This is a genomic window from Streptomyces sp. NPDC048671, assembly GCF_055587045.1.
Genome location: NZ_JBVJHB010000009.1, coordinates 282337 through 336595, shown reverse-complemented (window position 1 = coordinate 336595; position 54259 = coordinate 282337). Strand labels below are relative to the sequence as shown.

Here is a 54259-nt window from a genome sequence, read left to right as displayed (position 1 = left end):
AGACGAGGTGGACGAGGCCCGGGTGCTTCTCGACCGCGCAGAGTTCGGGAACGCCGACCGATCCGGTGGCGCAGACCCGTCCGAGGTCGTTGCGGACCAGGTCGACGATCATCACGTTCTCGGCGTGGTCCTTCTCCAGCAGATCGTCCTCGGTACGGCCGGTGCCCTTGATCGGCCCGGACTCGACCGCGCGGCCGTCCCTGTGGAGGAACAGCTCGGGGGACGCGGTCGCGATCTCCACGCCGTGCGCGGGCAGCCGAATCGTTCCTGCGTACGGAGCGGGGTTGCCGCGCGCCAGCAGCGAGGTGAGGGCGTCCACGTCCGCCGCTGCCGGGTCGGGCAGCCGGGCCGTCATCACCCGGCAGAGGTTGGCCTGGTAGACCTCGCCCGCCGCGATGTACTCACGGATGCGGCGGACACCGGCGGTGTACGCGGCGCGGTCCAGGGACGAATTCCAGTCACCGGCGGCGGGCCCGCGCCAGGCACCCCGCACCGGGGCGGGCACGGCGGCGGTGCGTACGGTGGCGAAGCGGGCACAGACGAGCCGGCCCTCGAAATCGGCGGACACGGCCCAGAAGCCGGACGAGTCGAGGGCCGCGGGATCGCTGGTCACATCCTGCAGATCGGAGGCGACGAGGCCGCCGAAGCGGGCCATTGGGGCAAGGTCGTGCACGTCGGTGAGTCTAGGGCCTGTATTGGGTTGTCCCGCGGCGTCACGGGGCTGGGCACGCACACTCGCAGCGTTGCCGAAACGCCCTGGTAGCTCCGCTACAAGGACGCTCCGGCGCCTCGCGATCGCACGCACCCAGCCCCGCTCCTTCCTCCACGTGACAACCCAATACAGGCCCTAGGACGGCCCGCGGTGACCTGCCCCGGGGCGGGTGCACCTGCGCACGCTGCACAAACGCGTTTTTGTACTGGCCCCGGAATCCGCTAGAGTTCATCACGTCGCCGGGACGCGCAAGTGAACCGGAACCGACATGCGGACGTAGCTCAGTTGGTAGAGCGCAACCTTGCCAAGGTTGAGGTCGCCAGTTCGAACCTGGTCGTCCGCTCGCAGAAGGTGGGGGATCCTTCCCGAACCCCCATCCCTGGTGGAGTGGCCGAGAGGCGAGGCAACGGCCTGCAAAGCCGTCTACACGGGTTCAAATCCCGTCTCCACCTCCAAGGACGATTAGCTCAGCGGGAGAGCACTTCCCTGACACGGAAGGGGTCACTGGTTCAATCCCAGTATCGTCCACCGGTCCGCAAGGACCCCCGCGCGATTAGCTCAGCGGGAGAGCGCTTCCCTGACACGGAAGAGGTCACTGGTTCAATCCCAGTATCGCGCACGCAGTACACGCAGGGTCACCCTGCGCGATTAGCTCAGCGGGAGAGCGCTTCCCTGACACGGAAGAGGTCACTGGTTCAATCCCAGTATCGCGCACAGCCCGAAGCCCCGGTCGTCTCGACGACCGGGGCTTCGTCGTTGCCGCGCGCGGCCGTGCCGCGGTCCGGACGGCACCCGTCCGGACCGCGGCGCGGGGCGAACCGGCTCAGGACGAGAAGAGCATCCGGCCGAAGCTCTTCTGCCGGTAGTGGCCGTGGTGACCGCCGTAATGCTGCTGCTGCGGGGCACCCCAGGCGGGCGCGGGGGCGGCCGGGTAGGCCTGCGGAGCAGGCGGCGGGGGCGGGGCCTGCTGCGTCCACTGCGCTTCCATGCGGGTCAGGGACTCCAGCTCGCCGTAGTCCAGGAATATCCCCCGGCAGCCGCTGCACTGCTCGATCTGAATGCCGTTGCGGTTGTACGTGTGCATCGGTGCGTGGCACTTGGGACACTGCATGTTCGGGCTCACTCCTCGCCGTCGGTTAGCCGTCGCCGGAACGCGTGCCCGCCGACGGTCGGTTCACCCTACGACGCGTGCTCGGCGGCCAACTCGGGTGGGAGAGCGGCAATTCGGGCACAGGCCTCGATCATCATCTGTTCCGCCTCATCCGGATCCCTCGCCTCCGCCGCGGACTTGGCGAGGGCCAGTGCCGCGGTCTGTACGGTCAGGGCGCGGGCGGCGACGTCCAACTCGGGCCAGGGGTCGCCCTCGGCGGACAGCGCGGGGCCGCCGGCGGCCCGGTAGGCGTCCAGGAAACGGAACCACACGTCGGGCGGCAGCAGTCCGGCCGCGTACCAGGCCGCGGGCCGGGCCAGGTCCCAGGTGGCGTCGCCGATGCCCGCGTCGTCCACATCTATCAGCAGCCAGTGGCCGCGCGGGGCGGGGTACCGGACGAGCTGGCCCAGGTGGAGATCGCCGTGGCACAGGAAGCGCGAGCGGTGCGCGGGGGCGGGTGCCTCGTCGCGGGCCCAGGCGGGCAGCCGCCGCCAGGCCGCGAGCACGGGCGCGACGGACGGATGCCCCGGACTCGCCCCGCGCATCCGGTCCACGGCCAGAGCCGCCTTCGCCGGCCCCCGCATCACGGGGAGCCCGCGCGACCACCCGGCCGCAGGGCCGGGAGGCCGCTCACGCACGGGCGCGGAAGCCGGGAGCTCGGTGCTGTGGAGGCGCGCCAGGAGCACGGCGGCCTCCTCCCACGGTGCCGCGTCCGGGTCGGCCGGGTCCACGGGCTCCCCGTGGGGCCACAGGGTGACCGGGCGGCCGTGGAGCTCGGTGAGGTACGGCGACGGGGCGGCGGAGGGCGTGGCGGCCCTCACCGGGGCCGTCGGGGGCGCTGGGTCGTGCCCGCGAAGCCCCGTCGTACGCGCGGAGGGCGTGGGGACTTCGCGGACACGGCCTACGGGCAGGGGTGCGAGCAGGATGTCCGCCAGGCCGGGGCGGGCCGCCAGCCGCAGGCGTACGGCCAGGGCGGCGGTGTCCGTGCCGGGAGCGTGGGCCTTGGCGACGACCGGGCCGCTGCGGACCACGGTGCCGTCCGGCCGGTCCGCGAGCACAACCGGCGGCGGGCAGTCGCAGTCTGCCGGGGCATGGGCATGGGCATGGGCGGCTCCGTGGGCGAGGGCGCCCAGCGCACGTATGACTGCGGTCGTCACGGTCTCCCCCGGTGGCGCGGGATCTGCGGGCCTGGCCGACGCCGGGTCCGCCGAGGAGCGTACGCAGGGCGGCCGCAGCCGGTGACCCCGCGGTCGCCGTAAGGACCCCGGACAGCGCGATGTCCGGTCAGCTCCCCAGCTGACCGGACAAACGCTGCCGTCCGCCGCACCCCCGTCCCCACGGGGTTGTTGGCCGGATGTCCCGGTCCGAACCGCTCTTCCGGACCCGGGGCGCCGCTCAGCGCCCCAGCATCACGCCCACGGACGACGCCTGTGTGACCACCGCTTCCCAGCCGCCGAAGACGACTGCGAGCAGGGCCGCCAGAGGAAGAACCATGGCTGTCGCCACCAGCGGGTGGCGCTTGCCGGACGACGGACGGCTGCCGAACGCGGCGTAAGCCCTGCGTCCCCGCGTGCGGCCGATGGTCCGCGCTGCCGTGTCCGCCATGGTTCCTCTCCTGACCTGATGTGGAGCGGCGGGCGTTTGGCCTCGGGGGACGAGTGCGACGCCCGCCGCATGACTTCAACATTAGGGATTCGGCGGACGGGCGGCGTCATGCCCGCGTACCGAATGCCGGGCCTCCCGGAGGATGAGCCGTGGGTAGTCGGCGTACTCCCCTGGGTGGAGACGGGCCTAACGGACCCTGGGGTCATCCCCGAGGGGACGCTCGGAGGCGTCCTCCCTGGGTACTGGCTGTTCGACCAGGGCGAGCACCCTGGTCGCCATGAAGCGGGCGGTGCGCACCACTGATCCGCTCCTGGTGACTTCACTCACTTCGACCACCCCTCGGCGGACCGCTGTCTCCACCCTGCGGCCTGCTCTGGAGGCCACCACTTCGTAGGTACGGGTCGTGTCCCCGGCGTCCACGACTATCTCGACTCGATCGCCCTTCACTGATCCAATCCCCCTTCTGCGACGGACCTTTGAGATCTCGCACGGGCCCGGGAGCCTGGATCCGCGGCTCCCTGACCACTCCTCAAGTTTCCCACCCGGCACTGACAATCGATTCGCCGGCGAGGGCGCGGCCTCTGAGCACCCCGGGCGGCGGGTACGTAAGCTGTGCCTCGTCAGGCGGACCAGGCAGCGGGGATGGGCAGACATGGCGATGATGCGGCTCCGGCGCGAGGACCCGCGTGTCGTCGGTTCGTTCAGGCTGCACCGGCGGCTCGGGGCGGGCGGCATGGGCGTCGTCTACCTCGGTTCGGACCGGCGCGGCCAGCGGGTGGCGCTCAAGGTGATCCGCCCGGATCTGGCGGAGGACCAGGAGTTCCGTTCGCGGTTCGCCCGCGAGGTGTCCGCCGCCCGGCGGATCCGCGGCGGCTGCACGGCCCGGCTGGTCGCCGCCGATCTGGAGGCGGAGCGCCCGTGGTTCGCCACGCAGTACGTCCCGGGGCCCTCGCTGCACGACAAGGTGGCCGAGGAGGGTCCGCTGTCGGCCGCCGAGGTGGCCTCGATCGGGGCGGCGCTCTCCGAGGGCCTGGTGGCGGTGCACGAGGCGGGTGTCGTCCACCGTGACCTGAAGCCGTCGAACATCCTCCTCTCCCCCAAGGGCCCGCGCATCATCGACTTCGGGATCGCCTGGGCGACCGGGGCGTCCACCCTCACGCACGTCGGTACGGCGGTGGGTTCGCCGGGGTTCCTCGCGCCCGAGCAGGTGCGGGGCGCGGCGGTGACGCCCGCGACGGACGTCTTCTCGCTCGGCGCCACGCTGGCGTACGCGGCGATGGCCGATTCGCCTTTCGGGCACGGCAGTTCCGAGGTGATGCTCTACCGCGTGGTGCACGAGGAACCGCAGTTGTACGACGTGCACGACGCGCTCGCACCGCTGGTGAGCGCCTGTCTGGCGAAGGACCCGGAGGAGCGGCCGAGCACGCTCCAACTCTCCATGCGGCTCAAGGAGATCGCGGCGCGGGAGGCACAGGGGCTGCACGAGAGCCGGCCGCCGGCGCAGCGCTCCGCGCACGAGGCGGACCGGCCGACGGGCCGTCTCGACGGCCCGTACACCGAGCAGCAGACCCGCCGTGCGGTCGGACCCGCCCCGGTGTCGCGCCCGCAGAACCGGCAGACCGCTCCGCCGCGTCCCGCCGCGCCCCGCACCGGGGGATCACGGCGGGACCGGCAGCCGCGCGGTACGACGGGTTCCGGCAAGCGGCCGCAGGGTGCGAAGGGGACGAACGGCAGGCCGGGCACTCGGCCCGGAACCCGTACCACCTCGACCGGACGGCGTCCCGCCAACCCCCGGCTGCTGCGGCAGCGGCTCGTCGTCTTCGTCGTGGTGACGCTGCTGGTGGCGCTGGGCATCGCGGCGGCCCAGGGCTGCCAGGGGCCGGCACGCGGCCTGGGCGCGAGCCACGGCCAGAACCCGGGTCAGGGCCAGTCCCAGGGCCAGGACGGGCAGTAGCCCCCGCCGGGGCCTCTAGAACACGGGGCTCAGCTCTCCGGGCGGCCGGTGGCGACCGCGTAGAAGGCGACCGCGGCCGCCGCGCCCACGTTCAGCGAGTCGACGCCGTGGGCCATCGGGATGCGCACCCATTCGTCGGCGGCGACGAGGGCCTGGGTGGACAGTCCGTCGCCCTCGGCCCCGAGCATCAGGGCCACCTGGTCCATCCGGTGCGGCGCCGCCTCCTCGATGCTGCTGGCCTTCTCGTCGGGCGTCAGGGCCAGCAGCTTGAAGCCCGCCTCCCGTACGGTCTCCAGAGCCTTGGGCCAGGTGTCGAGCCTGGCGTACGGGACGGCGAAGACCGCGCCCATCGAGACCTTGACGGAGCGCCGGTACAGCGGGTCGGCGCAGTCCGGGGAGAGCAGGACGGCGTCCATGCCGAGGGCGGCGGCGCTGCGGAAGATCGCACCGATGTTCGTGTGGTCGTTGACGGCCTCCATGACGACCACGCGGCGGGTGGTGCGCAGCAGCTCGTCGGCGGCCGGCAGGGGTTTGCGCTGCATCGAGGCGAGGGCGCCGCGGTGCACGTGGTAGCCGGTGACACGCTCGGCGAGCTCCGGGCTGACCGCGTACACGGGGGCCGGGACCTCGTCGATGACGTCGCGCATCAGGTCGACCCACTTCGCCGACAGCAGCATGGACCGCATCTCGTACCCGGCCTGCCTGGCGCGTCTGATCACCTTCTCGCCCTCGGCGATGAAGAGGCCCTCGGCGGGCTCTCGCCTGCGCCGCAGCTCGACGTCGGTCAGGCCGGTGTAGTCGCGCAGTCGGGGGTCGTCGGGGTCATCGACGGTGATGAGATCAGCCACAGGTTGATACTGCCTTGTCCGGTGTGTGGTGCCAACGGTCTGGAGGAAGATCCGCTACCGATGGTCACTCGGCGGTGGGTGCCGCGGCGGTGGGGCCGACCGCGACGACGTCGCCGATGACGATGACGGCCGGCGGGCGCACTTCCTCCGCCGCGGCCCGCTCGGCGACGGTCGCGAGCGTCGCGTCGACGCGGCGCTGAGCGGCCGTGGTCCCTTCCTGGACCAGTGCGACCGGGGTTTCGGGGGACTTGCCGTGGGCGATGAGCGCACGGGCGATGGCGCCGATCTTGTCGACGGCCATCAGGAGGACCAGGGTGCCGCGAAGCTGGGCGACGGCCGCCCAGTCGACCAGCGAACGCTCGTCGTCGGGGGCGACATGGCCGCTGACCACGGTGAACTCGTGGGCGACCCCGCGGTGGGTCACCGGGATACCGGCCGCGCCCGGCACCGAGATCGAGCTGGAGATGCCGGGGACGACGGTGCACGCGATGCCCTCGGCGGCGAGCGCCTGGGCCTCCTCCATGCCGCGCCCGAAGACGAACGGGTCGCCGCCCTTGAGCCGGACGACGGCCTTGCCCGCCTTGGCGTGCTCGATCAGCGCGTTGTTGATCGCCTCCTGCGCCATGAAGCGGCCGTACGGGATCTTGGCGGCGTCGATCACCTCGACGTGCGGGGGGAGTTCGTCCAGCAGGTCGCGCGGGCCGAGCCGGTCGGCGATGACGACGTCGGCCTCGGCGAGGAGGCGGCGGCCGCGGACGGTGATCAGGTCGGGGTCGCCGGGGCCGCCGCCGACCAGGGCGACGCCGGGGGTCCGGGTGCGGTGGTGGGGTGCGGCGAGGGTGCCGTCGCGCAGGCCCTCGACGATGGCGTCGCGGACGGCGGCGGAGTGGCGCGGGTCGCGGCCCTGCCCGTCCGTGGTGAGCACGGCGACGGTGATGCCCTCGCTGCGGCCGGTGGCGGGGGTCCAGGCGGTGGCGGCGTCCGCGTCGTCGCTGCGGACGCACCAGGTGCGGGTGCGCTCGGCCTCGGCGGAGGCGGCGTCGTTGGCAGCGGTGTCGTCGGACGCGATGAGCGCGTACCAGGTGTCCGTCAGGTCCCCGTCGGCGTACGTCCGGCGCTCCCAGCGGATCTCGCCCGCATCCGCCATCGCCTCGACGGAGGGGGTGGCGGACGGTGACACGAGGACGATGTCGGCCCCGGCGGCGATGAGGGCGGGGAGGCGGCGCTGCGCGACCTGGCCGCCACCGACGACGACTACGCGGCGTCCGCTCAGGCGCAGTCCGACGGGGTACGCGGGGTGAACGGCGTGCTCGGCCATGGCTGTGCGGGCTCCTCGTGCGGTGCGGTGTGCGGGCCGCTTCGGCGATGGAGCGGCTGTGACGTGCGGGGTTGTGGGGCGGGATTCACGATACGGGGTGGGCGGGCTCCGGCGGGGCCGGCCTTGAGCCCCTCCGGCGATTGAGGAGCGGGGGTCCGGGGGCGGCGCCCCCGAAACCCCCGCGGCCGCGCCGCTACTTCTCCGTGACGCCCGCCGAGTCGAACGTCGCCACCTCGTGCATCGCGCGGGCCGCGCTCTGCACGATCGGCAGCGCCAGCAGTGCGCCGGTCCCCTCGCCCAGACGGAGGTCCAGGTCGACCAGCGGCCGCAGGCCCAGCTTGTTGAGCGCGGCGACGTGGCCGGGCTCGGCACTGCGGTGGCCGGCGATGCAGGCCGCCAGGGCTTCCGGTGCGATGGCGCGTGCCACCAGGGCCGCGGCGCCCGCGCTGACGCCGTCGAGGATGACCGGCGTACGGAGCGAGGCCCCGCCGAGGAGGAACCCCGCCATCGCGGCGTGCTCCAGGCCGCCGACGGCCGCGAGTACGCCGATCGGATCGGCCGGGTCCGGCTGGTGCAGGTCGAGCGCGCGGCGCACCACATCGACCTTGCGGGCGTGCATCTCGTCGTTGATGCCGGTACCGCGACCGGTCACCTCTGCCGCGTCCATCCCGGTGTACACACAGATCAGGGCGGCCGACGCCGTGGTGTTGGCGATGCCCATCTCGCCGGTGAGCAGGCCCTTGTTGCCCGCCGCGACCAGATCGCGGGCGGTCTCGATACCGACCTCGATCGCCGCGAGGACCTCCTCGCGGGTGAGTGCGGGGCCGGTCGTGAAGTCGGCCGTCCCGGCGCGCACCTTGCGGGGCAGCAGGCCGGGCGTCGCGGGCAGCTCCGAGGCCACCCCGACGTCGACCACGCACACCTCGGCGCCGACCTGGGCCGCGAAGGCGTTGCAGACCGCGCCGCCGCCGAGGAAGTTGGCGACCATCTGGGCGGTCACCTCCTGGGGCCAGGCTGTGACGCCCTGGGCGTGCACCCCGTGGTCGCCCGCGAAGATCGCGACGGCCGCGGGCTCCGGGATCGGCGGCGGGCAGATCCGGGAGAGCCCGGACAGCTGCGCCGAGATGATCTCCAGCATGCCGAGCGCACCGGCCGGCTTGGTCATCCGCTTCTGGCGCTCCCAGGCCTCACCGAGTGCCTTGGCGTCCAGGGGCCGGATGTTGGAGATGGTCTCCTGCAACAGGTCGTGCGGCTCCTCGCCGGGCAGGGCGCGGCGGCCGTACGTCTCCTCGTGGACGACCCACGACAGCGGGCGGCGCTTGGACCAGCCCGCCTGCATCAGCTCGGGCTCCTCCGGGAACTCGTCCACGTAACCGACACACAGGTACGCGACGACTTCGAGGTGCTCGGGCAGGCCGAGGGAACGGACCATCTCGCGCTCGTCGAAGAAGCTGACCCAGCCGACACCGAGCCCCTCGGCGCGGGCGGCGAGCCACAGGTTCTCGACGGCGAGCGCCGAGGAGTACGGGGCCATCTGCGGCTGGGTGTGCCGGCCGAGGGTGTGACGGCCGCCGCGGGTGGGGTCGGCGGTGACGACGATGTTGACCGGGGTGTCGAGGATCGCCTCGATCTTCAGTTCCTTGAACTGCTTCGCCCGTGCCTTGGGGAGCGACTTGGCATACGCGTCACGCTGGCGCTGCGCCAGTTCGTGCATGGAACGGCGGGTCTCCGCGGAACGGATGACGACGAAGTCCCAGGGCTGCGAGTGCCCGACGCTGGGCGCGGTGTGCGCGGCTTCCAGGACGCGCAGCAGGACCTCGTGCGGGATCGGGTCGCTGCGGAAACCGTTGCGGATGTCGCGGCGTTCCCGCATGACGCGCAGTACGGCCTCGCGCTCGGCGTCGTCGTAGCCGGGGGCGGGCGGCGAGGTGACGAGCACCTCTTCGGCCTCCGCCGCCGCGGCCTCCGGAACGTCGGCCGCTTCGGGCGCTTCGGCCGTTTCGGATGCTTCGGGTGCTTCGGGTGCTTCGGGTGCGTCCGCAGCCTGCGTGCCGTTCACGGCTTCCGGCTGTACGGGCTCCGGCTGTACGGCCTCTGCCTGTACGGGCTCCGGGGCGTTCTGCGGTACGACCGGTTCAGCCGGTTCGGCGGCCTGCTCGGCCTCCGGCATCTGTGCCGGAGCGGTGTCGGTGCCGCCCGTCAGGTCCGGGGTCTCGATGACCTCGGGGCCGGTTTCGGGCTCCGGCTCCGGCGCTGTCTCCAGTTCGGCCGCGGGCTCCGCAACGGCCGTCTCGGCGATCTCCGGCGCCTCGACCGCCACGGGCTCCATGGCGATCGCCTGCGCCTCGGGCGCGGCCTCCACGACCGCGACGGGCTCCACCGGCTGCTCGACGACGGGCGCCGGGGCCAGGTGCGGGGCGGCCGGCTCGACCGGTGCCACGTCCGCCGGAGCCACGTCGGCCGGAGCCTCATCGACGGGTGCCGCCTCGGCCGGCGCCGCTTCAGCGGGCGCCGCGTCGACGACAGCCTCAACCGGTGCCGGTGCCGTCTCCATCGGGGCCTCGGCCGGAAGCTCCGCCAGGATCTCGGCCGGCACCGGTACGGGGGCGGGCTCCTCGGCCAGGACCGGCGCGGGCTCGACGGGCTGTGCGGCCGCGGCGGGCTCCGAAGGCTGCGCCGCCGGCACGGGCTCGGCAGCAGCCGGCTCCGGGACGACCGTTTCTGCTGGCTGCGCCTGCGCAGTCGCCGCTTCCGCAGTCACCGGTTCCACAGTCGCCGCTTCCGCTTCCGCCGCGACCGGTGCGGCGGCCTGCTGCGGTGCCTGGGCCGCCCACTCGTTACCGCCCTGCGGCGGAATCTCGCCGAGCTGCGGGCCCGGCAGGGCGGCCGACTCCTCGGCCGTCATCTCGAAGTACTCGGGCTCGGCGGTGGCCGGTCCCGCGTGCCGTGCGGGCGCGGGCGCCGGAGCGGGCGCCGGGGCCTGCCGCACGCCCGCCGGGCCCCGGTCGGCCAGCGAACGGACCACGCCGCCGCCCGACGTTCCGCCGTAGGCCGGTCCCGACTCGGGCGAGGCCGGGCCGCGGTGCAGCGGCCGGCGCACGGGCGCCTGGGTCTGGGCCACCGGCACCTGGGCCTGCGCCGGTGCGGGGACGGGCGAGGGGATGCGTACGCCGCTGAGGTCGACGGCGCCCGAGTCGCGGCCGCCGGACTCGTGGGTTCCCCGGCCGGTCTGCGGCAGCGGCTCGGCGGGAGCCTGCATGGCGTACGCCGGAACCTGGACCGGGGCCTGGGCCTGGGCCTGCTGCTCCTGGAGCTGCACCGGGCCCTGGGTCTGAGCCGGGCCCTGGTTCTGTGCCGGGTTGTCGCCCGGCAGCCGGGACTCGTGCTGCGCGGCGGGCCGGGGCTGGTAGCCGCCCTGCTCGGGTACGGGGGCCTGCGTGGCCGTGCCGTCCGGGAACTGGCCGGACACCGGGACGGCCTGCGGCTCGCTCCAGGCACCCTGGGGGCTCGGCATCAGCAGAAGGTCATCGTCCTCGGACGTGTGCTCGGAGGGATCGAGGAAGGTGTAGGCGTCCGGGGCGGGGACGCCCGGCTGCTCCACCATGCCTGCGTTCTCCGGCAGTCCCTCGCCCGGGATCTGGCCGGTGTCACTCATGCGTACCCCTCGCCCATCGTCAGTGCTCCTTCGGCCCTTCGCCCGGGACGCCCGAACACGGCACACAGGCGCTCGTCCAGTGGAACGAGCGGGCGCGCCGCGCGGCACGAAACGGTCGCGGACATACTGCATTCTCGCGGTCGTTCGCCGCCGCGGCAGCTCATTTCGCCACGGCTCGCTGTGGACTGCGCCACGTTGCGCGTCCCCCGGTACTGCCGTACCACAACGAGGGCCAAAACGGTCCCCTTTTCCGGACATTGACGAACGAAGCGACGATGATCCGGGCGCGGTGCAACGATCGGCCAGCCTACCTCCCGCCGTGTGCCGGCAGGGTCAGGGGGCGAGGTCCGACCGTAGTGCGGACAGCAGAAAGACGACCGAGCGTTCGCGCTCCGACCATGCGGACGTGTCGAGTTCGACGGACTGCAGGAGCGAGCAGGCGACCGTGTATCCGTTCTCGGCGAGGGCGGCGCCCAGGGCCTCGGCCTCGTCCCGGGTGGAGGCATGGGTCACGATCCGCTCCGGCCTGCGGTCGGCCACGGCGGTGACGACGGGGACACCGCCGCCCCCGATCCGTACGACATCGGGCTCGGGCAGCCGTTCCAGCACGTGCGGGGCGCGCCCCTCGACCACCTGGAGCTGGACCCCGAAGGCCCGTGCCGCCGCTGCGGTACGGGCGCAGGCGTCCGGGTCGCCGTCCACGGCCAGGACCGCAGCGCCGAACCGGGCCGCCTCCACGGCCAGGGCCCCGCTGCCGGAGCCGATGTCCCAGACCAGGTCGCCGGTCCGGGGCCCGAGGTGGGCGAGTTGTGCGGCGCGCAGCCCCGGGGACTCGCCCTCGCCGCTCTCCCCCGCCGGGTCCGGGCCGTCGCCCCGGTAGGCGCCGGCGGGCAGCGCCCAGCCCCGTACGCCCTGGGGGTAGGCGGGGTGGCGGCCCGCGATCCACGCTCCGTCGGCCCGTCGTTCGGGGCCGCCGCCGATGACGATGACGACGTTGGGGTCGCGCCAGACGTGGTCGGCGGCCTTCTCGGAGGTGACGACGGTGACCTGTTCGCGGGCGGTGCCGAGTTCCTCGCAGATGACGAACGTGCGGTGGACGCCTTCGAGCAGCAGAGCGAGTTCGGCCGGTCCGGCGCCGGGCGAGGTGAGGACGGCGACCTTGTGGTGGGCGCGGCAGACGTTCACCGCGCGGCGCAGGGTGCGGGGGTGGGCGACGACGGTCTGGGCGTCCTCCCACGGCATACCGGCGCGGGCGAAGGCGGTGGCGACGGAGGAGACCGCGGGCACCACTTCGACTTCGAGGCCGTGTTCGGGGGCGCGCAGGCTGCGTACGGCTCCGAAGAATCCCGGGTCGCCGTCGGCGAGGACCACGGCGCTGCCGCGGTGGCCGGCGATCCGCCGGGCGGCCAGGTCGATCGAGCCGAGCCGGATCCGTTCCGCGGTGTGCGGCACCTCGGGCAGTGCGAGATGGTGGGCTGCTCCGGCGACGAGCGTGGCGGCCGAGAGCGCGGCGGTGGCCGCTCTGGTCAGTGGTGAGCCGTCCCAGCCGATCACTGTGACCCGGTCGGCCATCTGTTGTCAGTCTCCTGGAGTTGGTGCAGGCGGGGCTGGTCGCCCCGAGGCGGTCACGGCGGGATCACCTGGTGCGTGCCGGTGCGGCGCCGGGCCGGGAAGGGTCAGTTCCAGTCGTTGTACGTACCGTATCCACCGGCGTCGGCGAGCTGCTCGGCGACTCCCTCCAGGTCCTCGGGAAGCAGGCCCCAGACGATCAGATCGGTTCTGATGTCGGCCCATCCTCCGTCCTCGGTCTGTGAGCGGGCTATGCGGGCGTTGCGCAGGATTCCCTCACTGATGCAGCCGAGCTTCTGCGCGACCTGCTGGGAGGCGGTGTTGTCGGCGGCGGTGCGCAGCTCTATCCGCTCGAAGCCCTGGTCGCGGAAGAGCCACTGGGCGAGCGCCAGCACGGACTCGGTGGCGTATCCCTCGCCGCGCGCCCAGGGGGCGGTGATGTAGGCGACCTCGGTGGCCAGGGTCCGCCAGTCGGTGTTGTGCAGCCGGACCGAGCCGACGAGGCGCTGGGTGAGGAACTCGGTGACGGCGAAGACGATGCCGTCGCCCTTGGTGCGCTGCGCGGGGGCGATCCTGCGGACCCAGCGTTCGGCGTCGACCTGGGTGTAGGGGTGGGGCGCCTCGGTCCAGGCGGTGACGAGTTCGTCGTTCATCATCTCGATGTACGCGGGGACGTCCGCCATGTCGAAGGGGCGCAGCACCAACCGATCCGTGCTGATGGAGATGTCCGGAAAGGTGGAAGTCATGCGCAGCTCCATGCCGAAGACCGTGTAAAGGCACAGCATGCAGCATCGGGCGGGCCCTGTGCATGGGCGGGTCCGCACGACGGAGCCCCGCGCACCCGGGCCGGGTGTGCGGGGCTCGTCGGGCAAGTGCCGTGCCGGGGTCAGGACTTGGCTGCGGAACCGAAGGCCGGGATGACCGAGCCCTGGTAGCTGTCCTCGATGAACTTCTTGACCTCGTCGGAGTGGAGGAGCTTCACGAGCTTCTGGACGCGGGCGTCCTTCTCGTTGCCCTTCTTCACGGCGACGATGTTGGCGTACGGGTTGCCGTCGGCCTTTTCGAGCGCCAGGGAGTCCTTGGCGGGCTTGAGCTTGGCCTCGATGGCGTAGTTGCCGTTGATGACGGCGGCGTCGACGTCGTTCAGGGCGCGGGGGACGGTCGCGGCCTCCAGCTCCTTGAACTTGAGGCCCTTCTTGTCGGTGATGTCGCTCAGCTTGGCGCTGGTGCCGACGCCGTCCTTGAGGGTGATCAGGCCGTTGCCCGCGAGCAGCTGGAGCGCCCGGCCCTCGTTGGTGGTGTCGTTCGGTACGGCGATGGTCTGGCCCGGCTTGATGTCGGCCAGGTCCTTGACCTTCTTGGAGTAGAGGCCGAGGGGCTCCAGGTGCACGGTGGCGACGGAGACCAGGTGGGTGTTGTTCTTCTCGTTGAAGTCGTCGAGGTAGGGCTGGTGCTGGAAGAAGTTGGCGTCGACCTGGCCGGTCTCGGTGGCGGTGTTCGGCAGGACGTAGTCCGTGAACTCCTTGACCTCCAGCTTGAGGCCGGCCTTGTCCGCCAGGTTCTTGCTGACGAAGTTCAGGATGTCGGCGTGCGGCGTCGGTGACGCGGCGACGACGAGAGCCTTGGAGGTGTCGGCCTTGGCGCCGGTGTCGCTCTTGGGCGCCGGGTCGGAGTCCGTGCCGCAGGCGGTGAGGCCGAAGGCGAGGGCGGCGGTGGCGGCGGCAGCTGCGGTGATCTTGATGTTCTTGCGCACGAAGAGTGCCTCTTTCGGATGGTGATGGTGGTACGCCCGGACAAGGAGTGCGGGCTGTGGGGAGGGAAAGTCTCAGGAGGTGGTGCGGCCCCGGCGGGCCAGCAGGCGTACGGCTCCGTCGCCGATCAGCTGGATCACGGTCACGATGACGATCAGCAGCGCGACGGTGATGAGCATGAACCGGTTGTCGAAGCGCTGGAATCCGTAGGTGACGGCCTTGGAGCCGAGTCCTTCGCCGCCGACCGCGCCGGCCATCGCGGAGTAGCCGATGAGCACGATGACGGTGGTGGTGACACCGGAGACGAGGGACGGCAGCGCCTGCGGCAGCAGGACCTTGCGGACGATCGTCGGGATGGATCCGCCCATGGACTGGACGGCCTCGACGAGCCCGTGGTCGACCTCGCGGACCGCCGTCTCGACGAGCCGGGCGAAGAACGGGATGGCGCCGACGGCGAGCGGCACGATCATCGCGGTCGGGCCGATGAAGGTGCCGACGACCCAGGTGGTGAAGGGGATCAGGGCGATCAGCAGGATGATGAACGGCAGCGAGCGGCCGATGTTCACGATCACGCCGATGATCTTGTTCACCGGGGTGTTCCGCAGCAGTCCGCCCTTGTCGGTGAGGACGAGCAGGACGCCGAGCGGCAGTCCGACCAGGACGGTGACGGCCGCCGACCACAGCACCATGTAGAGGGTGTCGACGGTGCCCTGCGTCAGCAGCGGCTGCATTTCGGACCAGGTCACTTCGCCACCTCCTTGGTGAGCGGTGCGGGAATCAGGGCGGGGGCAGGAGCGGCGTCGGCATCGTCCGCGTCTTCGACGAGCTCGGCCTGCAGTCCCTGCTCGCGCAGGAAGCCGATGGGCACGACGTTCTCCTCGAACCGGCCGGGCAGCTCGATGCGCATCCGGCCGATCTGCTTGCCGCCGACGGTGTCCATCGCCGCACCCAGGATCGAGATGTCGATGTTGTACGTGCGGGAGAGCTGCGAGATCACCGGCCGGGCGGCGGCCTCGCCGTGGAAGGTGACGTCGACGACCGTGCGGTCGGGGCCGGAGGCGCTGCCGCCGACCGGGAACAGTTCGTGGGCGAGTTCGGAGCCGGGGGTGGCGAGCAGTTCGCCCACGGTGCCGGACTCGACGACGCGGCCCCCGCGCATCAGCGCGGCGGAATCGCAGACCGTCTTGACGACGTCCATCTCGTGCGTGATGAGCAGGACGGTGAGGCCGAGCTGCTGGTTGAGGTCGCGCAGCAACTGGAGGATGGAGCGGGTGGTCTCGGGGTCCAGCGCCGAGGTCGCCTCGTCGGAGAGCAGCACCTTGGGGTCACCGGCGAGCGCGCGGGCGATGCCGACGCGCTGCTTCTGGCCGCCGGAGAGCTGGCCGGGGTACGCCCTGGCCTTGTCGGAGAGGCCGACCAGGTCGAGGAGTTCGAGGGCCTTGCGGGACCGTTCGCGGCCGGCGACGCCGAGGATCTCCAGCGGGAGTTCGACGTTGTCCTGCACGGTGCGGGAGGCCAGCAGGTTGAAGTGCTGGAAGACCATGCCGATGCGGCTGCGCGCCTCGCGCAGTTCCCTTCCGGCCCGGCGGCCCCGGCCCGCGAGGGCCGTGAGGTCCTGGCCGGCCACGGTCACGGTGCCCGAGGTGGGGCGCTCCAGCAGGTTGACGCAGCGGATCAGGGATGATTTTCCGGCGCCGCTCTGTCCGATGACGCCGTACACCTCGCCCTCGCGGACATGCAGGTCGACGCCGTCCAGAGCGGTGACCTCACGGTCGCGCGACTGGTAGACCTTCGTGAGGCCCGTAGTGGTGATCACAGGGGTTTCCGTCACTGTCGAGTGCGCGGCGCGGTGTCCGCCGGGCACGGGGCATTCGTCCGGTGAGACTGTTCGGACGTTCGATCGGACGTTTCGAGCGGGGTCCCGGCATGGCCCGGCGCGGTGGTCACCGCGGGGCAGCGTGCTCGGACAGACTCGTCCTCGCTTTGGGGCGCGAGGCTCGGGCGGGGGCCCTCAGAAGGCGCGCATTCGACACATACAACGAGCACCGGGCGTCGTGATCGCCTCGGTCGCAAGGATGCGGCTGCTCGTCGTGGTCATGTCCCAAAGTAAAACAGACGTAACGTTCCGCCCGGACCGGCTGTCCGAATAGCGGACGAGCGTGGATGGTGTTCCAGGGCCGCCCCGCCGGCCATCGAGATTTCCAGCCGTACTGCTGTGACCTGCATTGATGTGGGTTTCTGGCGCTCGGCGGCACCATCGATCACCGGTCCGGTCCTGTCCTGCTCTGTGGCCAAGGCCACGATCCTTGTACGGCAGGGCGCCGGCGTGGAGCTCCGCGTTCAGTCGTGCGGCTCCGCGCCCTCCGGCCTCCCCGGCGCCCGGGTGCGGGGGCGCACGCGGCGGGCCGTCCGGCCCGTAATACCCTCGGCTCATGCTTGACGCCCTGACGATCGCGGTCGGCGTGGCCGCCCTCGCCCTCGCCGCCTGGTGCGGATTCGCCGCCTACCGGGACCAGCCGACCAAGGACTGGCACTTCATCGGGATGGCCGTGGTCTCGGTGCTCGCGCTGGCCCAGCTGGTGGTGGGGATCGTGCAGCTGGCCCGCGGCGAGCGGCCGGAACAGGGCATGACCATCTTCATCGCGTATCTGATCGGGGCCTTCCTCGCCGTTCCGGCGGCGGGGTTCCTGTCACTGAGCGAGCGGACCCGGTGGGGTTCGGTGACGGTGGCGGCGGGCGCGGTCGTGCTGGCCGTTCTCGAAGTACGGCTCTACGACATCTGGGGAAACTGACCGTGACCGACACCGATCGCACCCCCGCGGCAGCCACCGGCGAGAAGCAGCCCTTCGACCTGGGAACCGGTCCGGGCCGGGTACTGGTCTGGTTCTACGGCGTGTTCACCGTGGCGGCGGCGTCCCGTTCGATCGTCCAGATGATCCTGGACTTCGGCAAGGCACCCCTGGCCTATGTGCTGTCGGCCGTCGCCGCGCTCGTCTACGGCTTCATCACGTATTCGCTGGTGCGCGGCGGGGAGAAGGCGCGCAGGACGGCGCTGGTGTGCTGCGCCGCCGAGCTCGCCGGGGTGCTGATCGTGGGGACGTGGACGCTGGCCGACCCGTCCGCGTTCGCGGACACCACCGTCTGGTCGGACTTCGGCACGGGCTACCTGTTCATCCCGGTGATCCTGCCGGTCACCGGGATGATCTGGCTGCGCCGAGCGAAGACCGCCACTCAGGCGCCGGTCGAGGTCAAGCGCTGATCGAGGTCAAGCGCTGATCGAGGTCAGGCGCCGGTCGAGATCAAGCGCCGGTCGAGATCAGGCGCTGGTCACGTACGCGGCGGCCGAGGCCTCCTTCTCCAGCAGGATCATCCGGACGCCGTCCTGGCCGGTGGCGTTGCCCACGGGCGCGTAACCCGCCCGGCGGTAGAGCCGCAGGTTGTTCTCGCTGAGGTGTCCGGTGTGCAGCCGGAAGCGGGTGGCCGACCGCTGGTCGGCTAGTCCGGACTCCGCCGCCCGCAGCAGTCGGGCGCCGAGGCCGTGGCCCTGGAGCCGGGGGTGGACGCAGAGCCGCCCGATCTCCCCGACGCCGTCCTGATCCGCTGATCCCCGTACCCAACCGACGACTTCCTCACCGAGCCGTGCCACGAACACCAGGTTCGTGGCGATTTCGGTGCGCAATGAGTCGAGGGTCTGGACGAGCGGGTCGATCCGGTAGTTCCCGTACAGCTCCGCCTCGCTCTGAAAACAGAGGTACTGGAGTTTCAAGATCTGTTCGGCGTCCTGTGTGCCCGCCGCCGAGATGATCACGCTCATGCCCATCCGCGCATGCCTCCCGCTCATCTGATCCGCCGGTTGTCTACCGCTCCTTTTCCCGCAGTTCAGGAGCTACAACCTCCGCCGCCAGCATTCTGCGCAGACATCCCAGGCATCGGGAACGGATCGGACCCAAACTCCCCTGTGACATACCCAACTCCCCTGCGATTTCCCGGTAGGTGGGATCGCTCGGGGCGAGCAGCGCGCTCAGCAGGCGTGCGCAGCGGTCGGGGAGCCGGTCCACGGCCGCGCGCAGCACCCGGCGTTCGTCGGCGCCGGCGAACGCCCGCTCCGGGCAGCCGGCCGGATCGGGGGCGGTCTCGTCACGGTAGGGCCGCTCGTGCCGGGCGGTGCGGCGGGCCCGGCGGGCCTCCCACCGCACGGTGTCCCGCACCCAGCGGGCGGCGTCCGCCGGCGGCCCCTGCTCGGGCAGCCGCTCCAGCAGGCGCAGCCAGACGCTCTGTTCGAGATCGGCGGGGTCGATGGCGGCGCCGGTGGCGGAGGCCGCCGCCTCGGCGCCGGCCTCCGCGCTGACCAGTGGATACAGGGTCCGGACGACGGCTGCGGGGGCCGGGAGGGGCGGCGCCGAGGGAAGATCGAGAAGGGTCATGCACCCACCCGACGCGCTTCCGGGCCGGCCGGTGGCCGAACCGGTCGGGCACCACCCGACCGGGGCACGCCCGGCCGGGTGCTGACGGGCCCGTGCCGCCGGCGGCCATCGGCCGGGGCGGGCCCGCTACTTGCCCGTGAAGTCCGCCGCCGCGAGCAGCGCCGTGTCCGGGTTGTCGGAGAAGATCCCGTCGATGCCCGTCGCGAAGTACGTGGCGAAGGCGCCGAACGCGTCCCCGTAGGCGTTGGGGTCGCTGCCGCGCCGGAAGCCGGCGGGCAGGAAGGTGTTCTCGTTGCGCATCGTGTAGGGGTGCAGGATCAGCCCCTGGGCGTGCGCGTCGCGTACCAGGGTGGTGGGTTCGGTGAGCCCGCCGGAGCCGTCCTTGGGGATGATCAGGTCCAGGGTGGGGCCGATGCCCTGGGCGAAGGACGCCATCCACTTCAGGCCGGCGGGCTTCACCAGGTCGTCGGTGGTGCGCGGGTCTCCGGTCGCCGTGAAGTCCCAGGGCTGGGTCCCGGCGTCCGAGAGGAGGACGACGCGCGGAGTGGCGACGAGCTTCGACAGCCGCTGGATGCTGCTGGGTTCGAAGGACTGGAGGATCAGCGGCGACTGGGCGCGGTGGCGGTCGTAGCGGCGCAGCAGCTTGACGAGCCGTTCCTCCAGGCCGAGGCCGAGGCCGCGGAAGTAGGTGGGGTGCTTGGTCTCGACGTACAGCCAGACCGGCTTCCCGCGCCTGCGGCCCTCGCGGTCGGCCCAGCGCAGGACCTCCTCGAAGGTGGGGATCTCCCAGCGTCCGTCGTACAGCGTGTTCTTCTGGCGGTTGCCCGGGATGCGCTCCTTGGCGCGCAGCGTCTTCAGTTCGGCGAGGGTGAAGTCCTCGGTGAACCAGCCGGTGAGCGCGATGCCGTCGATCGTCTTCGTGGTCCTGCGGCTCGCGAACTCGGGGTGGGCGGAGACGTCGGTGGTGGCGGTGATGTCGTTCTCGTGACGGCAGACGAGGTGGCCGTCCCTGGTGGGCACCACGTCCTGCTCGATGATGTGCGCGCCCATGTCGAGGGCCAGCCGGTACGAGCCGAGGGTGTGCTCGGGGCGGTATCCGCTGGTGCCCCGGTGTCCGATGACGGTCGGCACCGGCAGGTCGAGGCGGTGTCCGGGGCCGCCGCCGTGGCCACCGGAGCGTTCCGCGGTGTTCCCGGCGGCCCGTGCCGTTCCCCCGGTCAGGCCGATGGCCGCGGTACCGAGTACGGCGGCTCCCGCGCCCATGACGGTCCGCCGTCCGGGAATGGCCTGTGCACGCTCTGTCATGAATACTCCTCGCATATGATGTCCGGCACCTGTGGAGCGAGGCCCGAGCGTAGGCAGCGCCGCGGTCCGGACGGCGGCATCTGGGCCAACATGGCGCAAACACACGTCAACAGCGTGTATCCGCTGCGTGAACCCGATGTGCGATCAGCGAGTACCCGCGAGTATCGTCCTCACCTGCATGGACCGCTCAATCCGTCGCTCGGCCGGCCCGGCCACTACACCGGAGGAACCGTTGTCCCGACTCGCACTCATCAAGGCAGTGCTCGGACCGATCCTGCGCCTGATGTTCCGGCCGCGGATGGAAGGCATCGAGAACATTCCGGGATCCGGGCCGGTGATCCTGGCGGGAAACCACCTCACGTTCATCGACTCGATGATCATGCCCATCTGCTGCGACCGGCCGGTGTTCTTCATCGGCAAGGACGAGTACGTCACGGGCAAGGGCCTCAAGGGCCGTCTGATGGCCTGGTTCTTCACGGGCGTCGGCATGATCCCGGTGGACCGGGACGGCGGCCGCGGTGGTGTCGCGGCGCTGATGACGGGCCGCCGGGTGCTGGAGGAGGGCAAGGCCTTCGCGATCTACCCGGAGGGGACCCGCTCCCCCGACGGCCGCCTCTACCGGGGCCGTACGGGCATCGCGCGGCTGACGCTGATGACGGGTGCGCCGGTCGTGCCGTTCGCGATGATCGGTACGGACAAGCTCCAGCCGGGCGGCTCCGGTGTCCCCCGGCCGGGCAAGGTCACGGTCCGCTTCGGTGAGCCGATGGAGTTCTCGCGTTACGAGGGCATGGACCGCGACCGCTATGTGCTGCGGGCGGTGACGGACTCCGTGATGGCCGAGGTGATGCGGCTGTCCGGCCAGGAGTATGTCGACATGTACGCGACGAAGGCAAAGGCCGCCTGAGCCGACGCGCGGCGCCGCGTCACGGATACGGACGAGGGCCCGTACCCCGGTTGGGGGTACGGGCCCTCGCCCGTATCCGTTCCACCCGTCCGGACCACGCGAGACGGACGGGCCTCCTCAGCCAGAACTATTCGTGCACGATGCCGTCCTCCAGCTCCTGGCCGCGCAGCAGGAACCACGCCGCGACCGCCGTCGCCAGAAGGACGGCGGCACCGAAGACCGAGGCGAGCCGCAGGCCGTCGACGAACGCCTCCTGGGCGGCGGAGACCAGGGCGGTCCCCTGCTGTCCCGTGAGCGTCTTGGCCGCTTCGACGGCTCCTCCCAGCGATTCGTGGGCGGCCGACGAGGTGGCGGCCGGCACCCCCGCCGGAGTGGCGAAGTCCTGGTAGACCCCGGTGACGATGGAGCCGAGCAGGGCGATGCCGAGAGCGGCGCCGAGCTCGTACGCCGTCTCGGAGACCGCGGACGCGGAGCCCGCGTGCTCCTTCGGGACGCTGGAGAGGATCACGTCGGACGTCACCGTGAAGGCGAAACCCGCGCCCACGCCCACGACCAGGAGGAGGGCGCCGATCAGCGGATACGCGGTGTCCTTGTGGATCGCGGCGACCGCGGCCAGCGACAGGCCGATCGCCGCGAGGCCCCCCGAGACCACGTACCGCACCGAGAACCGGCGGGCGGTGACTCCGGCCAGCAGGCCCGCGGTGACCGCGCCGACGGCCGCGGGCAGTTCGGCGAGGCCCGCCTCCAGCGGTCCGCGCCCCTGGACCAGTTGCAGGAACTGGGAGAGGAAGAAGACCAGGCCGGACAGGCCGAGGATGGTCAGCAGGTCTGCGAGCACGGCGCCGGAGAAGCCCCGGTGGCGGAAGAGCCGCATGTCCAGCAGGGGTGCGGGGAGCCGGAACTGCCGGCGTACGAACCAGACGAGCGCGGCCACTCCCCCGATGCCCGCGAGCGCGACCGGCCAGCTCCCGCCGCGCGCCGCCAGCTCCTTGATGGCGTACACGACTCCGATCATGCCGACGAGCGAGAGGCCGACGCTGATCATGTCCCACGGTCCGGGCGCGGGGTTCTTCGACTCGGGGATCAGCTTGATCCCGATCACGACGAGCACGGCCATGACCGGCAGGTTGATCAGGAAGACCGAGCCCCACCAGAAGTGCTCCAGGAGGAAGCCGCCGACGACGGGGCCGACCGCCGCACCGGCCGAGGCCATCGCCCCCCAGATGCCGATGGCGAGGCTGCGCTCGCGCGCGTCGTGGAAGAGGTTGCGGATCAGGGCGAGGGTGGACGGCATCAGAGTGGCGCCGGCGACACCCAGCAGGGCCCGCGCCACGATCATCATCTCCGGCGTCGACGCGTAGGCGTTGAGCACCGAGACCGCGCCGAAGGCGGTGGCTCCGCAGAGCAGCAGCTTCTTGCGGCCGATGCGGTCACCGAGGCTGCCCATGGAGACCAGGAGTCCGGCGATGACGAAGGAGTAGACGTCACCGATCCAGAGCAGCTGGGTGCCGGACGGCTTGAGGTCCTCGGTGAGGAACGGGGTGGCGAGGCCGAGCACGGTGGCGTCGACGGCCACCAGCAGCACCGCGAGCACGAGCACGGACAGCGCGATCCACCGCCCGGGGCGGCGCAGCTCCGTCGGGGGCTCCAGGTGCTGTTCGACGCTGCTCATTTCTCCACGCTCCGGCGTGCGCCGCCGAGCAGCAACTCGACGATCATGTACTGGAAGTCCTGTGCGGCCACCCGGCCCGCCTGGACGGCCCAGGCACCGGTGCCGATGAGCCCGTAGAGGGCCTCCGTCAGCCAGGCGGGGGTCAGGTCGATCCGGAATTCGCCGCGCTCCTGGCCGCGCCGGAAGAAGGCGGAGACGCGGGCGTCCAGCCGGTCCCAGCCGTCGTTCAGCTCATCGCCCTCGAAGAGCTGGTTCTCGGACACGAGGAAGGAGAGGAGCCCGGCGCTCGGTTCGACGGCCGCGACGAAGCGGCGCAGCGCCTCCTGCGAGGTGCCCCGGTCGAGCTCGGCGGCGTCGAGCGCTGCCTCGAACTCCTGGATTCCCAGGTTCTCCAGCGCCCTGACCAGGGCGTCCCGCCCGGCAAAGTGCCGGTGCAGGGTGGCGCGGCCGATGCCCGCGGCCTTGGCGACCTCGTCCATGGTGGCGGTCGATTTGCGGGTCAGCAGGGCGGCGGCGCTGCGCAGCACCTGCTCACGATCGAGAGTCATGAGACGAGAATAGCCCACGTGAGACATCAACGTCTCAATCGGGTGGCCGATAGATCTCTCCCAGCGGAGCCCGGCCGGCGGGCACGCGGATTCCGCTCGCGCGGTGAGTGAATTGGTCCCGATCGTCCGGCTCTCGCGCCGGGCGGGAGGAGAGCCGTCGGCGGGGCCGTATCGTGGCGGTCAGCCCCGGGTGTGCCGGGCTCCGGCCGGAGGGTCGTGAGCACGAACCCACTCCTTGCCACTTTTAACTTATAGCGCATGGGGGGGCTTGCGGCAAGACCCGGGTCATGGCGCAGAATCATCGGCCGAGGCCAGAATTTTGCGGAGATGGGTGAGTCAAGAAGTGCGTGTGCTGTTGCCGGCCGATGGGTCGCGCGGGGACGTCGGACCGCTGCCGGGACCCGCGGGGCGGTTGCGGGCAGTCGCCGCGCAGGCGCGGCTGAGCGCCCCGCCGCCGTCCCGGCTGCCCCGGTACGCGGCCGTGCCCGCCACCGGCCTGCCCGGACGGCGCTCCCGGAGGCCGCCGCGCCCCCGGCCCGGGTCCGGGTGAACCGCCCGGACCCACCGAGCCAGGACCAGGTACCCGAGAACCCGTAAACCCTGGCGACCTGAACCGCGACCAGCCACGGCGTCCACGCCGGACGGAGCTCTGCCCGTCACGGCCACCAGGCACGTCGCGCCGGTCCAGGCGCCCTGCTGCGCGCATCGACTGCAAGCGGCCCCAGATCGGAGCTGATGACGTGAACCCCCTGACCACCAGCGCGTTCGACCTTCCCGACCGCCTCTCCTCCAAGGCCGACCCGGCACTGATCGCCGGCGACGAAGAGCACTTCGCGGCCATCGCACAGTGCCTCGACGAGTCGATCGCCGAGCTGACCGAGCGCCTGGCCACCGAGCGCAGGACGCCCGGCGGTGCGGGACGGCAGGCGATGGACCGGGACGTGGAGATCCACCGGCTGACCGCCCGGCTGCGCGCGCTGCGCCGCTTCGGCCTGGACCTCTGCCTCGGGCACATGGTCGCGGCGGACGACCCCGAGCCCCTGTACATCGGACGGCTCGGCCTCACGGACAGCTCGGGCCGCCGGCTGCTCATCGACTGGCGCTCCCCCGCGGCCGAACCGTTCTTCGGAGCCACCCACGCCAACCCGATGGGGCTGGCGAGCCGCCGCAGGTACCGCTGGACCCGCGGCCGGATCAGCGACTACTGGGACGAGGTGTTCACCCCCGAGGGGTTCGCCGGGCACGCCGCGCTCGACGACCAGTCCGCCTTCATCGCCAGCCTGGGCAGCAACCGGTCGGCCCGGATGCGGGACGTACTGGGCACCATCCAGGCCGACCAGGACGCCATCATCCGCGCGGGGTCCCGCGGCGCTCTCGTCGTCGACGGGGGCCCCGGTACGGGCAAGACCGTCGTCGCCCTGCACCGCTCCGCCTACCTCCTGTACTCCGACCCCCGTCTCGGTCACCGCCGGGGCGGCGTGCTGTTCGTCGGTCCGCACCAGCCCTACCTGGGCTACGTCGCCGACGTCCTGCCCAGCCTCGGAGAGGAGGGCGTGCAGACCTGCACCCTGCGGGACCTCGTGCGCGAAGGGGCCGAGGCGGGGGCCGAGGCCGACCCCGAGGTGGCCCGCCTGAAGTCCTCCAGGAGTCTGGTGGCGGCGGTCGACGCGGCCGCCAGGTTCTACGAGGAGCCGCCCGTCAAGGGGATGACGGTCACGACCCACTGGTCCGACATCCAGCTGAGCGCCGGCGACTGGGCCGTGGCGTTCGACGCGGCGGAACCCGGCACTCCGCACAACGAGGCGCGCGACCAGGTCCGGGAGGAGCTGCTCACGATCCTGGTCGACAAGCACGAGGGCGACGTCTCGGACGAGGTGCTGCGCAAGTCGCTGCTGAAGAACCGGGAGCTGCTCACGACCTTCGACCGCGCGTGGCCGCTCCTTGAGGCGGCCGACGTCGTCGGGGACCTGTGGTCGGTCCCCGCCTACCTGCGCAGATGCGCCCCCTGGCTCAGCCCCGACGAGGTGGCGCGGCTCCAGCGGGCGGACCCCCAGGCCTGGACGGTGTCCGATCTGCCGTACCTGGACGCGGCGCGGCAACGGCTGGGCGACCCGGAGGCGTCCCGGCGCAGCCGTCGGCACCAGGCGGCGCTCGCCGCCGACCGCGAGCACATGGACAAGGTCATCGACACCCTGTTGCAGGCCGACGACGACGGCGAGGGCGCGGTGACGATGCTGCACGGGAAGGACCTTCAGGAGGCCCTGGTCGACGACAGCGCAGTGCCCGGCACCGAACCGGACCTGCTCGCCGGCCCGTTCGCGCACATCGTCGTGGACGAGGCCCAGGAACTGACCGACGCGGAGTGGCAGATGCTGCTGATCCGGTGCCCGTCCGGGAGCTTCACCATCGTCGGGGACCGTGCCCAGGCCCGGCACGGGTTCACCGAGTCGTGGCAGGAACGGCTGAGGCGGATCGGGCTCGACCGGATCAACCTGGCCTCCCTGAGCATCAACTACCGGACGCCGGAGGAGATCATGGCGGAGGCCGAGCCGGTCATCCGGGCCGTGCTCCCGGACGCCAACGTCCCGGCCTCCGTCCGCAGCAGCGGGCTCCCCGTCGTGCACGGATCGGCCGCGGACCTGGGCTCGGTGCTGGACACCTGGCTCGCCGCACACACCGACGGGATCGCCTGCGTCGTCGGCGATCCCACGTTCCGCTCGACGCCCCGCGTCCGGTCGCTGGCCCCGGAGCTGACCAAGGGGCTCGAATTCGACCTGGTCGTCCTCATCGACCCGGAGACGTTCGGCGAGGGCATCGAAGGAGCGGTCGACCGCTATGTCGCGATGACCCGGGCGACGCAGCAGCTCGTCATCCTCACCAGCCCCTGACACGGGAGCGGACGTACGTCCGCTCCCGGCCGGGGCGGCTCAGCTCCAGGGCAGCGACGCGCGGTGCCTCCAGTACGCCTCCGGCTCCTCCACCAGTGCGTCCAGCCGGGCGCGCCGCTCCTCGTCGAGGTCGAGGGCGGCCGCGTGGAGGTTGCCGGCGAGCTGGCCGACGGTCGCCGCGCCGGAGAGCACGACCCCGGCCCACGGCTGGTGGAGCACCAGCGCCAGGGCCACCGCGTCGCTGCCGAGCCCCTCCTCGGTGGCGATCTCCCGCACCGCGGCGGGGGCCTCCGTGCCCGCGAGCCGGCCGTTGGCCATGGCCTCCTTGACGATCACGGTGAGTCCGGCGGCGTGGGCGTCGGCCAGTGCCGGTCCGGCCGAGGTCTCCAGCGCGTTGTAGGTGGCCTGGACGGTACGGAAGAGGGGCTCGCCGTCGACCGTGACGGTGAGGGCGGCCCGGATCGCGTCGGCCTGCGCGGGCCCGCTGGTGGAGAGGCCGACGCTGACTCCTTCGGCGGCGAGCGCGGCGAGGCGGGCGTGCAGCTCCTTGTCCGTCAGGGCCGGGCTGTCCGCGGTGACGGAGTGGATCTGGTAGAGGTCGAGCCGGTCGCCGAGCAGCTCGGCGGTCTCGGCGCGCTGGCGCTCGTAGGCGGCGAGGCTGTGGTCCTTGACCTCGTGCGCCTCGGCGTCGACGTTCCAGTCGGCGGTGTAGGTGTAGCCCCACTTGCTCCCGATGACGACGTCGCGCACCTCGGGCCGGGCCTTCAGCCAGTCGGCGAGGAACTCCTCGGAGCGGCCGTAGGAGCGGGCCGCGTCGAAGTAGCGGACGCCCTGTGCGTAGGCGGCGTCGAGCAGTTCGTGGGTACGGGAGCGCAGCGCGTCGGCGGTGCGCTCGTCGGGCAGGTCGCGGTCACGGTGGAGATTGATGTAGCCGGGCCTGCCGACCGCTGCCAGGCCGAGCCCGATGTGGGCGGTCGGGGTGGTGGTGCTGGCCAGTCGGGCGAAGGGCATCGCGGGCTCCTCGTGGTCGGTGGGGAACGCGGCCGGGTCCGTCCGGCCCCGGTCCGCCGCGCAGGTCATGGGGCCTGCCCGGACCTGGTCCGGACAGGCCCCATGACCCAACGTAGCCCGCGATGCCGTCCGGCTACCGGCGGGCGGTCGCCCAGGCGTGCTGCGTCGCGAGATCGGCCTTGACCTCGGCGAGCTGTACGGCGACCGCGGAGGGTGCCGTGCCGCCGCGGGCGTTGCGGGAGGCCAGTGCGCCGGCCACGTCGAGGACCGTGCGGACCTCGGGGGTGAGGTGCTCGGAGATCTTCGCGAACTGCTCGTCGGTCAGCTCGTCGAGCTCGATGCCGTGCAGCTCGCACTCCTTGACGCAGCTGCCGGCGACCTCGTGGGCGACGCGGAAGGGCACGCCCTGCTTGACCAGCCACTCGGCGATGTCGGTGGCGAGCGAGAAGCCGGCCGGGGCCAGCTCCTCCATGCGCTCGCGGTTGACGGTGAGCGTGGCCATCATGCCGGTGAAGGCGGGCAGCAGGACTTCGAGCTGGTCGCAGGAGTCGAAGACCGGCTCCTTGTCCTCCTGGAGGTCGCGGTTGTACGCGAGCGGCAGGGCCTTCAGCGTGGCCATCAGCCCGGTGAGGTTGCCGATGAGCCGTCCGGACTTGCCCCGCGCCAGTTCCGCGATGTCGGGGTTCTTCTTCTGCGGCATGATCGAGGAGCCGGTGGAGAAGGCGTCGTGGAGGGTGACGAAGGAGAACTCCTTCGTGTTCCAGATGATGATCTCCTCGGCGATCCGGGAGAGGTTGATGCCGATCATCGCGGTGATGAACGCGAACTCCGCGACGAAGTCCCGCGAGGCCGTGCCGTCGATGGAGTTGGCCACCGAACCGCGCTCGAAGCCGAGATCGGCCGCGACCGCCTCCGGGTCGAGGCCGAGCGACGAACCGGCCAGGGCGCCCGAACCGTACGGCGAGACGGCGGTCCGCTCGTCCCACTGGCGCAGCCGCTCGGCATCCCTGGACAGGGGCTGCACATGGGCCAGGATGTGGTGGGCGAAGAGCACGGGCTGGGCGTGCTGGAGGTGCGTGCGGCCGGGCATGGCCACATCCGGGTGGGCCTCGGCGAGGCCGACCAGGGCGTCCTGCAGCTCGGCGACGAGACCGCCGATGATCCGGGCGTGGTCGCGCAGGTACATCCGGAAGAGCGTGGCGATCTGGTCGTTGCGGGAGCGTCCGGCCCGCAGCTTGCCGCCGAGGTCGGGGCCGAGCCGCTCCAGCAGACCGCGCTCAAGGGCGGTGTGGACGTCCTCGTCGGCGACGGTGCCGGTGAACGAGCCGTCGGCGACGTCCGCCTCCAGCTGGTCGAGGCCGGCGGTCATCCGCTTCAGCTCGTCCTCGGTGAGCAGGCCCGCCTTGTTGAGTACGCGTGCGTGGGCGCGGGAGCCGGCGATGTCGTACGGCGCGAGGCGCCAGTCGAAGTGGACGGACGCGGACAGCTTGGCCAGCGCCTCGGCCGGACCGTCGGCGAACCGGGCGCCCCAGAGGCGTACGTCGCTGTTGCCGTTGCCGTTGCTCACTGCGTGCTCCTCGGAAGAACAAGGGGGTTGGATGTGCGACCGCCTCCCCGCGCGGACGGCCGGGGAGGCGGTGACGTAACGGGGAGGGGTCAGGCCAGGTCACGCTTGGCGGCGATCTTCGACGAGAGGCCGAAGATCTCGATGAAGCCCTGTGCCTTGGACTGGTCGAAGGTGTCGCCGGAGTCGTAGGTGGCGAGGTTGAAGTCGTACAGCGACTCGCTGGACCGGCGGCCGGTGACGACGGCGCCGCCGGCGTGCAGGGTCATCCGGATGTCGCCGGTGACGTGCTGGTTGGCCTCGTTGATGAAGCCGTCCAGGGCGCGCTTGAGCGGGGAGAACCACAGGCCGTCGTAGACCATCTCGCCCCAGCGCTGCTCGACCTGCCGCTTGTAGCGGGCCAGTTCGCGCTCGACGGTGACGTTCTCCAGCTCCTGGTGGGCGGTGATCAGTGCGATCGCGCCCGGTGCCTCGTACACCTCACGGGACTTGATGCCCACGAGCCGGTCCTCGACCATGTCGATCCGGCCGATGCCCTGGCCGCCGGCCCGCTCGTTGAGCTGCTGGATGGCCTGGAGCACGGTGACGGGCCTGCCGTCGAGGGCGACCGGCACCCCCTCCTTGAAGGAGATGACGACCTCGTCGGCCTCGCGCGGGGCGGCCGGGTCCGCGGTGTACTCGTAGATGTCCTCGATCGGCGCGTTCCAGATGTCCTCCAGGAAGCCCGTCTCGACCGCGCGCCCGAAGACGTTCTGGTCGATGGAGTACGGGGACTTCTTGGTGGTCGCGATCGGGAGGTTCTTCTCCTCGCAGAAGGCGATCGCCTTGTCCCGGGTCATCGCGTAGTCGCGGACCGGGGCGATGCACTTCAGGTCGGGGCCGAGCGCGGAGATGCCGGCCTCGAAGCGGACCTGGTCGTTGCCCTTGCCGGTGCAGCCGTGGGCGACGACGCTCGCGCCGTGCTTGTGGGCGGCGGCCACCAGGTGCTTGACGATGGCCGGCCGGGAGAGCGCCGAGACCAGCGGGTAGCGGTCCATGTAGAGGGCGTTGGCCTTGATCGCCGGGAGGCAGTACTCCTGGGCGAACTCGTCCTTCGCGTCGGCGACCTCGGCCTCGACCGCACCGCAGGCGAGCGCGCGCTTGCGGATGACGTCCAGGTCCTCGCCGCCCTGGCCGACGTCCACCGCGACGGCGATGACCTCGGCGCCCGTCTCCTCGGCGATCCAGCCGATGGCGACGGAGGTGTCCAGGCCGCCCGAGTAGGCGAGTACGACGCGCTCGGTCACGGGTTTCTCCTCACGGTGCGATCACTGACAGGTATAACTATGCGTTCCTCTGTATGGTTTGTCAAAGTTGCAGGTGAGGGCGGGCCCGGAAGCCCCATCCCCGCGCCCGGGAAGCCCCTCACGCACGCGGAGAGGAGTGGGCGACCTCCCAGGCCGCCTCGATCATCCGGAAGATCTCGTCCACCGCGGCGTCCGGATCGGCTTCCTCGCGGGCCAGCGAATAGGTGTCGACCACGAACCTCGCGATCGCCCGGCAGGCCGTCGGGGTCAGCGACAGGCCGGGGTCTGCGGCGAGGGCAGCCGCCAGCGACTCGGCGTGGCGCAGCCTCATGGACTCCTCGTACTCCCGCAGGGCGGGCGATTCGACGACCATGCGCCAGACCGGGGCGGCGCCGTCTGCCCGGCAGTGCCGGACCAGGACCAGGATCTCGCGGCGCAGCGCGGTGATGAGCGGCTCGTGCGGCGCACGGTCGGTGACCGCTCCGGTGAGGCGTTGCTCGAAGTCGTCGTCCCGCTCGAACACCAGGGCCTCTTTGGAGGCGAAGTGGGAGAAGAGCGTGGTGACGGCCACGTCGGCCTCGGCGGCCACGTCACGGATACCCACCGCGTCGTACCCCCGCTCCAGGAAGAGCCGCATCGCGGTGTCAGCGATCTTCTGGCGGGTCGCGGCCTTCTTGCGCTCACGGCGTCCGGACTGCACGGTCATGGCCTGACACTATCAGGTACAAAACAATAACCGTGCTTAAACGCTAACCGTTAGTGTTACGGTCGGCCGCATGAGAAAAGTGAGCTTCGCCGAGTTCGGCGGCCCGGAGGTCCTGCACCTCATAGATGCCGAGGAGCCCCACGCGGGCCCCGGCCGGATACGCATCGCCGTGCGGGCGGCGGGCGTGAATCCCGTCGACTGGAGAATCCGTGAGGGCCAGATCCTGGGGGCCCATCCGGTCGAGCTGCCCGCAGGAGTCGGGCTGGACGCCTCCGGGGTGGTGGACGAGGTCGGTGCGGGCGTCGAAGGGGTCGAGGCCGGCGACCGCGTGTTCGGCGAGGGTTCGAGCACCTATGCCGAGTTCGCCGTGCTGTCTGCCTGGGCGCTGATGCCCGAGGGGCTGACGTTCGGCGAGGCGGCCGGGTACCCCTCCGTGGTGGAGACCGCGCTGCGCGTCATCCGACAGGTCGGTGTGCGGCCCGGACAGACGCTGCTGGCCAGCGGCGCGTCCGGAGGAGTCGGATCGGCGGTGCTGCAGATCGCCCGCGCCCGCGGCATCAGGGTGATCGGCACGGCCGGGGCCGCCAACCAGGACTACCTGCGCGGCCTGGGTGCCGTCGCCACGACGTACGGCGAGGGCTGGGTCGAGCGGGTGCGGCGGCTCGGCCCGGTCGACGCGGCCCTCGACCTGGCCGGCTCGGGGGTGATCCGCGAGCTGGTCGCGCTGACCGGGGACCCGGGGAAGGTGATCTCCATCGCCGATCTCTCGGCGGCGGAGTTCGGCGTCCGGTTCTCCGGCGTGGCCGGGAGCGTGCCCGATGCGCTCGCCGAGGCCGTCGGCCTCATCTCGCGGGGAGAGCTGCACATCCCGGTCGAGAAGGCGTACCCGCTCGCCGAGGCCGCGGCGGCGCACATCGACAGCCGGGCCGGTCATGCGCGCGGGCGCCGGATCATCGTCGTCTGAGCCGGTTCCCGAGGCTTCCCGGGCGGCGGTGAACGTGCGTACTGCCGCCCGGCCTGCCACGCCTGTCCCACGGGCTGGAAACCCCCGTTGCCGGGGGAGGCGGAGCGGATAATCGCCCCCATGGGAAAGACATACGAACGCATCGACGGGCGGCTGCGGACCTTCATCGAGGAACAGCACATCTTTTTCACGGCGACCGCACCGCTGGACGGCGACGGCACGGTCAACCTCTCTCCCAAGGGCGTCAGCGGTTCCTTCGTGCTGCTCGACGAGCTGCGGATGGCGTACCTGGACTTCGCCGGCAGCAATGCGGAGACGGTGGCGCACCTCCGCGAGAACGGCCGGATCACGCTGATGTGGTGCGCCTTCCAGGGGCCGCCGACCATCGTGCGGGTGCACGGCCGCGGAGAGCCGGTCTTCCGCGACGATCCCCGCTTCGCCGGGCTGCTCGAACGGTTCGACGGGGTGGACCACACCCGGCACGGGCTCCGGGCGATCATCGTGGTGACGGCCGAACTGATCCGGGACAGCTGCGGATACGCGGTCCCCTTCATGTCGTACGACGAGGACCGGCCGCTGCACGCCAAGCGCTTCGCACGTGACGACGACGCCTCGCTCAGCGCCTACTTCGCGAAGAAGGAGCACATCGCCACCAGCATCGACGGGCTGCCGGGGCTGCCGCTCCCGCTGCCCCCCATGCCGCCCGCGCGGTGAGCGGTTGGGCCGTACGGAGCAGGTGGGCGGGTGGCGGCGCACGGGCCGGTCTACGGTCCGGGACATGCGCAGATGTCTGGTGACCTGTTCGGTACTGCTCGCCCTCGCCGCCCTGACCGGGGCCCGGCCCCCGGCGGCCCCGCCGCTGCCGCAGCGGCTGGCCGACACGGGCGGCGGCTCCCAGCTGATCACGGCCCAGGCCTCCGCCACGGGGGCCATCACGGGCACGGTCACCTGGTGGAACCTGCGCTCCGGCCGCTGGGTGGCGGCGGGATCGGCGCCCGCCAGGTTCGGGGCGAACGGGCTGGCCGAGGGCGCCTCGCGTAAGCAGGGCACGAACACCACGCCCACCGGTCTGTACGACCTGCCGTACGCCTTCGGGGTGGCGGCCGCCCCGCCCGGCACCCGCTACCCCTACCGCCGGGTCCACGAGGGGTCCTGGTGGTGTCAGGACAACGCGGCGCGGGCGTACAACCGGTGGGTGGAGCCGCGCCCCGCCGACTGCCGGGCGTCGGAGGCCGAGCAGCTGATCACGTATCCGGCGCAGTACGCCCGTGCGCTCGTCGTGGGGTTCAACTACCACCGTCCGGTGCGCGGGCGGGGGGCCGGGATCTTCCTGCACGTCAACGGGCGTGGTGCGACCGCCGGTTGTGTCTCCGTACCGGCGGCCGCGATGGACCGGATCCTGGCCTGGGCCGATCCGGCCCGTCGTCCGCACCTCGCGATCGGGACCCGCTCGGGCCCGACCGCGATCACGCGCTACTGACCGTCAGCGCTCGTTCTGTGCGAGCCGCAGCAGATGGTCGGCGAGCGCCTGTCCGCCCGCCGGGTCGCGGCTGATCAGCATCAGCGTGTCGTCACCGGCGATGGTGCCGAGGATGTCGTGCAGTTCGGCCTGGTCGATGGACGAGGCGAGGAACTGGGCGGCGCCCGGAGGCGTCCGCAGCACCACGAGGTTGGCCGAGGCCTCCGCCGAGATGAGCAGTTCGGCGGAGAGGCGCCGCATCCGCTCCTCCTTCGCGGAGCCGCCGAGCGGGGCGTGCGGGGTACGGAAACCGCCCTCGCTCGGCACCGCGTAGATCAGCTCGCCGCCGGTGTTGCGGATCTTCACCGCACCCAGTTCGTCCAGATCCCGGGAGAGCGTCGCCTGGGTGACGCTCAGCCCGTCGTCCGCGAGGAGCTTGGCCAGCTGGCTCTGCGAGCGCACCGGCAGCCGGTTCAGGATGTCCACGATCCGGCGGTGGCGTGCCGTGCGGGTCTGCGGCACGGACGGCCCGCCGTGCTCGGATTCCTGCGCCTCGGTCATCGTCGTCGCCTCATTCTCCGGAACGTCATTCTCCGGATCGTCCGTATGCCGCGTCGAGTATGCCGGGAAGCGCCTGGAGGAACGTGTCCACCTCTTCGTCACCGATGATCAGCGGCGGCATCAGCCGTACGACATCGGGCGCGGGTGCGTTCACCAGGAGTCCGGCTCCCTGAGCCGCCTGCTGCACCTGGGGTGCGAGGGGCTCGGTGAGCACGATACCCAGCAGCAGGCCGGAGCCCCGGACATGGGAGACCAAGGGGTGTCCAAGCCCCTCCACGCCCTCCCGGATCCGTTCGCCGAGCCGCTTCACGTTGTCCAGCGCGCCGTCGGCCGCCAGGGTGTCCAGGACCGCGAGACCGGCGGCGCAGGCGACCGGGTTGCCGCCGAACGTCGTGCCGTGCTGGCCGGGCTCCAGCAGGTCGGCGGCCGCGCCGAACGCCACCGTGGCGCCGATCGGCAGTCCGCCGCCGAGCCCCTTGGCGAGGGTGACGAGGTCGGGCTCGACACCCTGGTGCGCCTGGTGCTCGAACCAGGTGCCGCACCGGCCGATCCCGGTCTGCACCTCGTCGAGCACGAGCAGGGTGCCGGTGGCCCGGGTGATCTCCCGGGCCGCCTCCAGATAGCCCTTGGGCGGGACGACCACGCCGTTCTCGCCCTGGATCGGCTCGATGACGAGCAGCGCGGTGCCGGTGGTCACCGCGGCCCGCAGCGCCTCGACGTCCCCGTAGGGGACATGGGTGACGTCGCCGGGCAGCGGGGTGAAGGGCTCGCGCTTCTTCGGCTGGCCGGTGAGCGCGAGAGCGCCCATCGTGCGGCCGTGGAAGGCGCCGTCGGTGGCGACCATGTGGCCGCGCCCGGTCAGCCGGCCGATCTTGAACGCGGCCTCGTTGGCCTCGGCGCCCGAGTTGGAGAAGAAGACCTTCCCGGTGCGGCCGAAGAGCTGGAGCAGCCGTTCGGCGAGCGCGACGGGCGGTTCGGCGATGAAGAGGTTGGAGACGTGGCCGAGGGAGGCGATCTGAGTGGAGACGGCCTCGATGATCGCGGGGTGGGCGTGGCCCAGCGCGTTCACCGCGATGCCGCCGACGAAGTCGAGGTACCGGGTGCCGTCGGCGTCCTGGACGTACGCGCCCGATCCGCTGACGAGGGACAGCTTCGGGGTGCCGTAGTTGTCCATCAGCGCGGCCTTCCAGCGCTGCGAGAGCTCGGCGTTGGTCATGCTTCCCCCTGTGCGTCGGGCACGACCATCGTGCCGATTCCCTCGTCGGTGAAGATCTCCAGCAGGATCGAGTGCTGGACCCGTCCGTCGATGACCCGGGCGGTCTCGACGCCGTTGCGCACGGCGTGCAGGCAGCCCTGCATCTTAGGCACCATTCCGCTGGAGAGCTCCGGCAGGAGCCGCTCCAGCTCGGTGGCGGTGAGGCGGCTGATCACGTCGTCGCTGTTGGGCCAGTCCTCGTAGAGGCCCTCGACGTCGGTGAGGACCATCAGCGTCTCGGCGTCCAGCGCGGCGGCGAGCGCGGCGGCCGCGGTGTCGGCGTTGACGTTGTAGACGTGGTCGTCGTCGGCGGAGCGGGCGATGGAGGAGATGACCGGGATGCGTCCGTCGTCCAGCAGCGCCTGGATGGCCCCGGTGTCGATCGCGGTGATCTCGCCGACCCGGCCGATGTCGACGGCCTCGCCGTCGATGACGGGCCGGTGCTGGGTGGCGGTGATGGTGTGGGCGTCCTCGCCGGTCATGCCGACGGCGAGTGGCCCGTGCTGGTTGAGCAGGCCCACCAGCTCGCGCTGGACCTGTCCGGCGAGCACCATCCGTACGACGTCCATCGCCTCGGGCGTGGTGACGCGCAGCCCGGCCTTGAACTCGCTGACCAGTCCCTGCTTGTCGAGCTGGGCGCTGATCTGCGGGCCGCCGCCGTGCACGACGACGGGCTTGAGGCCGGCGTGCCGCAGGAAGACGACGTCCTGTGCGAAGGCCGCCTTCAGCTCCTCGTCGATCATGGCGTTGCCGCCGAACTTGATGACGACGGTCCTGCCGTTGTGCCGGGTCAGCCAGGGCAGCGCCTCGATGAGGATCTGCGCCTTCGGGAGTGCGGTGTGCTTCCGCGCGGCGGTCATGAGCTGTACGCGCTGTTCTCGTGGACGTAGTCCGCGGTGAGGTCGTTGGCCCAGATGACGGCCGACTCGGTGCCCGCGGCGAGGTCGGCGGTGATCCTGACCTCCCGGTAGCGCATGTCGACGAGGTCGCGGTCCTCGCCGACTCCGCCGTTCTTGCAGACCCAGACGTCGTTGATGGCGACGTTCAGCTCGTCGGGCTCGTAGGCCGCCTTCGTGGTGCCGATGGCGGACAGCACCCGGCCCCAGTTGGGGTCCTCGCCGTGGATGGCGCACTTGAGGAGGTTGTTACGGGCGATGGAGCGGCCCACCTCGACGGCGTCGTCCTCGGTCGCGGCGTTGACGACCTCGATCCGGATGTCCTTGGAGGCGCCTTCCGCGTCACCGATCAGCTGCCGGGCGAGGTCGTCGCAGACGGCCCGTACGGCCTCGGCGAACTCCCCCTGCTCCGGGGTGATTCCGCTGGCCCCCGAGGCCAGCAGCAGCACGGTGTCGTTGGTGGACATGCAGCCGTCGGAGTCGATCCGGTCGAAGGTGGTGCGGGTCGCGTCGCGCAGCGCGGTGTCGAGTCCGGCTGCGTCCACGTCGGCGTCGGTGGTGAGCACGACGAGCATGGTGGCGAGGCCGGGCGCGAGCATGCCCGCGCCCTTCGCCATTCCGCCGACGGTCCAGCCCGCACCGCCGGCGACGGCCGTCTTGTGCACGGTGTCGGTGGTCTTGATGGCGATGGCGGCCTTCTCGCCGCCGTGCTCGCTCAGGACCGCCGCGGCCTTCTCGATGCCCGGCAGCAGCTTGTCCATGGGCAGCAGCAGACCGATGAGGCCGGTCGAGGCGACGGCGATCTCACCGGCGCTGTGGCCCTTGAGGACCTCGGCGGCCTTCTCGGCGGTGGCGTGGGTGTCCTGGAAGCCCTGCGGTCCCGTACAGGCGTTGGCGCCACCGGAGTTGAGGACGACGGCGGAAACCTCGCCGCCCTTGAGGACCTGCTCCGACCAGCGGACGGGGGCGGCCTTGACACGGTTGGAGGTGAAGACGCCCGCGGCGGCGCGACGCGGACCGTTGTTGACCACGAGGGCCAGGTCCGGGTTACCGCTGTCCTTGATTCCGGCGGCGATGCCCGCCGCCGAGAATCCCTGTGCTGCCGTGACGCTCACGGTGCGACTCCGATCGTGGAAAGACCTGTGTCCTCGGGAAGTCCGAGGGCGATGTTCATGCTCTGCAGGGCGCCGCCCGCGGTGCCCTTGGCGAGGTTGTCGATGGCGCTGATGACGACGATCCGGCCGGCCGCCTCGTCGTACGCGACCTGGATCTGGACGGCGTTGGAGCCGTACACGGCGGCGGTCGCGGGCCACTGCCCCTCGGGCAGCAGATCGACGAACGGCTCGTCCGCGAAGGCCTTCTCGTACGCGGTACGGAGCACCTCGGCGCTCACGCCGGGCCTGGCCTTCGCGCTGCACGTGGCGAGGATGCCGCGGGGCATCGGCGCCAGGGTCGGCGTGAAGGAGACGGTCACCGGCTCACCGGCCGCGGCGCTGAGGTTCTGGATCATCTCGGGTGTGTGCCGGTGGACGCCGCCGACGCCGTACGGCGACATGTTGCCCATCACCTCGGACCCGAGCAGATGCGGCTTGGCAGCCTTGCCCGCGCCGGAGGTCCCCGACGCGGCGACGATCACGGCCTCGGGCTCGGCGAGCCCGGCCGCGTACGCCGGGAAGAGCGCGAGCGACACGGCGGTGGGGTAGCAGCCGGGCACCGCGATACGCTTGCTCCCCGCCAGCCCGGCGCGCCCACCGGGCAGCTCGGGCAGACCGTACGGCCAGGTTCCCGCGTGCGGCGAGGCGTAGAACTTCTCCCAGTCCGCGGCGTCCTTGAGCCGGAAGTCGGCCCCCATGTCCACCACGAGCACCTCGTCACCGAGCTGCTCCGCCACGGCGGCGGACTGCCCGTGCGGCAGCGCGAGGAACACCACGTCGTGCCCGGCGAGAACCTCGGGCGTGGTCGGCTGAAGCACCCGCCCGGCGAGCGGCCGCAGATGCGGCTGCAACGCCCCGAGCGGCTGTCCCGCGTTGGAGTTCGCGGTGAGGGCCCCGATCTCGACCTCCGGGTGGACCAGCAGAAGACGGAGCAGCTCCCCGCCGGCGTATCCGCTCGCCCCTGCCACCGCTGCACATACCACCATCGAAATCCTCCTCGTCGATGGCATGACTATACGCAGCATCGCACTTTTATGCAAAGAAAACGGACCGGCGCGGCCCGATCCCCCGGGCCGCCCCGCGACTCCCCCGGGCGACCGTGCCCCGGCAACCGCCCGCGAAGACCTTGTTGCACATATGTTGCAAGAGCAGTCAGTACGCGATAAGCGTCGAAGGCGAAGCGAAGGAAGACGCACATGGCAGCCTCTCCCGCCCCACCGGTCGCCGATCGTTCCCGCCTGCGGCGGCTGGCCGGTTCGATGACCCGGGCCGAGTGGCGGCGGGTGGCTGGGATGGCGGCTTTCATCGCGGCCCTGCATGCGATCGGCTGGTTCACCCTGGTCACGATCGTCACGCCCGAGCACTACACCCTCGGGGAGAAGACCTTCGGCATCGGCATCGGGGTCACCGCGTACACCCTGGGCATGCGGCACGCCTTCGACGCCGACCACATCGCGGCCATCGACAACACCACCCGCAAACTGATGCACGAGGGCAGGCGGCCGCTGTCGGTCGGCTTCTGGTTCTCCCTGGGCCATTCCAGCATCGTCTTCGCGCTGGCGGTCCTGCTGTCGCTGGGTGTCAAGGCCCTCGCCGGGCCCGTGGAGAACGACAACTCCACCCTCCACTCCGCGACCGGCTGGATCGGGACCACCGTCTCCGGGACCTTCCTCTACCTCATCGCGATCATCAACCTCGTGATCCTCACCGGGATCTGGAAGGTCTTCCGCGAGATGCGGCAGGGCCACTTCGACGAAGCCGCGCTCGAGGAGCAGCTGAACAACCGCGGGCTGATGAACCGGCTGCTGGGGCGGCTGATGAAGTCCATCACCAAGCCGTGGCAGATGTATCCGCTGGGGCTGCTCTTCGGCCTCGGCTTCGACACCGCCACCGAGATCGCCCTGCTGGTCCTGGCCGGCACCGGCGCCGCCTCCGGACTGCCCTGGTACGCCATCCTCTGTCTGCCCGTGCTGTTCGCGGCAGGCATGTCCCTGCTCGACACCATCGACGGCACCTTCATGAACTTCGCCTACGGCTGGGCGTTCTCCAGGCCGGTCCGCAAGGTCTACTACAACCTCACCATCACCGGCCTGTCCGTCGCCGTCGCCCTGATCATCGGCACCGTCGAACTCCTCGGCCTGGTCGGCGAGAAGGCCGGCCTCCACGGACCGTTCTGGGACTGGATCACCGGCCTCGACCTCAACATCCTCGGCTACCTGATCGTCGGCCTGTTCGTCGTCACCTGGATCGCCGCGCTGGCCGTGTGGAAGTTCGGCCGCATCGAGGAGAAATGGAGCGCGAACCTGAGCGGGCCGCCCCCGCCCTCCTCGCCACCGCCGCGGGGCCGATCCGGTTAGGGCACGTTCGAGGCCTGTTCCGGCTCATCGATCTCATCGATAGCCTGCGTCATCATGACGCGTACCTGGACCTTGCCCATACTGCTCGTGCTCTGCGGCTCAGTCGTCGCGACCGGGCTGATCCTCAGCGGGAGCCCCGGCGAAGCCGCGGCGCTCCTGCTGATGTTCGTACTGCTCGCAGGCATGCACTCGTCTCTGGTCTTCCCGAGATCAATCGATGCGCCGGAGGCACTGCGCCGCAGCGCGGCCGACGGCCGGCCGGTCGTCTACTGGCGTCCGGGCTGCACGTACTGCCTGCGACTGCGCTTCCGGCTGGGCCGCGGCGCCCGCCAGTTGCACTGGGTCAACATCTGGCGCGACCCGGCCGGAGCGGCAGCGGTGCGGGCGGCCAACGACGGAAACGAGACCGTGCCGACCGTCGTCGTGGCGGGCCGGCCGCACACCAACCCCGATCCTGAATGGGTACGCGAACAGGTCTGACCCGACGTCCGCCTCGCGCCGGCGTTCCCGCGACTGCGCGGGACGATGAAACCCCGTAGGCGACGGCGGCCGCCAGTACGGCCACAGCCCCGCCCGCCGACGTGATGCGGCGCCGCGGGCCGGGGTGCGTCAGGCCGCGGCGCGGGGCAGGCCGAGCGAGCGGTACTCCTCCACGACCCCGTAGCCGACGCTCGTGTACAGGTTCATCGCCACCTCGTTGCCGCCCCACACCGTGAACATCAGCACCGAGTCACCGGCTGCCGACGTCGCCTGCTCGCCGGCCGTCATCGCGGCCCGGCCGTACCCCTTGCCGCGGTGCCGCTCGTCGATGTGCAGCGAGTAGCCGTACGTGGTCCCCGGTAGGTGCCCGTGCTTCAACCAGCCGGTGCCGATCGGCTCCCCCGCCGCCTCAAGCACCAGGAGCGTGGTCTCGGGGGTCGCCAGGCCCTCGGGAATCAGCTTCGCGAAGTCGTCGTCGGCCTTGCGTACGGCGTCCTCGGGGCTCTTGGCTCCCGCCCGGACGATGTCACCGACGTAGGCGCGTTTCTCGGAGGCGAGCCACTCGGGGTACTCGGCCTGCGTCATCGGCCGTGCGGTGACGCCTTCGACCTGTTCCGGCGAGGTGCCGACGGGCCGAGCCCTCAGCTGACCGTGGACGCCGTAATCGGCGAACAACTCGCCCGCGGGCTCCCTGAGCCGTATGTCCAGCCGGCGGGCGCCGCGCTCCGCGCACCACCGCTCGGCCCAGTCCCGGGCGGCCTCCTCGTGCCCCCGGCCGGCGTGGCGCGGGTCGACACGGAGGTCGCCGATACGGCCCGCTGGCGGGTCGTCGCCCTCAGCCACGACCACGGCGACGTGCCCCACCGGGGTCCCGTCCTCCTCGGTGATCGCGGCGACCGTCCAGTCACCGATGCCGGCGCGCATGTCACCGAGCACGCGCTCCGTCGCGGCCGTACCGAGCCCGGCCGCCGTGTACGCGGCGCGCAGCCGCTGCTCGAAGTCCTTCTGCCATTCCGTGTTGCCATCGTTGTCATCAAGGACGTTGAATTCTGTCACCTGATCACATTAGCCACGTTGTCATGGACCTGAGCAGGTGTTTTTCGGCTCGCCGCGGCAGCCCCCGCGCCGGCCGCCGTCCGCACCGCCCGGCCCCCGCTCCTCCTCACCTGACCGGTTCGCCGACGCCCAGCAGGTTTCCCTCGCTGTCGCGGGCCGGGCCGTCGCGGGTCGGGCCGTCCAGGAGCCCGGCCTCCGCGTACCCTCGTCTCCCATGCCAGCCGCCCGCCTGCGACACGTCGCGGTCCTCGTGCTCGACGGCGCGAAGCCGCTCGATGTCGGCATCCCCGCACAGGTCTTCACGACCCGCGCGAGCATGCCGTACGAGGTGCGGGTGTGCGGCGCGGCACCCGGCCTCGTGGCCGGCGGGGACGGGCTGTCGTACTACGTCACCCACGGGCTCGACGCGCTCGAATGGGCCGACATCGTCTTCGTGCCCGGCTACCGGCTCCCCGACCGTGACGACCCGCCGCAGCCCGTCATCGACGCGCTGATCGCCGCCCACGACCGGGGCGCGCGCCTCGCCGCCATCTCGACCGGGGCCTTCGCCCTCGCCGCCACCGGTCTCCTCGACGGCCGCCGCGCCACGACCCACTGGCACTACACGAGGGCGCTCGCGGCGAAGTACCCGCTGGTCCGGGTCGACGAGAACGTCCTGTTCGTCGACGAGGGCGGCGTGCTGACATCGGCGGGCGCCGCGTCGGGCATCGACCTGTGCCTGCACGTGCTGCGCGGCGACCTCGGGGTGGCCGCGTCGAACTACGCGGCCCGGCGCCTGGTCGCGGCGCCCTATCGCAGCGGCGGCCAGGCGCAGTACGTGCCGCGCAGCGTGCCCGAACCGCTCGGCGAACGGTTCGCCGCCACCCGCGAGTGGGCGCTGCACCGGCTCGGCGAACCCCTCACCCTTGAGGTGCTCGCGCGGCACGCGGCGGTGTCGCCCCGTACGTTCTCGCGACGCTTCGCCGAGGACACGGGGTACACCCCGATGCAGTGGGTCATGCGAGCCCGGGTCGACGTGGCCCGGGAGCTGCTGGAGCGTTCGGAGCGGGGCGTCGAGCAGATCGCCGCCGATGTCGGCCTCGGCACCGGCGCGAATCTGCGGCTGCACTTCCAGCGCATCCTCGGCACCACACCGAGCGAGTACCGGCGCACCTTCGCCCGCGGCGAATAGCCCGCGCGGCGGGTGGCGAGATCCTTACGGACCATGGCGATCACGCCGCTGGCAGGCGGGTCCGGCGAGCGCGATGCTGAGGACGAGGAGAAGGGACTCTCACATGACTCGCATCGCCATCAACGGATTCGGCCGCATCGGACGCAACGTGCTGCGCGCGCTGCTCGAACGCGACAGCGACCTCGAAGTCGTCGCCGTCAACGACCTCTCGGAGCCCGCCGCTCTCGCGCGGCTGCTCGCGTTCGACACCACGGCCGGGCGGCTCGGGCGCCCGGTGACCGTGGACGGGGACACCCTCGTCGTCGACGGGCGCCGCATCAAGGTGCTCGCCGAGCGGGAACCGGGACAGCTGCCGTGGACCGAGCTCGGCGTCGACATCGCGCTGGAGGCGACCGGCCGCTTCACATCGGCCAAGGCCGCCCGCGCCCACATCGACGCCGGTGCGAAGAGGGTGCTCGTCGCCGCGCCGTCGGACGGTGCGGACGTCACGCTCGCGTACGGGGTCAACAACGAGGCGTACGACCCGGCCCTGCACACGGTCGTCTCGAACGCCTCGTGCACGACCAACGCGCTCGCGCCGCTGGCCGCGGTGCTCGACGAGCTCGCCGGCATCGAGCACGCCTTCATGACGACGGTGCACGCCTACACCCAGGAGCAGAACCTCCAGGACGGCCCGCACCGCGACGCCCGCCGCGCCCGCGCCGCCGGGGTCAACATCGTGCCGACGACGACCGGCGCCGCCAAGGCGATCGGCCTCGTGCTGCCGAACCTCGACGGCAAGCTGTCGGGCGACTCCATCCGCGTACCGGTCCCCGTGGGCTCGATCGTCGAGCTCAACACCACCGTGGCCCGCGATGTGACGCGCGACGAGGTGCTGGCGGCCTACCGGGCCGCGGCGCAGGGACCGCTGGCCGGCGTGCTCGAATACTCGGACGACGCCCTGGTGTCGTCCGACATCACGGGCAACCCCGCCTCGTCGATCTTCGACTCGGCTCTCACCCGGGTCGAGGGGCGCCACATCAAGGTGTCCGCCTGGTACGACAACGAGTGGGGCTTCTCGAACCGCGTGATCGACACGCTGACGCTCCTCGCCACTCGCTGAACGGTCGCGGGGGCGGTCTCCACTGCCCCTGCCGACACCCGCCGGCGGTGTGCCGCTCCCCCGGCCGCCGCAACGCCGTGTGGGTGGTCCCCGTTCCGTTCGACCGGAACCAGGACCACCCACACGGCGGTTTCAGTGCTGAGGTCAGGAACGGGGCTCCTGCGACTGGCCGTCGCGCTCCGCGTTCCGCTCCTTGATGCGCACCGTCTCCTTGCGGACCTCGGCCTGGGTGGCGCGCTCCTTGCGCAGCCATCCGGGGTCCTCCTGCTTCAGCGCGTCGATCTGCTCCGTGGTGAGGGCGTCCGTGACGCCGCCGCGCGCGAGGCCGGAGATGGAGACGCCGAGCTTGGCGGCGACCACCGGGCGGGGGTGCGGGCCGTTGCGTCGCAGTTCCTGCAGCCACTCGGGCGGATCTGACTGGAGAGCCGCCAGCTCGGTGCGCGAGACGACACCCTCCTGGAACTCGGTGGGGGTGGCTTCGAGGTACACACCCAATTTCTTCGCCGCGGTCGCGGGCTTCATTGTCTGGGTGGTCTGGTGCGACGTCATGGAGTCAAGAGTATCGAGCGTGTGCGCCGCCGCTGACCACGACCGGTAACCTGGCGGGGTGACAGGCTCGGAAGCAACCCCTTCGTTCCGGCTCGCGTACGTCCCGGGGGTGACGCCCACCAAGTGGGTGCGGATCTGGAACGAACGCCTGCCCGACATCCCCCTCGCCCTCGTCGCGGTGCCCGCCGCCGAGGCGTCGGCCCTGCTGCTCGGCGGCGGCGCCGACGCGGGTTTCGTACGGCTGCCGGTCGACAGCACGGATCTCAGCGCGATCCCCCTCTACACCGAGGCGACCGTGGTCGTGATCTCCAAGGACCACGTGGTGGCGGCGGTCGACGAGGTCTCCGTCGAGGATCTGGCCGACGAGATCGTGCTGCATCCGCTGGACGACACCCTCGGCTGGGACGCCCTGCCGGGCCTGCCCGCGATCGAGCGCCCGGCCACGACGGCGGACGCCGTCGAGCTGGTGGCGGCCGGGGTGGGCGTCCTCGCCGTCCCTCAGTCGCTCGCCCGCCTGCACCACCGCAAGGACCTGACGTACCGGCCGCTCTCGGGCGCCCCCGAGTCGCGTATCGCGTTGTCGTGGCCGCAGGACCGGACCACCGATCTGGTGGAGGACTTCATCGGCATCGTCCGGGGGCGGACGGTGAACAGCAGCCGGGGCCGCGGTACGCCGCCCGCAGCGCAGCCGAAGCGCAAGGCTCCGGAGACCGGCGGCGCCCGGCGCAAGCCCGCGGCCGGTGGAGCCGCGGGGAAGGGAGCCCGGAGCGGTTCCGGAGGCGCGAAGGGGGCCAAGGGCTCCGGGGGCGCGAAGGGCGCCGCGGGCGCCAAGCGCGGAAAGCCCCGCCGGCGGCCGTAGCGGCGCGACCGCGTCAGTCGGACCCTGAGCCACCGCCACCGGAACCTCAGTATCAGCGTCGATGTCAGACCCGGCTGGCAGGATCGGTGATCATGACGCATACCGAACGCCCCATGCCGCCCCTGAACGCCGACGAGCGCACCAATCTGGAGAGCTGGCTCGACTTCTACCGGGCCACCGTGGCCGTGAAGTGCGAGGGACTGGCCGACGAGCAGGTCCGTGACGCCTCCGTGCCACCGTCGCCGCTGACGCTGATGGGACTGGTCCAGCACCTGACAGAGGTCGAGCGGAACTGGTTCCGCCGGGTGCTCGCCGCCGAGGACGCCCCGCCCGTCCACCCCGCACCGGCCGGTTCCGGTGGCCAGGACGGGGGCTTCGAGATCTCCGCCGACGCCTCCTTCGCACAGGCCCTCGCCGCGTGGCAGGACGAGATCGCCGTGTCCCGTGCCAACTGTGCCGCGCGGGCGCTGGAGGACACCGCACCCTTGATGGGGGGCGAGGTGAGCCTGCGGTGGATCTACACGCACATGATCGGTGAGTACGCCCGCCACAGCGGCCACGCCGACCTGCTGCGCGAGCGGATCGACGGCAGTACCGGAGCGTGACCGCGGGGCGCGTGGGCAGGGACGGGGCCACGGCGGCGTGCACCGTGCGCCTCGACCACATGCGCCCGGCCCGTCACCCGTGAGCGGTGTTTCGTCGCGCCCGCCCGAACGGGCCGCGCGGCCGGATGTCAGGATGGTTCCATGACGAGCAAGGTTTACTTCGACATCACCATCAACGACGAGCCCGCCGGACGGATCGTCTTCAATCTGTACGACGACGTCGTTCCCAAGACCGCGGAGAACTTCCGCCAGCTGGCGACCGGCGAGCACGGCTTCGGCTACAAGGGTTCGTCCTTCCACCGGGTCATCCCCGAGTTCATGCTCCAGGGCGGTGACTTCACCCGTGGTGACGGCACCGGCGGCAAGAGCATCTACGGTGCGAAGTTCGACGACGAGAACTTCAAGCTGGCGCACACCAAGCCCGGCCTGCTCTCCATGGCGAACAGCGGCCCGAACTCCAACGGTTCGCAGTTCTTCATCACGACCATCGTGACCTCGTGGCTGGACGGCAAGCACGTGGTGTTCGGCGAGGTCGCCGACCAGGAGAGCCTGGACCTGGTCACCAAGATCGAGGGTCTCGGCTCGCAGAGCGGCCGGACCAAGGCGAAGGTCACCATCGCCGACTCCGGGGTTCTCTGATCCCGACCCGCTGGCTGAACAGCTGACCGGACGCGCCGGCCGACGAACACCGTCGGCCGGCGCGTTCGTCGTATCGGGGGCTGCCGTGGCCGGCGCCGGTGCCACCGGCCCCACTTCCCGGCGCACTGTCAACGGAAGGTTGACAGTACTTCACTGTCAACCTATGGTTGACACATGACGAAGCCAGTGGTTCCCACGCATCCGGTCCGTCTCGACGACCTCATCGAAGCCATCAAGAAAGTCCACCCCGACGCCCTCGACCAGCTCCAGGACGCCGTCATCGCCGCCGACCACCTCGGCGACGTGGCCGACCACCTGATCGGCCACTTCGTGGACCAGGCGCGGCGCTCCGGCGCCTCCTGGACCGAGATCGGCAAGAGCATGGGGGTGACCCGGCAGGCCGCGCAGAAGCGGTTCGTCGCCAAGGACCCCGGCGAGCCGACCGACCTCGACCCCAGTCAGGGCTTCGGCCGCTTCACCCCCCGTGCGAAGAACGTCGTGATGGCGTCGCAGAACGAGGCGCGCGCCGCGGGCAACAGCGAGATCGGGACCGAGCACCTCGTGCTCGGGCTGCTCAGCGAGCCGGAAGCGCTCGCGGCGGCGTTCATCAAGGCGCAGGGGGTGGCTCTGGACACCGTCCGCCAGGAGGCCACCGCCGCGCTCCCGGCGGCCTCCGAGGAGGAACTGCCCGAGCTCCTCCCCTACAACGCCGGTGCCCGCAAGGTGCTGGAGCTCACCTTCCGCGAGGCGCTGCGGATGGGGCACAACTACATCGGGACCGAGCACATCCTGCTCGCCCTGCTGGAGTACGAGGACGGCGCAGGGCTGCTGACCGGCCTCGGCCTCGACAAGGCGACGGCGGAGACGGCCATCACCGAGGCGCTCACGCTCATCGTCGCCGCACACAAGAAGGGCTGACCGGCCCCGGCCGGCGACCCGGGAGCAGGCGCCGTGGCGGGCTTCCGGTGGGGAAGTGCCGTCAGAGCGAGGCGTACACGGCCTCGCTCAGCGCCGTAGAGGTCGGCCACGGGCTGGTCCATCGACCAGGACGGTGACGGCCGCGCCCGGTTCGTCACGCTCGCCGACGTCCGCCTCGAACGCGTCGCGCACCGCGGCGAAGCGCTCGCCGCAGTGACCGTGGACCGGCGGCACGGTGGCCTCCCCAGTGGCCTCCCTCGCCTGGGGCATGCCTGGTCGGACTCGGTTCCAGGACAACGTACCGACTGCTCGGACCGGCGGGAAGACGTGGTGCGCCCCGGTCCCGCGCGGACCGGGCGCCGTGCCCTCAGTGGGCTCCGGTTTCGAGGCGGAGGCTCCAGCGGCGGGGCAGACCGGTCAGGGTGACGGTGGAGAGCGGGCGGACGTCGAGGTTCCAGTACGTCGAGGGCGGGGCCCGCAGCGCGTACACGAGGGCGGCCCGGACGACGGACGGTTCGGCGACGGCGACGATCGACCCGTCGCAGGCGGGGCGGGTGTCCAGCCAGCCGCCTATCCGGGAGATGAACGCGAGCAGCGGTTCACCGCCGTGCGGCGCGGACCACGGGTCCGCGAGCCAGGCGTCCACGGCCGCCGGTTCGCGCGCCGTGACATCCGCGAGGGTGCAGCCGCGCCACCGGCCCATGTCGCAGTCGCGCAGGGCGGGCTGGACCATCGGGGCGAAGCCGAGTGCCTGGCCGGTGGCGCGGCTGCGAGCGGTCGGCGAGCAGTAGCGCAGCTCGGCCGCGCCCAGGGGTATCAGGGCCGCGGCGGCGAACTGCACCTCGTGCCAGCCGGCCTCGTCGAGCGGCCGGTCGTCGTCGAAGCGCTCACCGAGCAGGGAGGAGCTGCGCGCCGCGGCGACGAGTGAGACTCGAACACTCATGGCCGCGATCGTGGAGCCGATCGCCCCGCAGGTCAAGAGCGCGGGCGGAAGCGCTTCCGGCTCAGCCGAACTTGAGGGACATCCACTTGGCCGGGCTGTCGAGCGGCTTGAAACCGACCTTCTCATAAACGCCGTGGGCGTCCTCCGTGGCGAGCACGATCCTGCGGACCCCGGCCTCGGCGAGGTGGTCGCGCGCCGCGACGACGATCCTGGAGCCGAGTCCGTGGCCGCGGGCTGCGGGGTCGACGTACACGTCACAGAGCCAGCCGAAGGTGACGTGGTCGGTCACCACCCTGGCGTACGCGGCCTGCTCGCCCGACGCGAGGTCGTAGGCGCCGAAGTTGAGCGAGCCGGCGATGGCCAGATCCTGGCGCTCCCTGCTCCGGCCGAGTGCCCAATAGGCGTCGGTGGAGAGCCAGTTGTGAATCCTGGCCGCATCCAGCCGGGACGGGTCGGACGAGATCTCGTAACGCCGCTGGGGAGTTTCCGTCATGCCCGGAGCCTAAGGGCTGTCCCGGTCAGGCCGGGCTCGCGGGGTCCGGCGCATCGAGGACGCCTCCCCACGCCGCGTGCAGGCGTCGCACGCCCTCGGCGATCTCGGCCGTTCCGGCGACGGCCGCGTAGCTCAACCGGACGTGGGGCGCCGGGGGTTCGGCGCAGAAGTACGGGCGTCCCGGCGCGATGGCGACCCCGGCGCGCAGGGCCGCCGAGACCATGGCGGACTCGTCGGCACCGGCTCCGGTGCCGGGCAGGCCCACCCAGAGGCTGCCCCCGCCCACGGGAATGTGCGGGAGCGCGAGAGCGGGCAGATCGCGGCGGAGCGCCACGGTCATCGCGGTGCGACGGGCCCGCAACTCGGCCGACAGGGAGCGCAGATGGCGGCTCCAGGCCGGTGTGCCGACGAGTTCGAGCGCGGCCTCCTGGAGCGGCCGGGGGACGAAGAAGCTGTCGACGACCTGGATGGCACGCAGCCGTTCGAGTACCGGGCCGCGCGCGGCGAGGGCGCCCACCCTGAGGCTGGGCGAGGTCACCTTGGTGAGGGAGCAGACATGGACGACGACCCCGTCCGGGTCGTCGGCGGCCAGCGGTCGCGGCAGCGGTCCGGCGTCGTCGTGGACGAGCCGCCGGGCGAAGTCGTCCTCGATGACGAACGCGCCCGCCTCCCTGGCGATCCGGACGACCTCGGAGCGCCGGGCCGGGGCCAGGACCGCGCCGGTCGGGTTCTGGAACAGCGGCTGGCAGACCAGGACACGGGCGCCGGTGGCCCGGAAGGCGGCGGCGAGCAGTTCCGGCCGTACGCCGTCGGTGTCGGCCGGCACCGGCACCGGCCGCAGCCCGGTGGCCCGCGCCACCGCCAGCATGCCCGGGTAGGTGGGCGATTCGACGAGTACCGGAGCGCCGGGCCGGCCGAGCGCCCGCAGCGCGGTGGCCAGGGCGCTCTGACCACCGGCGGTGATCAGCACGTCGGCGGCGGTGAGCGCGGGCCCGATCTCGCGGGCGAACCAGGCGCGCAGTTCGGTCAGCCCCTCGGTGGGCGGGCGGCCCCAGGCGCCGGGGCGCCGGCCGGCCCGCGCGAGTGCGGCGGCGAGGGCGCGTTCGGGCTGGAGCGAGCTGTGCAGGTAGCCGCCGTTGAACTCGACGACGCCCGTGGCCGGGGCCGCCAGGGTGGCCAGGACGCCTGACGCGTCGACCGTACGGGGTACGACCTCGGGCCCGCCGTCACCGCTGAGTGACACCTCCTGCCATGAGGTGTCACCGGGCCGCGGCGCGTCGGCGCGCGGCTGCGCCCGGAACGCGCCGGCGCCTGGGCGGGTGGTGACGAGCCCTTCCGCGGCGAGCTGCGCGACGACCCGCGAGACGGTCACGGGACTCGCCCGGAAGCGCTCCACCAGGGCACGGCTGGACGGCAGCTTCTCACCGGGCGAGTAGCGGTTCAGTTCGTCCCGGAGACAACCGGCCAGATCGGCCACACTGCTACGCTCATGCATGAAAGCAGAGGATAGCGCTACTCCCAGCAGCACGATAGCGGTAGGCCCGGCGGCGGACGGCCCTGCCCGTGCCCCGGTGCCGGATACGGCAGGCGGTGGCACCGGGGCACGGCCGGCGGGCCGGAGCGGGACGCTGCTCGCCGGACTCGGAGTGGTCGCCTTCTCGCTGACCTTCCCGTCGACCGCGTGGGGCCTGGAGAGTTTCGGCCCCTGGTCCCTGGTGGCGTTGCGCAGCCTGCTGGCCGCCGTGATCGCGGGCAGCGTGCTCCTCGTGACCCGGGTACGGGTGCCCGAGCGCCGGCACTGGGCCGGGCTGGCCGTCGTGGCGGGCGGTGTGGTGGTGGGGTTCCCGCTGCTGACGACGCTGGCGCTGCGGACCTCGACGACCTCGCACGCGGCCGTGGTGGTGGGGCTGCTGCCGCTGACCACGGCGGTGTTCGCCTCCGTGCGCACCGGATCGCGCCCGTCCCGTACGTTCTGGATCGCGGCGGTCACCGGCGCGGGCGTGGTGATCGCCTTCACCGTGCTGCAGAGCGGCGGCGCGCTCTCCGCCGGGGATCTCTACCTGTTCGGCGCCCTGCTGGTGTGCGCGGCGGGGTACACCGAGGGCGGCAGGCTGGCGAAGGTCATGCCGGGCTGGCAGGTGATCGGCTGGGCCCTGATCCTCACCCTGCCGCTCGCCGTGGCGGGCACCGCACTCGCGCTGCCGTACGAGCCGGTGCGGCTGACCGCGCACGGAGTGATCGGCCTGGTCTGGGTCGCGGCGTGCTCGACCTTCTTCGGGCTCTACGTCTGGTACCGGGGCATGGCGGAGATCGGGGTGGCGCGGGCCAGCCAGCTCCAGCTCGCGCAGCCGCTGCTGACGCTGGTGTGGTCGTACTTCCTGCTCGGCGAGAAGGTCTCGGCGGCCGCACCGGTGGCGGCGGTGGCGGTGCTCGTCTGCATCGCGGCCACCCAGCGCACGGGCGGCGCCGGGCGCGGCCGGTGACCGGCCCGGCCGTACCAGGGCCGGTCCGGGGCCTCTCGTATCGGGCGAATCCACCGTCCGGACATAGACTTGTCGACAAAGGACCGCCACCCCGTGAGGAGGTCACACCCGATGGAGGCACACACGGGCGACCGGCTGGTGACGCACGGCAGGACCGTGGGGCAGCAGGACCGGGTCGCAGAGATCGTCGAGGTACTCGGGGACGGGGGCGCTCCCCCGTACCGCGTCCGCTTCGACGACGGACATGAACATCTCCTGGCTCCCGGCCCCGACAGCGTCGTCCGGCACGAGGCCGCCCCCGGCCGGGTCCCGGGACGATGAGGGCCGCCGCACGGCACCCGGCCGGTCAGCCCGGCGGGCGCACCCGCGACCGGTAGTGGTCGGCCACCACCCGCGCCAGCGCGCCGATCCGGTCCGCGACCACGACCTTCCCCGAGAAGTAGACGTGGCCGCGGGCCTGGTCGTACCCGGCGGCGAGGTCGATGTGCCGGGAGAGTTCCGCGGGGTCCTGCCAGGCCGCGGGCTGGGCCGGATCACCGGCCTTGTAGAGCGCCTCACCGATGAAGAGGTCGACGCCCGTGCCCCGTACCACGTCGTTCCACCAGGGCAGCAGGACGGCGTAGTCGGCGGCGGCGAAGCCGATGTTCCAGTAGAGCTGCGGGCAGATGTAGTCGATCCAGCCCTTCTTGATCCAGCCGCGGGTGTCGGCGTACAGATCGTCGTAGGTCTGCACCCCCGCCGCGCTCTTCGAGCCGAGCGGGTCGGTGGAGGCGTTGCGCCACACGCCGAACGGGCTGATGCCGAACCGGACCGCCGGCTTGACCGCCTTGATCCGCCGCGCGGTCTCCTGCACCAATTTGTCGATGTTGGCGCGCCGCCAGGCCGCCTTGCTCGCGAAGCCCGCACCGTACTTCTCGTACGCGGCCCCGTCCGCGAAGGACTGCCCGGCCACCGGGTACGGGTAGAAGTAGTCGTCCCAGTGGACCGCGTCGATGTCGTAGCGGCGGACCGCGTCGAGCATCGCGTCCTGGACGAAGCCGCGGACCTCGGGCAGGCCCGGGTTGTAGTAGAGCTTCCCGCCGTACGGCAGGGCCCAGTCGGGGTGCAGCCTCGCGGGATGGCCGGCGGCCAGCCGGGACCGGTCGGTGTGGTTCGCGACCCGGTACGGGTTGAACCAGGCGTGCAGCTCCAGGCCGCGGCTGTGCGCCTCCCGTACCGCCGTGCCCAGCGGGTCCCAGCCCGGGTCCTTGCCCTGGACGCCCGTGAGGCACGCGGCCCACGGCTCGTACTGGGAGGGCCACAGCGCGTCGGCGGACGGGCGGACCTGGAGGATCACCGCGTTCAGCCGGCGGTCGACGGCCTCGTCGAGGTACGCGATCAGCTCGGCCTGCTGCACGGCGGCGGACAGCCCCGGTTTCGAGGGCCAGTCGAGGTTGCCGACCGTCCCCACCCACATGCCCCTGAGCTCCCGCCGCAGCGCGTCGCGGGGCCTCCCCACCCGGTCCGCACGCCCCTCACCCGGCCCGGCCGCGACGGCCTCACCGGACTCACCGGCCACGGCGGACTCACCGGACACGGCGGCCGAGGCCAACGCCGCCCCCACCGTCCCGGCCGTACCGGCCACAAAGCTCCTCCTGGCGATTTGCCGCATTCCTTCGCACCTGCCGTCTCTCTGTCCGCGTCCGGATCCCGGGAATCAGGGGCCGGGGCCGGGCATGCACGCCCCGGCCCGTGATCCCGTGGACGGCGCGGAGTAACGTCGTGGGGTCGAGGCGGGGCCCGGAACCGAACGGAAGCCGCCGCACGGAGAACAGTGAAAGGCACGAGGTGACGGACCCCATGGCGGACATCGCACGCGTCGGAGTGGTCGGCTGCGGCCAGATGGGCGCAGGCATCGCGGAGGTGTGCGCCCGCAGCGGCCTCGATGTCAGAGTGGCCGAGACCACCGGCGAGGCGCTGGAGATCGGCCGCACCCGGCTCTACAACTCCCTCGCGAAGGCCGCCGAACGCGGCAAGATCACCGAGGAGGAGCGCGACGAGACCCTCGGCCGACTCAGCTTCACCACCGACCTCGGTGAGTTCGCCGACCGCGATCTCGTCATCGAGGCCGTCGTGGAGAACGAGCAGGTCAAGACCGAGATCTTCCAGGTACTGGACCAGGTGGTGACCCGGCCGGACGCGATCCTCGCCTCCAACACCTCCTCGATCCCGTTGGTGAAGCTGGCCGTCGCGACCTCGCGCCCCGACCAGGTCATCGGCATCCACTTCTTCAACCCGGCCCCGGTGCAGAGGCTCGTCGAGCTGATCCCCGCGCTGACCACGTCGGACGAGACGGTCAAGCGTGCCGAGGCCGTGGTGCAGGACATACTCGGCAAGCACCCGATCCGCGCCCAGGACCGGTCCGGCTTCGTCGTCAACGCACTGCTGATTCCCTACCTGCTCTCCGCGATCCGGATGTTCGAGTCGGGCATCGCCAGCCGCGAGGACATCGACAACGGCATGGAGATGGGCTGCGCCCACCCGATGGGCCCGCTCAAGCTCGCCGACCTGATCGGCCTGGACACCGTGGCCTCGGTCGCCGACTCCATGTACGCCGAGTACAAGGAGCCCCTGTACGCCGCTCCCCCGCTGCTCCAGCGCATGGTGGACGCGGGCCGGCTGGGCCGGAAGACGGGCTCGGGCTTCTACGCCTACTGACCGTCCTACCGGCGGGCCCAGCGCTGACACCGCCGGGCCCGCCGGGGCACATTACTCGAGGTCAGAACCGTGTGCGGCCCCGAAGAGCCTCGTCTGCTATGGCCGACCCGACGCCGTGCCGGAGCGCTACGGAGCAGCGGCGCGGATGCGTGGGCCCGAAACCCTGGGCCTTCAGCGCTGTCGCAGCCTTCCGTGCCTGCACGGCGACTCCCTCGGGTGTCCCTCCGACAGAGCTGACGGTCCCTGAAGAGTCCCTGTCGACTCGGACCCGGGACCCACGCATTACGAGGGCCCGCGCGATCATGACGGATGGTGATTCGCGATCATGCCCTCCTACGCCTCCGCGCTGGGTTGGCTCACCGGGTCCTTCGCCGAGCTGACCGCCTCGATCGATCAGATCTGCACGCGCGTCGGCGATCGTGCAGAACCTCGGGACCCGGCTCACTACGGCGAACCATGACATGCAACTTCACGATGGTCGCGCATCACGTCCGCCCACCCCGGATCGTCGGTGGGCGGCTGCTCCACCGCGTGCGGCAGACCGGGACTCACGACGTTCCCGCCGACAGCGGGCGCCCGTTGTCAGAGGGCGTCAAGTCCGTTTCCGGTAGCGGCCGCGTCGGGGTTGTTCGAGGAGTCCTTGGCGGACAAGTCGTCCCAGGCGGGAGCGGGTGACGTTGGCCGAGGGCTTGTCGATGGGCGGACCGAGGTGCTCGCGCGGATCGCGGGCGCGGAACAACTTCACGGG

General features: G+C 71.7%; 54 protein-coding genes and 5 tRNA genes (2 of these 59 running past the window's edge). 24 read left to right on the top strand and 35 right to left on the bottom strand.

The features are described 5' to 3' along the window. Nucleotides 1–655, bottom strand: partial view of a chorismate-binding protein gene (locus ACZ6S6_RS20465; protein WP_469706527.1) — the 5' portion only. 383 nt of this gene lie to the left of the window's left edge; only the first 655 of its 1038 coding nucleotides appear in the window; it begins with the start codon at nt 653–655; its stop codon lies beyond the left edge, outside the window. Between the two features lie 327 nt (nt 656–982). On the opposite strand from ACZ6S6_RS20465, the gene ACZ6S6_RS20460 reads away from it, so the two are divergent. The 5 genes from ACZ6S6_RS20460 (at nt 983) to ACZ6S6_RS20440 (ending at nt 1426) form a co-directional block, all read left to right on the top strand. Then, nucleotides 983–1055 (top strand) — tRNA-Gly (locus tag ACZ6S6_RS20460). Nucleotides 1056–1093: 38 nt separating this feature from the next. Beyond that, nucleotides 1094–1167 (top strand) — tRNA-Cys (locus ACZ6S6_RS20455). Nucleotide 1168: 1 nt separating this feature from the next. Next, nucleotides 1169–1240: transfer RNA gene (locus ACZ6S6_RS20450), tRNA-Val, on the top strand. 19 nt (nt 1241–1259) lie between these two features. Beyond that, nucleotides 1260–1331 (top strand) — tRNA-Val (locus tag ACZ6S6_RS20445). A gap of 23 nt (nt 1332–1354) precedes the next feature. After that, nucleotides 1355–1426, top strand: a tRNA-Val gene (locus tag ACZ6S6_RS20440). 109 nt (nt 1427–1535) lie between these two features. Here the strand turns inward: ACZ6S6_RS20440 and ACZ6S6_RS20435 are convergent. The 4 genes from ACZ6S6_RS20435 to ACZ6S6_RS20420 form a co-directional block, all read right to left on the bottom strand. Further along, the gene (locus ACZ6S6_RS20435; protein ID WP_362963344.1) at nt 1536–1823 is read right to left on the bottom strand and encodes a TFIIB-type zinc ribbon-containing protein; all 288 of its coding nucleotides are present in this window, start codon (nt 1821–1823) and stop codon (nt 1536–1538) included. A 68-nt stretch (nt 1824–1891) separates the two neighbouring features. After that, a complete protein-coding gene (locus ACZ6S6_RS20430) occupies nt 1892–3019 on the bottom strand; it encodes a phosphotransferase family protein (RefSeq protein ID WP_469706451.1) in 1128 nt (375 codons plus the stop codon). A gap of 238 nt (nt 3020–3257) precedes the next feature. After that, the gene (locus ACZ6S6_RS20425) at nt 3258–3467 is read right to left on the bottom strand and encodes a hypothetical protein (protein ID WP_469706450.1); all 210 of its coding nucleotides are present in this window, start codon (nt 3465–3467) and stop codon (nt 3258–3260) included. 186 nt (nt 3468–3653) lie between these two features. Next, nucleotides 3654–3914 (bottom strand): hypothetical protein, encoded by a 261-nt coding sequence (locus ACZ6S6_RS20420; RefSeq protein ID WP_362963338.1) that lies wholly within the window; start codon nt 3912–3914, stop codon nt 3654–3656. A gap of 205 nt (nt 3915–4119) precedes the next feature. Between ACZ6S6_RS20420 and ACZ6S6_RS20415 the strand changes: the two genes are divergently transcribed. Continuing rightward, complete coding sequence (locus tag ACZ6S6_RS20415; RefSeq protein ID WP_469706449.1) at nt 4120–5421, top strand: serine/threonine-protein kinase; 1302 nt, start codon at nt 4120–4122, stop codon at nt 5419–5421. Between the two features lie 29 nt (nt 5422–5450). Here the strand turns inward: ACZ6S6_RS20415 and ACZ6S6_RS20410 are convergent, their stop codons facing one another. The 8 genes from ACZ6S6_RS20410 to ACZ6S6_RS20375 form a co-directional block, all read right to left on the bottom strand. Further along, entirely contained in the window at nt 5451–6269 is an 819-nt protein-coding gene (locus ACZ6S6_RS20410; protein WP_362963334.1) for a TrmH family RNA methyltransferase, read from the bottom strand. A gap of 64 nt (nt 6270–6333) precedes the next feature. After that, nucleotides 6334–7587, bottom strand: a complete 1254-nt coding sequence (gene cobA / locus ACZ6S6_RS20405) for a uroporphyrinogen-III C-methyltransferase (protein ID WP_469706446.1) — start codon at nt 7585–7587, stop codon at nt 6334–6336. Nucleotides 7588–7780: 193 nt separating this feature from the next. Next, nucleotides 7781–11242: a nicotinate-nucleotide--dimethylbenzimidazole phosphoribosyltransferase gene (cobT, locus tag ACZ6S6_RS20400; protein ID WP_469706445.1), complete on the bottom strand. Its 3462-nt coding sequence runs from the start codon at nt 11240–11242 to the stop codon at nt 7781–7783. A gap of 333 nt (nt 11243–11575) precedes the next feature. Next, complete coding sequence (gene cbiE, locus ACZ6S6_RS20395; RefSeq protein ID WP_362963328.1) at nt 11576–12814, bottom strand: precorrin-6y C5,15-methyltransferase (decarboxylating) subunit CbiE; 1239 nt, start codon at nt 12812–12814, stop codon at nt 11576–11578. 104 nt (nt 12815–12918) lie between these two features. Next, nucleotides 12919–13596 carry a GNAT family N-acetyltransferase gene (locus ACZ6S6_RS20390; RefSeq protein WP_362963326.1) on the bottom strand — a complete coding sequence of 226 codons (678 nt, stop codon included), beginning with the start codon at nt 13594–13596 and terminating at the stop codon, nt 12919–12921. 101 nt (nt 13597–13697) lie between these two features. Beyond that, a complete protein-coding gene (locus tag ACZ6S6_RS20385; protein ID WP_469706442.1) occupies nt 13698–14564 on the bottom strand; it encodes a MetQ/NlpA family ABC transporter substrate-binding protein in 867 nt (288 codons plus the stop codon). A gap of 72 nt (nt 14565–14636) precedes the next feature. Then, nucleotides 14637–15308, bottom strand: a complete 672-nt coding sequence (locus ACZ6S6_RS20380; protein ID WP_362963322.1) for a methionine ABC transporter permease — start codon at nt 15306–15308, stop codon at nt 14637–14639. After that, on the bottom strand, nt 15305–16378 hold the full coding sequence (locus ACZ6S6_RS20375; RefSeq protein WP_362963320.1) for a methionine ABC transporter ATP-binding protein: 1074 nt from the start codon (nt 16376–16378) through the stop codon (nt 15305–15307). The genes ACZ6S6_RS20380 and ACZ6S6_RS20375 overlap by 4 nt, the downstream gene beginning before the upstream one ends. A gap of 616 nt (nt 16379–16994) precedes the next feature. Here ACZ6S6_RS20375 and ACZ6S6_RS20370 point away from each other — a divergent pair. Next, entirely contained in the window at nt 16995–17354 is a 360-nt protein-coding gene (locus tag ACZ6S6_RS20370; protein ID WP_362963318.1) for a hypothetical protein, read from the top strand. Nucleotides 17355–17356: 2 nt separating this feature from the next. Next, nucleotides 17357–17821, top strand: a complete 465-nt coding sequence (locus ACZ6S6_RS20365; protein ID WP_362963316.1) for a hypothetical protein — start codon at nt 17357–17359, stop codon at nt 17819–17821. Nucleotides 17822–17878: 57 nt separating this feature from the next. Here ACZ6S6_RS20365 and ACZ6S6_RS20360 read toward each other — a convergent pair whose 3' ends face one another. From ACZ6S6_RS20360 to ACZ6S6_RS20350, 3 genes are all read right to left on the bottom strand, one after another. Next, nucleotides 17879–18382 carry a GNAT family N-acetyltransferase gene (locus tag ACZ6S6_RS20360; RefSeq protein ID WP_469706526.1) on the bottom strand — a complete coding sequence of 168 codons (504 nt, stop codon included), beginning with the start codon at nt 18380–18382 and terminating at the stop codon, nt 17879–17881. 37 nt (nt 18383–18419) lie between these two features. Continuing rightward, complete coding sequence (locus ACZ6S6_RS20355; protein ID WP_469706441.1) at nt 18420–18986, bottom strand: sigma-70 family RNA polymerase sigma factor; 567 nt, start codon at nt 18984–18986, stop codon at nt 18420–18422. A gap of 126 nt (nt 18987–19112) precedes the next feature. Beyond that, the gene (locus ACZ6S6_RS20350; protein ID WP_469706440.1) at nt 19113–20291 is read right to left on the bottom strand and encodes a glycerophosphodiester phosphodiesterase; all 1179 of its coding nucleotides are present in this window, start codon (nt 20289–20291) and stop codon (nt 19113–19115) included. Nucleotides 20292–20523: 232 nt separating this feature from the next. On the opposite strand from ACZ6S6_RS20350, the gene ACZ6S6_RS20345 reads away from it, so the two are divergent. Further along, nucleotides 20524–21195, top strand: a complete 672-nt coding sequence (locus ACZ6S6_RS20345) for a lysophospholipid acyltransferase family protein (protein WP_326596145.1) — start codon at nt 20524–20526, stop codon at nt 21193–21195. Between the two features lie 127 nt (nt 21196–21322). Here the strand turns inward: ACZ6S6_RS20345 and ACZ6S6_RS20340 are convergent, their stop codons facing one another. Both ACZ6S6_RS20340 and ACZ6S6_RS20335 read right to left on the bottom strand, forming a co-directional pair. Then, nucleotides 21323–22867, bottom strand: coding sequence for an MFS transporter (locus tag ACZ6S6_RS20340; RefSeq protein ID WP_362963310.1), 1545 nt, complete (start codon nt 22865–22867; stop codon nt 21323–21325). Continuing rightward, nucleotides 22864–23415 carry a TetR/AcrR family transcriptional regulator gene (locus tag ACZ6S6_RS20335; protein ID WP_362963308.1) on the bottom strand — a complete coding sequence of 184 codons (552 nt, stop codon included), beginning with the start codon at nt 23413–23415 and terminating at the stop codon, nt 22864–22866. The genes ACZ6S6_RS20340 and ACZ6S6_RS20335 overlap by 4 nt, the downstream gene beginning before the upstream one ends. A gap of 740 nt (nt 23416–24155) precedes the next feature. On the opposite strand from ACZ6S6_RS20335, the gene helR reads away from it, so the two are divergent. Beyond that, the gene (gene helR, locus ACZ6S6_RS20330; protein WP_469706438.1) at nt 24156–26303 is read left to right on the top strand and encodes an RNA polymerase recycling motor ATPase HelR; all 2148 of its coding nucleotides are present in this window, start codon (nt 24156–24158) and stop codon (nt 26301–26303) included. A 39-nt stretch (nt 26304–26342) separates the two neighbouring features. Here helR and ACZ6S6_RS20325 read toward each other — a convergent pair whose 3' ends face one another. From ACZ6S6_RS20325 to ACZ6S6_RS20310, 4 genes are all read right to left on the bottom strand, one after another. After that, a complete protein-coding gene (locus tag ACZ6S6_RS20325; protein ID WP_362963368.1) occupies nt 26343–27314 on the bottom strand; it encodes an aldo/keto reductase in 972 nt (323 codons plus the stop codon). A 133-nt stretch (nt 27315–27447) separates the two neighbouring features. After that, complete coding sequence (gene argH / locus ACZ6S6_RS20320) at nt 27448–28881, bottom strand: argininosuccinate lyase (RefSeq protein ID WP_362963304.1); 1434 nt, start codon at nt 28879–28881, stop codon at nt 27448–27450. Nucleotides 28882–28970: 89 nt separating this feature from the next. Then, nucleotides 28971–30164, bottom strand: coding sequence for an argininosuccinate synthase (locus ACZ6S6_RS20315; RefSeq protein ID WP_469706436.1), 1194 nt, complete (start codon nt 30162–30164; stop codon nt 28971–28973). 118 nt (nt 30165–30282) lie between these two features. Next, nucleotides 30283–30870, bottom strand: coding sequence for a TetR/AcrR family transcriptional regulator (locus ACZ6S6_RS20310; protein ID WP_362963299.1), 588 nt, complete (start codon nt 30868–30870; stop codon nt 30283–30285). 70 nt (nt 30871–30940) lie between these two features. Here ACZ6S6_RS20310 and ACZ6S6_RS20305 point away from each other — a divergent pair, with 70 nt between their 5' ends. The 3 genes from ACZ6S6_RS20305 to ACZ6S6_RS20295 all read left to right on the top strand — a co-directional run bounded on the left by ACZ6S6_RS20305 (nt 30941) and on the right by ACZ6S6_RS20295 (nt 33314). Beyond that, nucleotides 30941–31834 carry an NADP-dependent oxidoreductase gene (locus ACZ6S6_RS20305; RefSeq protein WP_362963297.1) on the top strand — a complete coding sequence of 298 codons (894 nt, stop codon included), beginning with the start codon at nt 30941–30943 and terminating at the stop codon, nt 31832–31834. 120 nt (nt 31835–31954) lie between these two features. Further along, entirely contained in the window at nt 31955–32548 is a 594-nt protein-coding gene (locus ACZ6S6_RS20300; protein ID WP_362963295.1) for a pyridoxamine 5'-phosphate oxidase family protein, read from the top strand. A gap of 64 nt (nt 32549–32612) precedes the next feature. Then, nucleotides 32613–33314, top strand: coding sequence for a L,D-transpeptidase family protein (locus ACZ6S6_RS20295; RefSeq protein WP_469706433.1), 702 nt, complete (start codon nt 32613–32615; stop codon nt 33312–33314). A 3-nt stretch (nt 33315–33317) separates the two neighbouring features. Here the strand turns inward: ACZ6S6_RS20295 and ACZ6S6_RS20290 are convergent, their stop codons facing one another. From ACZ6S6_RS20290 to argC, 5 genes are read right to left on the bottom strand one after another with little or no spacing between them, the layout of a single operon-like run. Further along, nucleotides 33318–33854, bottom strand: a complete 537-nt coding sequence (locus ACZ6S6_RS20290; RefSeq protein WP_362963291.1) for an arginine repressor — start codon at nt 33852–33854, stop codon at nt 33318–33320. A 25-nt stretch (nt 33855–33879) separates the two neighbouring features. Continuing rightward, nucleotides 33880–35070 carry an acetylornithine transaminase gene (locus ACZ6S6_RS20285; protein ID WP_362963289.1) on the bottom strand — a complete coding sequence of 397 codons (1191 nt, stop codon included), beginning with the start codon at nt 35068–35070 and terminating at the stop codon, nt 33880–33882. Then, nucleotides 35067–35969, bottom strand: a complete 903-nt coding sequence (gene argB / locus ACZ6S6_RS20280) for an acetylglutamate kinase (RefSeq protein WP_362963286.1) — start codon at nt 35967–35969, stop codon at nt 35067–35069. The genes ACZ6S6_RS20285 and argB overlap by 4 nt, the downstream gene beginning before the upstream one ends. Continuing rightward, complete coding sequence (argJ, locus tag ACZ6S6_RS20275) at nt 35966–37120, bottom strand: bifunctional glutamate N-acetyltransferase/amino-acid acetyltransferase ArgJ (protein WP_469706432.1); 1155 nt, start codon at nt 37118–37120, stop codon at nt 35966–35968. Before argJ ends, argB begins: the two co-directional genes overlap by 4 nt. Next, the gene (gene argC / locus ACZ6S6_RS20270) at nt 37117–38145 is read right to left on the bottom strand and encodes an N-acetyl-gamma-glutamyl-phosphate reductase (protein ID WP_469706431.1); all 1029 of its coding nucleotides are present in this window, start codon (nt 38143–38145) and stop codon (nt 37117–37119) included. Before argC ends, argJ begins: the two co-directional genes overlap by 4 nt. 273 nt (nt 38146–38418) lie before the next feature. Between argC and nicT the strand changes: the two genes are divergently transcribed. Together nicT and ACZ6S6_RS20260 are read left to right on the top strand one after the other, a co-directional pair. Beyond that, a complete protein-coding gene (nicT, locus tag ACZ6S6_RS20265) occupies nt 38419–39516 on the top strand; it encodes a Nickel transporter NicT (protein ID WP_469706524.1) in 1098 nt (365 codons plus the stop codon). Nucleotides 39517–39570: 54 nt separating this feature from the next. Further along, the gene (locus ACZ6S6_RS20260; RefSeq protein WP_469706430.1) at nt 39571–39996 is read left to right on the top strand and encodes a glutaredoxin domain-containing protein; all 426 of its coding nucleotides are present in this window, start codon (nt 39571–39573) and stop codon (nt 39994–39996) included. 129 nt (nt 39997–40125) lie between these two features. Here ACZ6S6_RS20260 and ACZ6S6_RS20255 read toward each other — a convergent pair whose 3' ends face one another. Beyond that, a complete protein-coding gene (locus ACZ6S6_RS20255; RefSeq protein WP_362963275.1) occupies nt 40126–41052 on the bottom strand; it encodes a GNAT family N-acetyltransferase in 927 nt (308 codons plus the stop codon). Between the two features lie 214 nt (nt 41053–41266). Between ACZ6S6_RS20255 and ACZ6S6_RS20250 the strand changes: the two genes are divergently transcribed. Both ACZ6S6_RS20250 and gap read left to right on the top strand, forming a co-directional pair. Beyond that, a complete protein-coding gene (locus tag ACZ6S6_RS20250) occupies nt 41267–42223 on the top strand; it encodes a GlxA family transcriptional regulator (RefSeq protein ID WP_469706429.1) in 957 nt (318 codons plus the stop codon). Between the two features lie 103 nt (nt 42224–42326). After that, a complete protein-coding gene (gene gap, locus ACZ6S6_RS20245; RefSeq protein WP_362963271.1) occupies nt 42327–43325 on the top strand; it encodes a type I glyceraldehyde-3-phosphate dehydrogenase in 999 nt (332 codons plus the stop codon). 144 nt (nt 43326–43469) lie between these two features. On the opposite strand, the gene ACZ6S6_RS20240 is transcribed toward gap, so the two are convergent. Next, nucleotides 43470–43874 (bottom strand): DUF5997 family protein, encoded by a 405-nt coding sequence (locus ACZ6S6_RS20240; protein ID WP_362963268.1) that lies wholly within the window; start codon nt 43872–43874, stop codon nt 43470–43472. Between the two features lie 58 nt (nt 43875–43932). Here ACZ6S6_RS20240 and ACZ6S6_RS20235 point away from each other — a divergent pair, with 58 nt between their 5' ends. The 4 genes from ACZ6S6_RS20235 to ACZ6S6_RS20220 all read left to right on the top strand — a co-directional run bounded on the left by ACZ6S6_RS20235 (nt 43933) and on the right by ACZ6S6_RS20220 (nt 46895). Beyond that, nucleotides 43933–44733 (top strand): LysR family substrate-binding domain-containing protein, encoded by an 801-nt coding sequence (locus ACZ6S6_RS20235; protein ID WP_469706428.1) that lies wholly within the window; start codon nt 43933–43935, stop codon nt 44731–44733. Between the two features lie 92 nt (nt 44734–44825). Continuing rightward, nucleotides 44826–45338 carry a DinB family protein gene (locus tag ACZ6S6_RS20230; protein WP_362963263.1) on the top strand — a complete coding sequence of 171 codons (513 nt, stop codon included), beginning with the start codon at nt 44826–44828 and terminating at the stop codon, nt 45336–45338. Nucleotides 45339–45479: 141 nt separating this feature from the next. Next, nucleotides 45480–45977: a peptidylprolyl isomerase gene (locus ACZ6S6_RS20225; RefSeq protein WP_123468564.1), complete on the top strand. Its 498-nt coding sequence runs from the start codon at nt 45480–45482 to the stop codon at nt 45975–45977. A 174-nt stretch (nt 45978–46151) separates the two neighbouring features. After that, nucleotides 46152–46895: a Clp protease N-terminal domain-containing protein gene (locus ACZ6S6_RS20220; protein WP_469706426.1), complete on the top strand. Its 744-nt coding sequence runs from the start codon at nt 46152–46154 to the stop codon at nt 46893–46895. A gap of 87 nt (nt 46896–46982) precedes the next feature. Here ACZ6S6_RS20220 and ACZ6S6_RS20215 read toward each other — a convergent pair whose 3' ends face one another. The 4 genes from ACZ6S6_RS20215 to ACZ6S6_RS20200 all read right to left on the bottom strand — a co-directional run bounded on the left by ACZ6S6_RS20215 (nt 46983) and on the right by ACZ6S6_RS20200 (nt 49826). Beyond that, a complete protein-coding gene (locus ACZ6S6_RS20215; RefSeq protein WP_469706425.1) occupies nt 46983–47129 on the bottom strand; it encodes a hypothetical protein in 147 nt (48 codons plus the stop codon). Nucleotides 47130–47262: 133 nt separating this feature from the next. Continuing rightward, nucleotides 47263–47838, bottom strand: coding sequence for a histidine phosphatase family protein (locus ACZ6S6_RS20210; protein ID WP_362963257.1), 576 nt, complete (start codon nt 47836–47838; stop codon nt 47263–47265). Between the two features lie 61 nt (nt 47839–47899). Beyond that, entirely contained in the window at nt 47900–48331 is a 432-nt protein-coding gene (locus ACZ6S6_RS20205) for a GNAT family N-acetyltransferase (RefSeq protein WP_362963255.1), read from the bottom strand. 25 nt (nt 48332–48356) lie between these two features. Further along, entirely contained in the window at nt 48357–49826 is a 1470-nt protein-coding gene (locus ACZ6S6_RS20200; RefSeq protein WP_469706424.1) for an aminotransferase-like domain-containing protein, read from the bottom strand. Here ACZ6S6_RS20200 and ACZ6S6_RS20195 point away from each other — a divergent pair. Then, nucleotides 49825–50814, top strand: coding sequence for a DMT family transporter (locus tag ACZ6S6_RS20195; RefSeq protein WP_362963252.1), 990 nt, complete (start codon nt 49825–49827; stop codon nt 50812–50814). The genes ACZ6S6_RS20200 and ACZ6S6_RS20195 overlap by 2 nt on opposite strands. Nucleotides 50815–50925: 111 nt before the next feature. Next, nucleotides 50926–51135, top strand: coding sequence for a DUF1918 domain-containing protein (locus tag ACZ6S6_RS20190; protein WP_363074600.1), 210 nt, complete (start codon nt 50926–50928; stop codon nt 51133–51135). A 25-nt stretch (nt 51136–51160) separates the two neighbouring features. Here the strand turns inward: ACZ6S6_RS20190 and ACZ6S6_RS20185 are convergent, their stop codons facing one another. After that, nucleotides 51161–52465, bottom strand: coding sequence for a glycoside hydrolase family 10-like protein (locus ACZ6S6_RS20185; RefSeq protein ID WP_469706423.1), 1305 nt, complete (start codon nt 52463–52465; stop codon nt 51161–51163). A 188-nt stretch (nt 52466–52653) separates the two neighbouring features. On the opposite strand from ACZ6S6_RS20185, the gene ACZ6S6_RS20180 reads away from it, so the two are divergent. Next, nucleotides 52654–53511, top strand: coding sequence for a 3-hydroxybutyryl-CoA dehydrogenase (locus ACZ6S6_RS20180; protein WP_362963246.1), 858 nt, complete (start codon nt 52654–52656; stop codon nt 53509–53511). 592 nt (nt 53512–54103) lie between these two features. On the opposite strand, the gene ACZ6S6_RS20175 is transcribed toward ACZ6S6_RS20180, so the two are convergent. Further along, a protein-coding gene (locus ACZ6S6_RS20175) for a hypothetical protein (RefSeq protein ID WP_469706421.1) crosses the window boundary here: on the bottom strand, nt 54104–54259 show its 3' portion. It continues 21 nt past the right edge of the window; the window shows 156 of its 177 coding nt (coding positions 22–177); its start codon lies off the right edge, out of view — the gene reads right to left on this strand; the stop codon is at nt 54104–54106.

Excerpts from the sequence above, each read along its gene's own strand:
- ACZ6S6_RS20225 (WP_123468564.1), top strand. The coding sequence starts at position 45,480 with ATGACGAGCAAGGTTTACTTCGACATCACCATCAACGACGAGCCCGCC.
- argB (WP_362963286.1), bottom strand. The coding sequence starts at position 35,969 with ATGACCGCCGCGCGGAAGCACACCGCACTCCCGAAGGCGCAGATCCTC.
- ACZ6S6_RS20300 (WP_362963295.1), top strand. The coding sequence starts at position 31,955 with ATGGGAAAGACATACGAACGCATCGACGGGCGGCTGCGGACCTTCATC.
- ACZ6S6_RS20415 (WP_469706449.1), top strand. The coding sequence starts at position 4,120 with ATGGCGATGATGCGGCTCCGGCGCGAGGACCCGCGTGTCGTCGGTTCG.
- ACZ6S6_RS20195 (WP_362963252.1), top strand. The coding sequence starts at position 49,825 with ATGAAAGCAGAGGATAGCGCTACTCCCAGCAGCACGATAGCGGTAGGC.
- ACZ6S6_RS20260 (WP_469706430.1), top strand. The coding sequence starts at position 39,571 with ATGACGCGTACCTGGACCTTGCCCATACTGCTCGTGCTCTGCGGCTCA.
- ACZ6S6_RS20200 (WP_469706424.1), bottom strand. The coding sequence starts at position 49,826 with ATGCATGAGCGTAGCAGTGTGGCCGATCTGGCCGGTTGTCTCCGGGAC.
- ACZ6S6_RS20340 (WP_362963310.1), bottom strand. The coding sequence starts at position 22,867 with ATGAGCAGCGTCGAACAGCACCTGGAGCCCCCGACGGAGCTGCGCCGC.
- ACZ6S6_RS20290 (WP_362963291.1), bottom strand. The coding sequence starts at position 33,854 with ATGACCGAGGCGCAGGAATCCGAGCACGGCGGGCCGTCCGTGCCGCAG.
- ACZ6S6_RS20210 (WP_362963257.1), bottom strand. The coding sequence starts at position 47,838 with ATGAGTGTTCGAGTCTCACTCGTCGCCGCGGCGCGCAGCTCCTCCCTG.
- ACZ6S6_RS20180 (WP_362963246.1), top strand. The coding sequence starts at position 52,654 with ATGGCGGACATCGCACGCGTCGGAGTGGTCGGCTGCGGCCAGATGGGC.
- argC (WP_469706431.1), bottom strand. The coding sequence starts at position 38,145 with ATGGTGGTATGTGCAGCGGTGGCAGGGGCGAGCGGATACGCCGGCGGG.
- ACZ6S6_RS20360 (WP_469706526.1), bottom strand. The coding sequence starts at position 18,382 with ATGGGCATGAGCGTGATCATCTCGGCGGCGGGCACACAGGACGCCGAA.
- ACZ6S6_RS20355 (WP_469706441.1), bottom strand. The coding sequence starts at position 18,986 with ATGACCCTTCTCGATCTTCCCTCGGCGCCGCCCCTCCCGGCCCCCGCA.
- ACZ6S6_RS20390 (WP_362963326.1), bottom strand. The coding sequence starts at position 13,596 with ATGCTGTGCCTTTACACGGTCTTCGGCATGGAGCTGCGCATGACTTCC.
- ACZ6S6_RS20230 (WP_362963263.1), top strand. The coding sequence starts at position 44,826 with ATGACGCATACCGAACGCCCCATGCCGCCCCTGAACGCCGACGAGCGC.
- ACZ6S6_RS20310 (WP_362963299.1), bottom strand. The coding sequence starts at position 30,870 with ATGACCGTGCAGTCCGGACGCCGTGAGCGCAAGAAGGCCGCGACCCGC.
- ACZ6S6_RS20370 (WP_362963318.1), top strand. The coding sequence starts at position 16,995 with ATGCTTGACGCCCTGACGATCGCGGTCGGCGTGGCCGCCCTCGCCCTC.
- cobA (WP_469706446.1), bottom strand. The coding sequence starts at position 7,587 with ATGGCCGAGCACGCCGTTCACCCCGCGTACCCCGTCGGACTGCGCCTG.
- ACZ6S6_RS20435 (WP_362963344.1), bottom strand. The coding sequence starts at position 1,823 with ATGCAGTGTCCCAAGTGCCACGCACCGATGCACACGTACAACCGCAAC.
- ACZ6S6_RS20240 (WP_362963268.1), bottom strand. The coding sequence starts at position 43,874 with ATGACGTCGCACCAGACCACCCAGACAATGAAGCCCGCGACCGCGGCG.
- ACZ6S6_RS20325 (WP_362963368.1), bottom strand. The coding sequence starts at position 27,314 with ATGCCCTTCGCCCGACTGGCCAGCACCACCACCCCGACCGCCCACATC.
- ACZ6S6_RS20350 (WP_469706440.1), bottom strand. The coding sequence starts at position 20,291 with ATGACAGAGCGTGCACAGGCCATTCCCGGACGGCGGACCGTCATGGGC.
- ACZ6S6_RS20285 (WP_362963289.1), bottom strand. The coding sequence starts at position 35,070 with ATGACCAACGCCGAGCTCTCGCAGCGCTGGAAGGCCGCGCTGATGGAC.
- cbiE (WP_362963328.1), bottom strand. The coding sequence starts at position 12,814 with ATGGCCGACCGGGTCACAGTGATCGGCTGGGACGGCTCACCACTGACC.
- ACZ6S6_RS20425 (WP_469706450.1), bottom strand. The coding sequence starts at position 3,467 with ATGGCGGACACGGCAGCGCGGACCATCGGCCGCACGCGGGGACGCAGG.
- nicT (WP_469706524.1), top strand. The coding sequence starts at position 38,419 with ATGACCCGGGCCGAGTGGCGGCGGGTGGCTGGGATGGCGGCTTTCATC.
- ACZ6S6_RS20250 (WP_469706429.1), top strand. The coding sequence starts at position 41,267 with ATGCCAGCCGCCCGCCTGCGACACGTCGCGGTCCTCGTGCTCGACGGC.
- ACZ6S6_RS20185 (WP_469706423.1), bottom strand. The coding sequence starts at position 52,465 with ATGCGGCAAATCGCCAGGAGGAGCTTTGTGGCCGGTACGGCCGGGACG.
- ACZ6S6_RS20205 (WP_362963255.1), bottom strand. The coding sequence starts at position 48,331 with ATGACGGAAACTCCCCAGCGGCGTTACGAGATCTCGTCCGACCCGTCC.
- ACZ6S6_RS20295 (WP_469706433.1), top strand. The coding sequence starts at position 32,613 with ATGCGCAGATGTCTGGTGACCTGTTCGGTACTGCTCGCCCTCGCCGCC.
- ACZ6S6_RS20305 (WP_362963297.1), top strand. The coding sequence starts at position 30,941 with ATGAGAAAAGTGAGCTTCGCCGAGTTCGGCGGCCCGGAGGTCCTGCAC.
- gap (WP_362963271.1), top strand. The coding sequence starts at position 42,327 with ATGACTCGCATCGCCATCAACGGATTCGGCCGCATCGGACGCAACGTG.
- ACZ6S6_RS20335 (WP_362963308.1), bottom strand. The coding sequence starts at position 23,415 with ATGACTCTCGATCGTGAGCAGGTGCTGCGCAGCGCCGCCGCCCTGCTG.
- ACZ6S6_RS20220 (WP_469706426.1), top strand. The coding sequence starts at position 46,152 with ATGACGAAGCCAGTGGTTCCCACGCATCCGGTCCGTCTCGACGACCTC.
- cobT (WP_469706445.1), bottom strand. The coding sequence starts at position 11,242 with ATGAGTGACACCGGCCAGATCCCGGGCGAGGGACTGCCGGAGAACGCA.
- ACZ6S6_RS20190 (WP_363074600.1), top strand. The coding sequence starts at position 50,926 with ATGGAGGCACACACGGGCGACCGGCTGGTGACGCACGGCAGGACCGTG.